This window comes from Variovorax terrae (assembly GCF_022809125.1).
In the GTDB taxonomy this organism is placed as follows: domain Bacteria; phylum Pseudomonadota; class Gammaproteobacteria; order Burkholderiales; family Burkholderiaceae_C; genus Variovorax_A; species Variovorax_A terrae.
The window spans coordinates 1,014,371-1,070,168 of the sequence record NZ_JALGBI010000001.1 but is presented as its reverse complement, the minus strand read 5'-3'; the positions used below and the strand labels follow the sequence as shown (position 1 = coordinate 1,070,168).

The window sequence follows — 55,798 nt, the reverse complement described above, 5'->3', positions numbered from 1 at the left end:
GCGCAGGCGAAGCTCTGGTACGGCGCATTGCGCGGATGCGCGGAGCCGAGTCGGCGCGGGTTGCGCCCGGTGCCGAAGTACTCGCTGGTCTGCAACGCGCCCACGGCCAGCGTGGTGGCGAACATCGGCACGTCCACATGGCAGCCGCGCGCGCCGGGGCCGCCGCCGCGCAGGCGCGCCAGCGCGGCGCTGATGGTGTAGGCCGCGTACAGGCCGGCGGTGAAGTCGGAGATCGGCACGCCGCACTTGGCCGGTTCCCCGTCAGGGGCACCGGTGACGCTCATGACGCCGGCGGCCGCCTGCATGGTCAGGTCGAAGCCGCCCTCGCCGGCTCGCGGGCCGCTCTGGCCATAGGCCGAGATGGAGCAGTAGATCAGCGTCGGCTTGCGCTCGCGAAACCACTCCCAGCCCAGGCCCAGGCGCTCCATGGCGCCGGCGCGGTTGTTCTCGATCAGCACGTCGGCGTCGAGCACCAGGCTGCGCGCGACGGCCAGATCTTCGGGCTTCTTGAGGTCGAGCGCGGCCGAGCGCTTGCCGCGGTTGAGCGAGGCAAAGTTCTCCGAAAACCCCTCGGTGATCGGTGGCCACTGGCGCAAGGTGTCGCCGTCGGGCGGCTCGACCTTGATGACTTCGGCGCCGAAGTCGGCCAGCAGCATGCCGCAGAACGGCCCGGCCGCGACGTGGCAGAACTCCACCACTTTGATACCGGCCAAAGGCAGGTCGATTCGATTCATGCGTACTCCGCAAACACAGGCAGTTGATAAGGCGTCAGGGCCGGAGCCATGCCCTGGAAGCGCTCCACCTGCACCAGGCAGGTCTGAGCGATGCAGCCTTGGGACAGGCTCGAGGCCCCGATGTCCAGCGTCAGCACGTTGGGATTGCCGTGCTTCTCCAGGTTGCCCGGGCCGCCGGCGCGCCAGTGGCTCGGGTCGAACCAGGCACCGGTAGACAGCTTGGCCACACCCGCGCGGATGTCGTCGGACACGCGCACTGCGGCCAGACAGGCACCGCGGTCGTTGAAAACCCGCACCAGATCGCCGTCGGCCAGGCCGCGCGCCGCAGCATCGGCGCGCGAAAGCGTGAGCGGCTCGCGCCCGCCGATCTTGTTGCCGGTGCTGTAGGCGGCATGGTCGAACTGGCTGTGCAGCTTGGTGAACGGCTGGTCGCTCAGCAGATGCAGCGGGTACTTCGCGGCTGTTTCGCTGCCCAGCCATTCAATGGGCTCGAACCAGCGCGCATGCCCCGGGCAATCCGCGTAACCGAAGCCCGCGATGCGTTCGCTGAACAGCTCGATGCGGCCACTGGGGGTGCCCAGCGGGTGCGCCGCGGGGTCGGTGCGGAAGTCCTGGAACATCACCACTTCGGCGTCGGCGACCGCGAGGTCCAGCAGGTCACCCTGCCAGAACTCATCGAACGCGGGCAAGGCATGGCCGGCGCGGGCGGCCCGGCCGCGCGATTCCTCGTACAAGCGCTCCAGCCACTGGAAGGAGGACAGCCCTTCGGTGAAGACCTCGTGCGTGCCCAGCCGCGTGGCCAGGTCGGCGAAGATGTCGTAGTCATCGCGCGCCTCGCCCACCGGGTCGAGGGCCTGCTTCATCGCCACCATGTAGCGCTCGCGCGCGGCGTAGCCGATGTCGTTGCGCTCCAGCGCCGTGGTGGCCGGCAGCACGATGTCGGCCAGCTTGGCGGCGGGCGTCCAGAACTGCTCATGCACGACGATGGTTTCCGGCTTGGACTGCCAGGCCGCCAGCATGCGGTTCAAGTCTTGATGGTGGTGAAACGGATTGCCGCCGGCCCAGTAGATCAGGCGGATGTCGGCATAGCGGTGGCGCTCGCCGTTGTAGTCGAAGCCTTGGCCGGGCTTTTCCAGCATGTCGGTGATGCGGGCCACCGGAATGAACTCGCGCACCGCATTGCGGCCCTGCGGCAGCGTCGGCCCGCCGAACTTGGCGTTGGCGTTGCCGATCATGTTGGTGGTGCCGTAGCCCACGCCGAAGCCGCCGCCCGGCAAGCCGATCTGGCCCAGCATCGCGGCCAGGGTAACCAGGCCCCAGAACGGCTGCTCGCCATGGTGCGAGCGCTGCAGCGACCAGGCCATGGTCAGCATGGTGCGATTCGCCGCCATCGCTCGCGCCAGGGCCGTGATGCGCCCGGCCGGCACGCCGGTGATGGCCTCGGCCCAGCGCGCGTCCTTGGGCTGGCCGTCGGCCGCGCCGATGAGGTAGGGCAGGATGGCCTCGAAGCCGACGCAGTGGCTCGCCAGGAAGCCGCGGTCGTGCAAGCCTTCGCTGTAGAGCGTGTGGGCCAGCGCCAGGATCAGGGCCGTGTCGGTGTTGGGGCGGATGGCGATCCACTCGACCTCGCCGCCGGTCTCGATGTCGTTGCGCACCGGGCTGATGTTGACAAAGCGCACGCCGGCCCGGGCCAGGCGCTCCAGCGCCTGCGGCACCACATGCTCGGACGCGCCGCCGGAGCCGACCTGGGCATTCTTGGCCGGCACCCCGCCAAAGCTCACGAACAGCGTCGTATGCTTTTCCAGCACGCCCCAGCTGGTGTGCAGCGTGTGCATCTCGTCCATTGGCGCCACGATGTGCGGCATCAGCACCCGCGCCGCGCCCAGGCTGTAGGAGTCGGCATGGCGCACGTAGCCGCCCACCGAATTGAGGAAGCGGTGGACCTGGCTTTGCGCGTGATGGAAGCGCCCGGCGCTCGACCAGCCGTAGGAGCCGCCAAAGATCGCGCTGTTGCCGTGCTGCTGGCGCACCCGCTGCAGTTCGCCGGCGACCAGACGCAGCGCTTCGTCCCACTCCACCTCGACGAATTCTTCCTGGCCGCGCCGCTCGCGATGGCTCTCGGCGGCATCGCCCCGCGCTGCGGCCAGCCAGCTGCGCCGCACGGAAGGCCGCTGCACGCGCAGCGGCCCTTTCACCGCGTCCATCATGCCCAGGCCGATGGGCGATGGCGAAGGGTCGCGCGCAAAGCTCTCCAGCGCCACGGCCTCGCCATGGCGGTAGCGGACCTCGTAGATGCCCCAATGGGTCGCCGTGTACGAGTGCCCTGCGGCACCGCCGTGGCCCGACGTTGGCCGCAACGGTTGCGTGGCCGTTTCCATGCTGCGTCTGTCTCCTGATCTTGATTTCAGGTCATCCTATCTGATTCTATTTTGTAGATCAATTGTTCCATATATGAGAACAACATTAGAATAGAACCCGAACATCGGAGGACACGCCATGAACAACACGCTGATCAAGGGATTGCAACTGCTCGAAGTGCTGGCCAGCCGCGACGGCACGGCCGGCGTGAGTGAACTGGCCCTCGAACTGGGCATGGGCAAGAGCAACGTGCACCGCACGCTGCAGGCCCTGGTGGAGCTGGGTTACGTGGTCAACGAGGACAGCCGCGGCGCCTACCGCGCCTCGCTCAAGATCTGGGAGGTAGGCGCTCGCGTGATCGCCCGGCTCGATGTGCGCCGGGCCGCCTCGCCGGCCATGCAATGGCTGCTGGAGGAAACGCGCGAGACGGTGCACCTGTCGGTGCTGGATGGCGACCAGGTGGTCTATGTCGACAAGCTCGACAGCCCGGAGCCCGTGCGCGCCTACAGTGAGATCGGAGGCCGTGCGCCCGCCTACTGCGTGGCCACCGGCAAGGCGCTGCTGGCCTGGCGCGACAAGCCCCCAGCCCTCTTGCGCCCGGCCGCTTCACCGCGGCAGGCCTTCACGCCGGCCACCCTCACCGATCCCGCCGAGCTGGTGCGCGAGCTGGCGCGCATCCGCGCGCAGGGCTATGCAGTCAACCGGGGCGAGTGGCGCGCCAGCGTCTGGGGCGTTGCCGCACCCATCGTCGATGGCACGGGACAGGTGGTGGCGGCGATCGGCTTGTCGGGCCCGGCCACCCGCATCAAGCCCACGCGCGTCAAATCATTGGCGGGTTTGGTGACCGAGGCCGCGCAGCGCGTGTCGGACACGCTCGCCGTGGGAGGCGATGCCGGCTAGGACCGGTTCTCTCCGTGCACGAGGCCGCCTCAGTGTCTTGCGCCGCCGCGCCAGCGGTCCAGCAGCGCGATGACCTCGCCCATGATGCCGCGGCGGAACGCCAGCACACAGACCACGAAGATGAAGCCGGTGACCAGGGTGACCGACTCGCCAAGGGTGGTGAACCAGTCGATGCCCGTGAGGCTGGCCAGGAAATTGCCGATCTCGCCCAGCTTGTTCTCCAGCACCACCACCACGGCCGAGCCCACGAGCGGGCCTGACAGCGTGCCCAGGCCGCCCACGAGCGTCATCAGGATCACATGGCCCGAAGCCGTCCAGTGCACGTCGCTGAGCGTGGCAAAACCGAGCACCAGGGTCTTGAGCGAGCCGGCCAGGCCGGCCAGCGCGGCCGACAGCACGAAAGCCAGCAGCTTGAAACGGCCCGTGTCGTAGCCCAGCGAGATGGCGCGCGGCTCGTTCTCCTTCACCGCCTTGAGCACCTGGCCGAACGGTGAGTAGATGATGCGCATGATGAGCAGGAACGCCGCCACCACGATCGCCAGCGTCACGTAGTACATGGTCAGGTCGTTACCCAGGTCCACCAGCCCGAACAGCCGCCCGCGCGGCACACCCTGCAAGCCATCCTCGCCGCCGGTGAATTTGGCCTGCAGGCAGATGAAGAACAGCATCTGCGCCAGCGCCAGCGTGATCATCGCGAAATAGATGCCCTGGCGGCGGATGGCCAGCACACCGAACAGCCAGCCCAGCGCAGCGCCCGTCAGCGTGCCGCACAGCAGGCCGAGCTCGGGCGTGAGGCCCCAGACCTTGATGACATGGCCCGCGACGTAGGCCGAGCCGCCCAGGAAGGCCGCGTGCCCGAACGACAGCAGCCCGGTGTAGCCCAGCAGCAGATTGAATGCCGAGGCAAACAGCGCAAAGCACAGCAGCTTCATCACGAACACCGGGTACGCGCCCAGGAACGGCGCCGCGAGCAGCGCCAGCAGCAAGACCCCATAACCGACCAGCTTCTTGTTCATGCCCTGTGCCGCCTCATTTTTCCTTGCCGAACAGGCCCGCGGGGCGGATCAGCAGCACGATCACCATGATCACGAACACCACGGTGGACGAGGCCTCCGGGTAGAACACCTTGGTGAAACCCTCGATCACGCCCAGCCCCAGGCCCGTGAGGATGGAGCCCATGATGGAGCCCATGCCGCCGATCACGACCACGGCGAACACCACGATGATCAGGTTCTGCCCCATCAGCGGCGACACCTGGATCACCGGCGCGGCCAGCACGCCGGCGAATGCCGCCAGCGCCACGCCGAAACCATAAGTCAGCGTGATCATCAGCGGCACGTTGATGCCGAAGGCTTCCACCAGGCGCGGGTTCTCGGTGCCTGCGCGCAGGTAGGCGCCCAGGCGCGTCTTCTCGATCACGAACCAGGTGGCGAAGCACACCACCAACGATGCCACCACCACCCAGGCCCGGTAGTTGGGCAGGATCATGAAGCCGAGGTTGGTGGCGCCCGAGAGCTGGTCCGGCGCGTCATAGGCCAGGCCCGAGACGCCATAGATCGAACGCAGCACGCCCTCGATCAGCAGCGTCAGGCCCAGCGTGAGCAGCAGGCCGTAGAGATGGTCGAGCTTGTAGATCCAGCGCAGCAGCAGGCGCTCGATCAGGATCCCGAACACCCCCACCAGCAGCGGCGCCAACCCCAGCATGAGCCAGTAGTTGATGCCGAAATAGTTCATGCCCATCCAGGCCAGGACGGCCCCGAACATGAACAGCGCGCCATGGGCGAAGTTGATGACATTGAGCAGGCCGAAGATCACGGCCAGGCCCAGGCTGAGAATGGCGTAGAACGAGCCATTGACCAGCCCCAGGAGGAGCTGGCTCAGCATGGACGGCAGGGAGACACCCAAAATTTCCATGGCGGCAGGACGGCAGTCAGTGTGCTGCGCTTACTTCCACAGCGAGCACTTGGACTCGGCCTTGGTCGTGAAGGCCTGGTCGCCCGGGATGGTGGCGGCCACCTTCATGTAGTCCCAGGGGGCCTTCGATTCGGCTGGGCTCTTGACCTGCATCAGGTACATGTCATGCACGTAGCGGCCGTCGGCGCGGATCTGGCCCTTGGCATAGAAGTCGTCGATCTTCATGCTCTTGAGCTCGGCCATGACCTTGTCGGCATCGTCGGTCTTGGCCGCCGTCACCGCCTTGAGGTAGGTCATGGTGGCGGAGTAGTCGGCCGCCTGCACGCTGCTCGGCATCTTCTTGTTCTTCTCGAAGAAGCGGCGCGCGAACTTGCGCGTGGCGTCGTTCATGTCCCAGTACCAGCTGTCGGTCAGCAGCAGGCCTTCGGTGTTCTTCAGGCCCAGGCTGTGCACGTCGTCGATGAACACCAGCAGGCCGGCGATCTTCATGGTCTTGGTGATGCCGAATTCCTTGGCGGCCTTCATCGCATTGATGAAGTCGCCGCCGGCGTTGGCCATGCCGAGGATCTGCGCCTTGGAGTTCTGCGCCTGCAGCAGGAACGAGGAGAAGTCCGAGGCATTGAGCGGGTGCTTGACCGAGCCCACCACCGTGCCGCCGTTGGCCTGGATGACCCGCGTGGTGTCGTCCTGCAGCGACTGGCCGAAGGCGTAGTCCGCAGTCAGGAAGTACCAGGACTTGCCGCCCTGCTTGACGATGGTCGCGCCCGTGCCCTTGGCCAGGGCCACGGTGTCGTAGGCATAGTGCACGGTGTAGGGCGAGCAGTCTTCGTTGGTCAGGCGCGCGGAGCCGGCGCCGTTGTTGATGTAGACGCGCTTCTTCTCGGCCGCCACCTTGGCCGAGGCCAGCGCCGTGCCGGAGCTGGTGCCGCCCAGGATCAGATCGGCGCCGTCCTGGTCGATCCACTCGCGCACCTTGGAAGCGGCGATGTCCGCCTTGTTCTGGTGGTCGGCGAACACCAGCTCGATCGGCTTGCCCAGCACCTTGCCGCCAAAGTCCTCGATCGCCATCTTGATCGCTTCCACCCCGCCCTTGCCGTCGATGTCGGCATAGAGGCTGGACATGTCGGTGACAAACCCGATCTTGACCTTGTCGCCCGAGATCTGCGCCGATGCCCCGGTGGACACCAGACCCAGGCCGGCCAGGGCCAGCGACAGCAGAGACAGTTTGCGTTTCATGAGAAGCTCCTTTGGTTGAGGAAAAACACGACCGGATCAGACACCCAGCAATTCATTGAGCACCGGCATCTTGGCGTCGAGTTCGGCCGCGCCGAAGCGCTCGACGATGCGCCCATGCTCCATCACGTAGAAGCGGTCGGCCAACGGCGCCGCGAAGTGGAAGTTCTGCTCGACCATCACGACCGTGTAGCCCTTCTCGCGCAGCATGGTGATCATGCGCGCCAGCGCCTGCACGATCACGGGCGCCAGCCCCTCGGAAATTTCGTCGAGCAGCAGCAGCCTGGCACCGGTGCGCAGGATGCGCGCCACGGCCAGCATCTGCTGCTCGCCGCCCGACAGCCGCGTGCCCTGGCTGTGCCGCCGCTCGGCGAGATTGGGGAACATGGCGTAGATCTCGTCCAGCGACATGCCCGGGCCCATGCCCTTGAGCTGGGGCGGCAGCAGCAGGTTTTCCTCGCACGACAGGCTGGAGAAGATGCCGCGCTCCTCGGGGCAGTAGCCCAGCCCCAGGTGCGCGATGCGGTGCGTGGCCAGGCCGATGGTTTCGGTGCCGTGGACCCTGACCGAGCCCTTGCGCGCGCCGGTCAGCCCCATGATGGCGCGCAGCGTGGTGGTGCGGCCGGCGCCGTTGCGGCCCAGCAGGGTGACCACCTCGCCGGGCTGCACCACCATGTCCACGCCGTGCAGCACATGCGATTCGCCGTACCAGGCCTGCAGGTCCTTGATCTCCAGTGCGGGAGACGTCATGGGGCCCCCCGCCGGGCCGTCCCAAGGGAGGCCCGCGCCCCCTCGGGGGGCAGTGAATCCACGAAGTGATGAGCGTGGGGGCTCATGTCAGTGCGCTCCCTGCAACTGGCCTTCGGTGGTGCCCATGTAGGCCTCCATCACCTGCGGGTTCCTGGATACTTCGGCATACGGGCCCTCAGCCAGCACGGCGCCGCGCTGCAGCACGGTGATGGTGTCGGCAATCGTGGCGACCACGCCCATGTTGTGCTCCACCATCAGGATGGTGCGGCCGGCGGACACTTTCTTGATGAGCTGGGTGACGCGGTCCACGTCCTCGTGGCCCATGCCCTGCGTGGGCTCGTCCAGCAGCATGAGTTCGGGCTCCATCGCCAGCGTGGTGGCGATCTCCAGGGCGCGCTTGCGGCCGTACGGCAGGTTGACCGTGGTTTCCTCGGCGAGGTCTTCCAGGCCGACTTCGGCCAGCAGCTGCCGCGCGCGGCCGTTGAGCCGGTCGAGCGACGCCTCGCTTTTCCAGAAATGGTAGGAGATGCCGAGCTTGCGCTGCAGGCCGATGCGCACGTTCTCCAGCAGGCTCAGGTGCGGGAACACCGCGGAGATCTGGAACGAGCGGATGATGCCGCGCCGCGCGATCTGCGGCGGCCGCTCGTGCGTGATGTCGTGCCCGTTGAAGGTGATGGTGCCCGAGGTCGGCTCCAGGAACTTGGTCAACAGGTTGAAGCAGGTGGTCTTGCCCGCGCCATTGGGGCCGATCAGCGCGTGGATGGAGCCACGGCGCACCGAGAGATCCACCTGGCTGACCGCCGTGAATCCCTTGAACTCCTTGGTGAGCTGCTTCGTTTCAAGAATGATGTCACTCATCTTGGGCGCGCCGCTCCAGCATGCTGATTGTTCTCGTCATTTTCCCGCCTGAGGCCCCGGCAATTCGAGGCCGCACCATCCTATGCCTGTGCCGGCGTTCAGGCTACTGGGACAAATGCGGATGGGCCTGATCAGGAAACTGCAAGCTAAACGGAGAACCCCGCCGTGCAAGGCGGGGCTCTGGCTCGGGAAGGCGCCAGGGCCCGGGAACGGGCGCGCCTGGGGCCGGCGGCGTCAGTGGGCGCCGGCGGCGGCGTCCGCGCTGCCCGGGCTCGCGCGCTGCGGCCGGGACAGCCAGACCAGCGGGATCAGCGCCAGGAACATCAGCGCAGAGATGTAGAACATGTCGTTGGCCGCCAGCATGAAGGCCTGCTGGTCGATCAGGCGGTTGACCTGGGCCAGCGCCTGTTCGGGGCTCAGCCCCGCGCCGGCCAGGCCCGACAGCGCGCCGTTGGCCGCCTGGCTGCCCTGGTTGATGCTCTCCGCGAGCTGGGCGTGGTGCACGGCGGCGCGGTTCTCCCACAGCGTGGTGGTGATCGAGGTGCCCATGGCCCCCGCCGTGATGCGCGCGAAGTTGGACAGGCCCGAGGCCGCCGGGATGCGCTCGGGCGCGATGCCCGACAGCGTGATGGTCACCAGCGGGATGAAGAAGAACGCCATCGACACGCCCTGCAGGATGGTCGGCACCATGATGGTGGCGAGGTCGGCCTGGGTGTTGAAGCGCGAGCGCATCCACAGCACCAGCGCGAACACGATGAAGGCGAAGGTGGCGAAGCGCCGCGGGTCCACCTTGCCGATGTTCTTGCCCACCATCGGCGAGAACACGATGGCCAGCAGGCCCACCGGCGCCATCACCATGCCGGCCTGGGTGGCGGTGTAGCCCATGTACTGCTGCAGCCACAGCGGCAGCAGCACCACGTTGCCGAAGAACAGGCCGTAGCCAACCGAGGTGGCCAGCGTGCCGGCCCAGAAGTTGCGGCGCTTGAACAGCGTGAGGTCCACCACCGGGTGGTCCTCGGTCAGCTCCCAGATCAGGAAGAACGCCAGCCCCACCACGGCCACCACGGCCAGGCCGACGATCAGCGGCGAATGGAACCAGTCGTATTCCTTGCCGAGGTCCAGCATGATCTGCAGCGCACCGATCCACACCACCAGCAGCGCCAGGCCCACGGCGTCGATCGGCAGTTTTTGCGTGAGGCTCTCGCGCTTGTGGTAGATGCCCCAGGACGCGACCGCCGCGATGATGCCCACGGGGATGTTGATATAGAAGATCCAGGGCCAGGAGATGTTGTCGGTGATCCAGCCCCCGAGCAGCGGCCCCATCACGGGCGCCAGCAGCGTGGTCATCGACCACATGGCCATGGCCAGCCCGGCCAGCGCCTTCGGGTAGCTCGACAGCAGCAGGGCCTGTGACAGCGGGATCATCGGCCCGGCCACGAAGCCCTGCAGCGCGCGAAACGCGATCAGCGTGGTCATGTTGGGCGCCAGGCCGCACAGCCAGGAGGCCAGCACGAACATCAGCACGCTGGCGACGAATAGGCGCACCTGGCCGAAGCGCTGCGACAGCCAGCCGGTGAGCGGCACGGCGATGGCGTTGGCCACGGCGAAGCTGGTGATGACCCAGGTGCCCTGGTTCGGGCTCACCCCCAGGTCGCCCGCGATGGCGGGCAGCGACACGTTGGCGATCGACGTGTCGAGCACGTTCATGAAGGTGGCCGCCGACAGGGCGATCGTGCCCCAGGTGCGGGCCGAGCCCTCCAGAGGAGACGGCTGTGTGTAAGGTGCGGCGGAGGACATGGCCTGGGTCGGAGCTGCCGGCTTTCACCGGCGAGGGATGGAGGGAAGCGATGGCGCCTGCGGGTTCAGTGGGTCTGCGTCGCGGCCGCCGAAGCCGCCTGCGCCGCCACCTTGGGCATCGCGGTCGCGGGCGCCCGGTCCTTGGCCGCCACGGCCCGGGCCGCGCCCTGCCCCACGTTGGCCGCGATCACCTTGCGCACTTCCTCGTTGGCGCCGCTGTCGAGCGAGGCATAGACCTGCGTCTGCGTCGCGGCGTTGTCGCGCGGCGCATCGGCCAGGGTCTTGCCGTCCTTGTTGGACACGTCCACCGACACATCCATCGACAGGCCCACGCGCAGCGGGTTGTCGGCGAGCTGGGCCTCGTCCAGCGCCACGCGCACCGGCACGCGCTGCACCACCTTGATCCAGTTGCCGGTGGCATTCTGCGCGGGCAGCAGCGCGAAGGCCGCGCCGGTGCCGGCGCCGAGGCCCGCCACCGTGCCCTTGTATTCCACCTTCTTGCCGTAGACGTCGGCCGTCAGGGTAACGGGCTGGCCGATGCGGATGTTGCGCAGCTGCACTTCCTTGAAGTTGGCATCCACCCACACCTGCTTGAGCGGGATGATGGACATCATCGGCGTGCCGGCCGCCACGCGCTGGCCAAGCTGCACCGTGCGCTTGGCCACATAGCCGTCCACCGGCGCGGGCATGGCCGCGCGCTGGGCGGCCAGGTAGGCCTCGCGCACCTTGGCGGCGGCAGCCTGCACGCTCGGGTGCTGCTCGATGCTGGTGCCTTCGGTCATGGCCTGGTTGCTGGCCAGTTGCTCCCGCGCGGCCACCACGCCGGCCTGGGCCGCGGCCAGCGCGCTCTTGGCGTTGGCCAGCGTGGTCTGCGCGTGGTTGAGTTCTTCCTTGGAAACGGCGCCGTTGTTGATCAGCGACTGGCGGCGGTTCAGGTCGTCGTTGGCGCGCTCGATGTCGCTCTGCGACTTGACCACGTCGGCCTCGCGCAGCGTGATCTGCGCGGCCAGCGAGCCGTTGTTGGCATACAGCGTGCGCACCTGGCGCACGGTCTGCGCAAGGTTGGCCTCGGCCTGCTCGAGCGCCACCTTGGCGTCGGCCGGGTCGAGCTTGACCAGCGGCTGGCCAGCCTTCACGAAGTCGGTGTCGTCGGCAAAGATCGCCATCACGGTGCCGCCGATCTGCGGCGTGATCTGGATCACGTTGCCTTGCACGTAGGCGTTGTCGGTGGTCTCGTAGTGGCTGGCCACCAGCCATTCGTAGGCGGCCCAGCCGAGGCCGGCCACGACCACCACGCTGGCCAGCGCGGTCAGCGCCTTCTTGCGCTTGGGGTTGCCGGGCTGCTCAGCGGCGGCGTTGGTTTGGGGAGCGTTCATGAGTTTCTCCGGGATCTGAATGAGTGTTTCGGATTCAGCGTGCCGCGACGCTGTTTTGGGCATTCAATGTGCCAGAGGTCCTCGTGGCGTGGTCATTGTTTGCTATTGATTTGGTAGCATCCGTGTAGCCGCCGCCCAGGGCGCGCACCAGCGCCACCTGCGTGTCGAGCGCGCGGGCCGCGAGGTCCACGGCCAGGCGGCGCTGGTTGAGCACCGTGCTCTCGGCCGTCAGCACATTGAGGTAGTTGCCCAGGCCGGCCTTGTAGCGCTGCACGGCGATGTCGTAGGCGCCTTCGGCGGCCGCCTGCGCGGCGCGCTGCTCGGCCTGCTGGCGCGTGATGGACTGCGACGAGGCCACCTGGTCGGCCACGTCGTGCACGGCGTCGATCACGGCGGCGTTGTAGCTCTCCACTGCGGCATCGAGGTCGGCAGTCTTGCCGCGCAGGTTGGCGCGCAGGCGGCCGCCCTCGAAGATCGGCAGCCGCAGCGCCGGGCCCACGCTCCATTGCTCGCTGCCGCTCTTGAACAGGCGGTCGAAGCCCAGGCTCGAGAAGCCGGCAAAGGCGACCAGGTTGATGTTCGGGTAGAACTGGGTCTTGGCATTGCCCACGTCCTGGGTGGCCGCCTCGACGCGCCAGCGCGCGGCGGCGATGTCGGCGCGCTGGCCCAGCAGGTTGGCCGGGATCACGCTGGCGGCCGGCGTGCCCTTGAGGGCGGACAGGGCCGGCGGCTGGAGCCCCTGCGCCGCCTGCGGCTGCCCCACCAGGGCCGCCAGTGCGTTGCGCGCGAGCGTGGACTGCTCCTGCAGCGCCTCGATCTGCTGGCGCGCCTCGGGCAAGCCGCCTTCGCTTTGCCGCAGCTCCAGGCGTGTGTCCAGGCCGGCGTTGACGCGGTCGCGCACCAGCGCCAGCGTTTCCTCGCGCTGGGCCAGGGTGCGGCGGGCCACGCCCAGCTGTTCGTTCAGGCGCGCGAGCTGGAAATAGCCGCGCGCCACCTGGCTGGCCAGCAGCACGCGGGCCGCCTGGGCATCGGCCTCGGCCGCCTTGGCGGTGCCGAGCGCAGCGTCCAGCGCGGTGCGGTTCTTGCCGAAGAAGTCCAGCTCCCAACTGCCGTTGAGCTGCACCGTGCCCATGTTCTGGATCGCGCCGCCCAGCGGCGGCGGGTACAGGCTGTTGGCGCTGAAGAGCTGGCGGTCCAGGTCCACGGCGCCGCTGAGCTGCGGCTTGGTGGCGGCTTCAGCCACCTGGGTCACGGCCTGGGCCCGGGCCAGCCGGGCCTGCGCCAGCTTGAGGCTGGGGCTGCTTTGCAGCGCCTGGGCGATCAGACCGTTGAGCTGTTCGTCGCCGAACTCGCGCCACCATTCGGCGGAGACGGTGGCCCCCCCAGCGGGGTCGCCCGCCAGCCCGAGCGAGGCGGCGTCGCGCAGGCTCGATTGCGGCGCGATGCCGGCCATGTCGGCGCAGGCGGTCAGGCCGAGCACCAGCACGAGGGCGCCGAGCTTGAGCCCCGGCAGGGAGAGCGCTCCCCGGGCTTGCTTATTTTTCATTCGATTCTCCGTTGACCACGAGGGCCTGGGCGTTGCTCAGGATGCGGAGCAGGTAGCCCTTGAGGGTCTGCCATTCTTCATGGGTGAAACCTGCCAGGCAGGCGTTCTGGACGCGCGCAAGCACCACCGGGATTTCCCGCGCGGCCTCGCGCCCTTCGTCGGTCAGTTTCAGATTGACCACGCGGCGGTCTTCGGACGAGCGCTCGCGGCTGCACAGGCCCTTGGCCTCCACCCGGTCCAGCAGCCGCGTCATGGAGCCGGCGTCCAGCTCGCATTCACGCGCCAGCTCGGCCGCCGTGCTCGCATGGCCCCGATAGAGCTTGAGCAGGGGAACCCACTGGGCGTTGGTAAGGCCGTTGGGCTCCATCTGCTGCTCCACGGCCTGTCCCAGCCGGGTCACGGTCTTGCGCAACAGATAGCCCAGGCTCTGCTCCGCGAAGTAGTTGTCGGGGTCGTAAAACCCGGCATCCTTTCCCGCAGAGGCGTCGGTCGCCGTGGCAGTCACTTTTGAGTCCATGGCGGCAATAGTAATTGTCTAAGCAATTATTGTCAAGGCCATTTCTGCAAGGGCAAGTTCTTGACTACACTCGCTGCATGGCTACTTCCACCGCCCCCAAGGGCGCCCCCCGCTCCCTCTCCGGCCTCGTGCCGTTCTTGTGGCCCTATCGGGGCCGCATCGCGCTGGCCCTGCTGTTCCTGGTGATGGCAGCGGTGGCCACGCTGGTGTTTCCGGTGGCGCTGCGCAGCCTGATCGACGGCGGGCTGGTGGCCACCGACAAGGGCGCCCAGGTGATGGCGCTGCGCGAGCACTTCCTGGCGCTGTTCGCGGTGGCCGTCGCGCTCGGCCTGTTTTCGGCGGCGCGCTTCTACATGGTGAGTTGGCTGGGCGAGCGCGTCACGGCCGACCTGCGCAACGCGGTGTACGGCCACGTGCTGCGGCAGAGCCCCGAATTCTTCGAGACCACGCAGACCGGCGAGGTGCTGTCGCGCCTGACGGCCGACACTACGCTGGTGCAGACCGTGGTGGGCTCGTCGCTCAGCATGGGGCTGCGCAATGCCGTGATGGGCGTGGGCGCGCTGGCCATGCTGGTGTGGACCAATCCCTACGTGATGGTCCAGGTGCTCGGCATCCTGGTGCTGGTGGTGCTGCCCAGCGCCTGGTTCGGCCGCCGCGTGCGCCGGCTGTCGCGCGCCAGCCAGGACCGCGTGGCCGATTCGAGCGCCATTGCAGCCGAGGTGCTGAATGCGATTCCCGTGGTGCAGAGCTACACCGCCGAGTCGCGCGAGTCGGCGCGCTTCGATGCCTCGACCGGCAGCGCCTTCCAGACCGCGGTGCGCCGCACGCGGGCGCGCTCGGTGCTGGTGGCCTTCATCATCATCGCCACCTCGGCGGCGCTGCTGTGGGGCCTGTACCAGGGCACGCAGGCAGTGCTGTCCGGGCGCATCACGGCCGGCCATCTGGGCCAGACCGTGGTCTACGTGATCATCTTGGCCAGCGCCTTCGCCGTGCTGGGCGAGGTCTATGGCGACCTGCTGCGCGCGGCCGGCGCCACCGAACGTCTCATGGAGCTGCTGCACAGCCGCTCACCCATCGTTTCACCGCCAAATCCGGCCGAAGTCCAGGTCACGCGGTCCGGGAGTGCTATCAATTTCGAAGCAGTCACCTTCCACTACCCGTCCCGCCCCACGCAGGCGGCGCTGAGCGATTTCACGCTGGCGGTGCGCCCGGGCGAAACGGTGGCCCTGGTCGGCGCCAGCGGCGCGGGCAAGAGCACGGTGTTCCAGCTGCTGCTGCGCTTCTACGACCCGGCCTCGGGCGGCATCCGGCTCGACGGCGTGGCCACGCGCGACCTGGCGCTGGCCGACCTGCGCCAGCACATTGGCATCGTGCCGCAGGACGCCGTGATCTTCTCGACCAGCGCGCTGGAGAACATCCGCTACGGCCGGCCCGAGGCGACGGACGAGGAAGTGCAATCGGCGGCGCGGGCGGCGTTCGCCCACGAGTTCATCAGCGCGCTACCCGAGGGCTACGCCACCTTTCTCGGCGAACGCGGCGTGCGCCTGTCGGGCGGCCAGCGCCAGCGCATCGCGATCGCGCGGGCCATGCTGAAGAACCCGCCCCTGCTGCTGCTGGACGAAGCCACCAGCGCGCTGGACGCCGAGAGCGAACGCATGGTGCAGGCGGCGCTGGAATCGGCCATGCAGGGCCGCACCACGCTGGTGATCGCACACCGGCTGGCCACGGTGCAAAAGGCCGACCGCATCGTGGTGCTGGACCACGGCAGGATCGTCGAACAGGGCACGCACGACACGCTGGTGGCCGCCAACGGCATCTATGCCCGGCTGGCAGCGCTGCAGTTTGCGGCGTGAAGTGCCAGTCCAATGCGTCAGTGCCGCTAAAACGTGCTTGATGCAACCAGCGAGCGGCTGAGCGCTGGCGTCAAGCGCCGATCACGGTGATGAATCACCCGGACATGCCATCGTGGGTAGGGTTGCGGTTACCGCATTCCGCCAGCGGCGCGCCGGCCTCGCGCACGATCTTGTCCACCACCAGCTACGACAACTCCAGCACGCGCCGCCGCGCCACGCGGATGCACCTTTGTTCGGCCGCGGCCACGAAGGCATGCCGCTCGTTCGGCTTCACAGGGATGAGGAAAGACCGATGCCATGAAACAAAAAATTATCGTATTGCAAATAATATTGTCTTTCCATGACCAGCAGGATTCCCTAACATGCGAGCGCGCACGCCAGCCCTCGCGGCTGGGCAGCCCTGCACAACGAAACAACAGGATAACGACATGAGTTTGACTCCGAGCGCGCGAGCGCCCTACAACCAGCGCCAGACCATAGTGGCCACCACGATCGGCAACGCGCTGGAATTCTTTGACTTCACGGTTTACGGTTTTCTGGCGCTGGTGATCGGCCGCCTGTTCTTTCCCACCCTGGACGCCTACGGCCAATTGCTGCTGACCGTGGCGACATTCGGCGTCGGCTTCATCATGCGGCCATTGGGCGGCATCGTGATTGGCGCATACGCAGACCGCGCAGGCCGCAAGGCGGCCATGACCCTGACGATCTTCCTCATGGCCCTGGGTTGCGCGATGATCGCCTTCGCGCCCACATATGCGCAGATCGGCATTGCGGCCCCCATCCTCATCGTGCTGGCTCGCCTGATCCAGGGCTTCTCGGCCGGCGGCGAGGTGGGTGCCTCCACCACGCTGCTGGTGGAGCATGCCACGCCCTCGACGCGCGGCTATTTCGCCAGTTGGCAGTTCGCGAGCCAGGGCCTGGGCATCCTGCTGGGCGCCCTGCTGGTCGGTGTCCTGTCCGCCACGCTGTCGAAGGAGGCGATGGAAAGCTGGGGCTGGCGCGTGCCGTTCGTGCTGGGCATGTTGATCGCTCCCGTGGGCATGTACATCCGCCGCCATCTGGAAGAGTCGCTGACGGTGGTGCCCGCCGCTACAGCGCCCCGGCGCAGCAGCCTGACGGTGGTCCTGAGCGAACATGGCAAGACCGTGCTGGCCGCCGTCCTGAGCATCATCGGCGGCACCGCCGCAGCCTATGTGGTGAGCTTTTACATGCCAACCTATGCCATCCGCGAGCTGGGCCTGCCGCCGCCGGTAGCCCTGTTCGGCGCTGCGCTGACCGGCCTGTTGTCGTTCGCACTGGCGCCCTTCGTCGGCCGCTGGTCGGATCGCGTGGGCCGCAAGCCGCTGATCATCTGGAGCCGCATCGCGCTGGTCCTGCTGATCTACCCCTGCTTCTGGTGGCTCACCGAGGCCCCGAGCCCGGCACGCCTGTTCATTGTGGTCGGCCTGCTCAGCATTACGCTGGTGGTCCAGACCGTGCCCGGCATCACCATGCTGCCAGAGATGTTCCCAAAACCGGTGCGCGCCAGCGGCATGTCTCTCGTCTACAGCGTGGGCGTGGCTCTGTTCGGCGGCTTCTCGCCGTTCATCAGCACCTGGCTGCTCAACGCCACAGGCAACAAGCTTGCACCCGCCTGGTACTTGCTGGCCATGACCCTGGTGTCCACCCTCGGGCTGCTCTGGCTGAAAGACCACACCGGCGAGATCCTGGACAAGGAGCCGACAGGCATTCAGCCCGTCCATTGACTTTCTTCGCGGAGCAACATGTACACGACCGCATCCAACCGCTATTTCGCTGGCACCTACGCGCAGGCGCGGCAGAAATTTCTTGCCGCCGCACAGCAGCGCGCAGCAAGGGTCGAATCCTTTCTGCTGGAGTCGAAGCTCGGTGCCTATGGCGAGACCCTGACCACCGACATCGCACTGCTCGGGCCGAGCCAGGCCGAGAAGCTGCTGATTGTCAGTTCCGGCACGCATGGCCCGGAAGGGTTCTGCGGCTCGGGCTGCCAGGTTGCCCTGCTGCAGGATGATGAGCTGCTGGGCCGGCTCACGAAAGCCGGCGTCAGCCTGCTGCTGATCCATGCCGTCAATCCCTACGGCTTTTCCCATCTGCGCAGGACCAATGAAGACAACATCGACCTGAACCGCAACTTCATGCGGTTCGATGCGCCGCTACCGGCCAATGCGGCTTACGCCGACGTCGAGCCATTCGTGCTTCCACCCGCGTGGCCACCGGCAGCCGAGAGCGAGCAGGCCATGGCGGCTTACGTGGCCCGCCATGGCATGGACGCACTGCGCGATGCAGTGTCCAGCGGACAGTACACGGTCCCGGACGGCATTTTTTATGGCGGCCGCACGCCCTCATGGAGCAACCGGACCATCCGCGCGATCCTGCGCAGCCACGCCGCGGCGGCCATGGCGATCGGCTGGATCGACATCCACACCGGCCTGGGACCTTACGGCCATGGCGAGAAGATCTATGCCGGCGGCAACAATGCGCAGGATCTGGCCCGCGCACGCGCCTGGTGGGGTGCCGATGTGTTTGCGCCCTTCGAAGGGCTGTCCGCTTCGGCCGATGTGCAGGGCGCGCTGGTGTTGTCGGTCTATGAGGAATGCCCGCAAGCCAAGACCGGCCTGATGGGGCTGGAGTTCGGCACCCTGCCCCATCAGAGCGTGATGAACGCGCTTCGGGCCGACCACTGGCTGCACCGCAACCCGCAGGCACCGGTGGAACAGCAATTGAAGATCCGGCAGGACCTGCGTGACGCGTTTTACTGCGACAACGACGAGTGGAAGGGCATGGTGCTGGGTCAGGCTCGCTCGATCATGCTGCAGACCCTGCAGGGGCTCAAGCAGATCGACGGTTGAGCTCTGCCGGACGGGATCATCCGCTGCGGCGGTGCCGGCGCCTATTACTGAAGCGTTTCCTTGAGCGCCTCGGGCAGCAGCAGCGGCAGCACGCCGATGCCCTCCTCCAGCAAGGCCTGCGCTTCCTCGCGCGATGCCTGGCCGCGGATGTTGCGCTCCTCGGTTTCGCCATAGTGGATCTTGCGGGCTTCTTCGGCGAAACGGGCGCCCACGTCTTCCGTGTTTGCCATCACGTGGCGCGCCATCTTGAGCCAGGCGGCCTGCAGGCGCGGATCGCTCGGCAGCAGCGTCATGGCCTGCGCCGGTTCGGAGGCAACTGCGGCCGGCCGAATCTCCGCCGCGTCCCGGGCGCCGCCGAGATTGAGCCTCGGCGCGCTGGGCATCTTGGCTATGGCCTTGTCGCTGCACAACGGGCACTCGACCAGGCCCCGTGCCAGCTGGCTCTGGAAATCATCTTCGGACGCGAACCAGCCTTCGAAGGCATGCTGGTGCGCGCACTGCAGATTGAGGACTTTCATGCGCCGATTATCAGGCGGGGCCTTGGCCGCCTGCCGACGACCAGTCCAGAGTCCATGCCCCCGACAGGACGTTCTGCAGCCACAGCGCCCCGGTCAGGGTCTTGGCATCGGTCACGCGGCCGTCGCTGCACCACTGCAGCAGCTCGGCGGGCGTGGCGCTGAACACATCGAGGAACTCGCCCTCGTCCAGCCGGCGCTCGCCTGCCGTCAGGCCCCGCGCGAACCAGATGTCGATGAATTCGGTGGAGTAGGAAATGACCGGGTGCAGCATGCCAGCCCGCGCCCATTCGCGCGCGGTGTAGCCAGTTTCCTCCGCCAGCTCGCGCTGTGCGCAGGCCAGCACGGCTTCGCCTGGATCGAGCTTGCCGGCCGGAAACTCGACCATCACCTGCTGCACCGGATAGCGGTACTGGCGCACCAGCCCGATGCGGCCATCGTCGAACAGGGGGATGATCATCACGGCGCCGGGATGCACAACGTACTCGCGCGTCGCGCTGCCGCCATCGGGCAGGCGCACGGTGTCGCGCAGCACCCGCAGGAAGTTGCCCTGGAGCAGTTCTTCGCCGTCCGTCCTGTGCTCGATCAGATGGCCGTCGTCCATCTCAGGCCCGGTGCTTGAGCAGGTAGCGGTACACGAAGCCCGGGAAAGCGAAGGTCAGGAACAGCGCCCCGGTGATGACATAGAACTCCCAGCCCTGCGGTGCGATCTGCCCGGCCCGCTGCTCCAGCGCCAGGCCGATGCCGCCCACCACGACATAGAGCACCACGAGTTCCGCCAGGCGCCAGGCCAAGGTCTTGGGGCGCGACAGCGGGACGACGGCGAACAGGCGCTGGTTGACAAAGGGCAGGTTGGCCGCGCAGAAGGCGGCCACGATCACGAGCCAGACGGAAAGCGTTTGAGACACGTCGGACAGAGTACCGGCAGGCGCCTCAGGTTCCCAAGGTCCTGACGATGGCCTGCGCGCACAGCGTCATCAGGCCGCCCGGCACGATCCCCAGGATCAGGACCAGCGCACCGTTGAGGGAGAGCACGGCGCGCACGTCCGCCGGGGCGGACACCGTGGTGGCCGTGATCGGCGCATCGAAATACATGACCTTGACCACGCGCAGGTAGTAGAACGCGCCGATCAGCGACATGACCACGGCGAACACCGCCAGCACGATGTAGAGCGCCTGGCCCGAGGAGATCAGGGCCTGCAGCACCGACAGCTTGGCGTAGAAACCCACGAGCGGGGGCACGCCCGCCAGCGAGAACAGGCACACGGCCATCACGCCGGCGTACAGCGGGCTGCGCTGGTTCAGGCCGGCGAGGTCGGAAATCTCCTCGCTCTCGAAGCCCTCGCGCGCGAGCAGCAGGATGATGCCGAAGCTCGCCAGCGTGGTCAGCACGTAGGTCACCATGTAGAACATCGCCGAGCTGTAGGCGTTGGCCGCCGACAGCGTGTTGCCATTGACCACGCCCGACAGCAGGCCCAGCAGCACAAAACCCATCTGGGAGATCGTGGAATAGGCCAGCATGCGCTTGAGGTTGGTCTGGGCGATCGCCGCCAGATTGCCGATCAGCAGGGAGCCAATGGAGAGCACCGCCAGCATCTGCTGCCAGTCCAGCGCCATCGGCAGCAGGCCTTCCACCAACAGGCGGATGGAGATTGCGAAAGCCGCCAGCTTGGGCGCGCCGCCGATCAGCAGCGTCACCGAGGTCGGTGCCCCCTGGTAGACGTCGGGAATCCACATGTGGAACGGCACCACGCCCAGCTTGAAGGCCAGGCCTGCCACGATGAACACCACGCCGAACACCAGCACCTGGTGGCGGATCTGGCCCGAGTTGATGGCCTTGAACACCGCGCCCACCTCCAGCGTGCCGGTGGCGCCGTACAGCATCGACAAGCCATACAGCAGGAAGCCGCTAGCCATCGCGCCCAGCACGAAGTACTTGATCGCGGCTTCGGTGGCGGTGGCGTTGTCGCGGCGCAGGGCCACCAGCGCATAGCTCGACAGCGTGAGCAGTTCGAGACCGAGGTAGATCACCAGGAAGTTGTTGCCCGAGATCATCACGAACATGCCCAGCAGCGCGAACATGCTCAGCGTGAACATCTCGCCGCCGCGCAGCATGCCGCGATCGGCCGCATAGGGGCGGCCATAGACCAGCGTGACCATCATGGCGAGCGTGGCGAAGCACTTGAGCCAATTGCCCATCGGGTCGCTGACCACCATGTTGCCGAAGCCATAGATCGTGTTGTCGCTGCTGGCATACAGGCCCTGCAGCAGCGCCACCACGCCCAGCGTGAGCAGCGTGAGCACATAGGTGGTGGTGCGGCGCGGGCTGCGGGTGGCCAGGTCGGCCAGCGCGATCACGCAGGCCATGACCAGCAGCACCACGTCCGGGTAAACGGAGATCCAACTGAGTTTGTCAATCATCTTCTGTCTCTCAATTCAGCTTGGATGCCGCCACATGCTTGAGCAGGTCAGCCACCGAGGCGTCCATCACGTCGGTGAACGGCTTGGGATAGATCCCCATGTAGAGCACGGCGATGGCCAGCAGGGCCAGCATCAGGAACTCGCGGCCGTTGATGTCCTTCAGGGCCTTCACGTCGTCATTGGCCACCGGGCCGAGATAGACGCGCTTGAACATCCACAGGGTGTAGGCCGCGCCGAAGATCAGCGCCGTCGCCGCGCCCAGGCCCAGCCAGAAGTTGGCTTTGACGGCACCCAGGATCACCATCCACTCGCCGACGAAGCCCGCCGTCGCCGGCAGCCCGCAGTTGGCCATGGAGAACAGCAGCGCGAAGGCCGCGAATTTGGGCATGGTGTTGACCACGCCGCCATAGCTCGCGATCTCGCGCGAATGCACGCGGTCGTACAGCACGCCGATGCACAGGAACATGGCGCCCGAGACGAAGCCGTGCGCGATCATCTGCACCAGGCCGCCGGACACGCCCAGGTCGTTGAAGATGAAGAAGCCCAGCGTGACGAAGCCCATGTGGGCCACCGACGAATAGGCCACCAGCTTCTTCATGTCCTGCTGCACCATGGCCACCAGGCCCACGTAGATCACGGCAATCAGCGACAGCGCAATCATGAGCCAGGCCCATTCGCGCGCCGCGTCGGGCGCGATCGGCATGGAAAAGCGCAGGAAGCCGTAGGCGCCCAGCTTCAGCATGATGGCGGCCAGCACGGCGGAGCCGCCGGTGGGCGCTTCGACGTGCACGTCGGGCAGCCAGGTGTGGACCGGCCACATCGGCACCTTGACCGCGAACGCCGCGAAGAAGGCGAAGAACAGCAGCGTCTGGGCGGTACCGTCCAGCGGCAGCTTCTGCCAGGTGGCGAGATCGAAGCTGCCGCCCGACTTGGTGTACAGGAAGATCAGCGCCACCAGCATCAGCAGCGAGCCGAGCAACGTGTAGAGGAAGAACTTGAAGGCCGCGTAGATCTTGTTGGGTCCGCCCCAGATGCCGATGATCAGGTACATCGGGATCAGCGTGGCCTCGAAGAACACATAGAACAGGATGCCGTCGAGCGCGCAGAACACGCCGATCATGATGCCCGAGAGGATCAGGAAGGCGCCCATGTACTGGTTGACGCGCTCGGTGATGACTTCCCAGGCCGAGATCACAACCACCACGTTGATGAAGGCCGTCAGCAGCACGAACCACAGCGAGATGCCGTCCACCCCGAGGTGGTAGTTGACGTTGAAGCGCTCGATCCACACGCCGTTCTCGACGAACTGCATGGCCGAGGTGCCCAGCTTGAAGCCGTCGTACAGCGGCAGCGTGACGAGCAGGCTGATGATGGCGCCGATCAGCGCAATCCAGCGCACGGCTCTGGCCTGGTCATCACGACCCAGCGCCAGCAACACGACACCAAAAAAGATCGGTGTCCAGATGGCAAGGCTCAACAATCCCATTTTTCTTGTTCCATCCAATCAGTTGAGGGCAGCGCCAGGGGCCTGTCCCGCAAGGTTATTTGTTCAGCCATACGAAATACGTCATCAGCACGAAGACACCGACGATCATCGCCAGCGCATAGTGGTAGATGTAGCCCGACTGCAGCCAGCGCACCATCCCCGACACCCAGCCGACCACGCGCCAGCTGCCGTTGACGATGGCGCCGTCGATCACGGCCTGGTCGCCGCCCTTCCACAGGCCGACGCCCAGGGCGCGCGCGCCGCGCGCCAGCACGTTCTCGTTGAACCAGTCCATGTAGTACTTGTTCTCGAGCAGCGTGTAGATCGGCTGCGCCGCGCGCTTGATCGCCGCAGGCAGGGCCGGGTTCACCATGTACATGTAGTAGGCGCTGACCACACCCGCCAGCGCGAGCCAGAACGGCGCTGTCGTGAAGGCGTGCACCGCCATCTGCATCGGTCCGTGGAAGGCGTGGCCCAGTTCCTCCATCGCACCATGCTTGTCGGCGTTGACGAAGATGGCGTCCTTGAAGAAGTCGCCGAACAGCATGGGTTCGATCGTCATGAAGCCGATCACCACCGAGGGGATGGCCAGCAGCACCAGCGGCAGCCAGACGACCCAGGGCGACTCGTGCGGCTTGTGTTCGTGATGGCCATGGCCGTGATCGTCGTGGCCATGGTCGTCATGGTGCGCATCAGGGTTCTGGTCATAGCGTTCCTTGCCGTGGAACACCAGGAAGTACATGCGGAACGAGTAGAACGCGGTCACGAACACACCGGCCAGCACCGCGAACGAAGCGAAGCCACTGCCCCACAGGTGGCTTTCGTGCACCGCCTCGATGATGCTGTCCTTGGAATAGAAGCCCGAAAACAGCGGCGTGCCGATCAGCGCCAGCGAGCCCAGCAGCGAGGTGATCCAGGTGATGGGCATGTACTTGCGCACGCCGCCCATCCAGCGGATGTCCTGGTTGTGGTGCATGCCGATGATCACCGAGCCGGCCCCGAGGAACAGCAGCGCCTTGAAGAAGGCGTGCGTCATCAGGTGGAACACGGCCACCGAGTAGGCCGAGGCGCCGAGCGCCACCGTCATGTAGCCCAGCTGCGACAGCGTGGAATAGGCCACGACGCGCTTGATGTCGTTCTGGATGATGCCCAGGAAGCCCATGAACAGCGCCGTGATGGCGCCAATCACCATGACGAAGCTCAGGGCGGTGTCGCTCAGCTCGAAGAGCGGCGACATGCGCGCCACCATGAAGATGCCTGCCGTCACCATGGTAGCGGCGTGGATCAGCGCGGAGATCGGGGTCGGGCCTTCCATCGAATCGGGCAGCCACACATGCAGCGGGAACTGCGCGCTCTTGCCCATGGCGCCGATGAACAGGCAGATGCAGATCACGGTGATCAGCATCCACTGGGTGCCCGGAAAGCCGAGCGTGGCCAGTTCGCCGGACTTGGCGAACACCTCGCCGTAGTTCAGCGTGCCGGCGTAGGCCGCGATCAGGCCGATGCCGAGGATGAAGCCGAAGTCACCCACGCGGTTGACGATGAAGGCCTTCATGTTGGCGAAGATGGCGCTGGGCTTGTTGAACCAGAAGCCGATCAGCAGGTAGGACACCAGGCCCACGGCCTCCCAGCCGAAGAACAGCTGCAGCATGTTGTTGCTCATCACGAGCATCAGCATGGAGAAGGTGAACAGCGAGATGTAGGCGAAGAAGCGGTTGTAGCCCTCGTCTTCCTCCATGTAGCCGATGGTGTAGATGTGGACCATCAGCGACACGAAGGTCACCACGCACATCATCATGGCCGTCAGGCTGTCGACCAGGAAGCCGATCTCCATCTTGAGGCCGCCGACCACCATCCATTCATAGATGGTGGCGTTGAAGCGCGCCCCGTCGAGCGCCACGCTCTTGAGCGTCATGGCCGACAGCACGAAGGCCACGAACACGCCCAGGATGGTGAGCGTGTGGGTCACGCGGCGACCGATCCAGTTGCCGCCGAAGGTGGTGCCGAAGATGCCCGCCAGCAGGGCGCCCGCCAGCGGCGCCAGCGGCACGGCCAGCAGGGTTGAAGCAGAAAGCGTTGCGCTCATCGTTGTCGTCTCTTCCTGTTAGCCTTTGAGCGTATTGAGTTCGTCCACATTGATGCTGGACTTGTTGCGGAACAGCAGCACCAGGATGGCCAGCCCGATGGCCGACTCGGCGGCCGCCACCGTCAGGATGAAGAACACGAAGACCTGGCCGTGCATGTCGCCCAGGTAGTGGGAGAACGCGACGAAGTTCATGTTGACCGCCAGCAGCATCAGCTCGATGGCCATCAGCAGCACGATCAGGTTCTTGCGATTCAGAAAGATGCCGATCACCGACAGCGCGAACAGCATAGCGCCCAGCGAAAGATAGTGTCCAAGGGTCAGCGTCATGCCTTTTTCTCCATGGAAGTCGGCGCCGGCGGGGTATCGGCTGCTGCGCTTTGGGTCGCCGCGAGCTTGACCACCTGCACGCGGTCACGCGCCTTCACGCGCACCTGGTCGGCGGGATTCACGTACTTGCTGTCCTTGCGCCGGCGCAGCGTCAGCGCGATGGCGGCAATGATGGCCACCAGCAGGATCACGGCGGCGATTTCCAGCGGGTAGAGATACTGGGTGTACAGCATCTGGCCCAGCTCCTTGGTGTTGGAGAGCTGCGCGCCCGCCTGCTCCAGCGGCACGGGCTTGGGCGGCTCGCGGAAGCCGCCCATGAGCACGGCCGCCATTTCGAGCGCGATCAGGGCGCCCACGGTGGCGGCCAGCGGGAAATGCTTCCAGAAGCCCTGCCGGATGCTGTCCATGTTGATGTCCAGCATCATCACGACGAACAGGAACAGCACCATGACCGCGCCCACGTACACCAGCACCAGCGTGATGGCCAGGAACTCGGCGCGCAGCAGGATCCACACGGCCGCGGCCTGGGAGAACGCCAGCACCAGGTACAGCGCGGCATACACAGGATTGCGGGCGGTGATCACTCGGAAGGCTGCGAACAGCAGCACGGCCGAGAACAGATAGAAAAGACCAGTCTTGACGTCCATGAGTCGGTTCTTTGGGTGATGCGGCTGTGTTCAGCGGTACTTGGCGTCAGCCGCCTTGGCCGCCGCGATCTCTTTTTCGTACCGGTCGCCCACGGCCAGCAGCATGTCCTTGGTGAAATACAGGTCGCCGCGCTTTTCACCGTGGTATTCGAAGATGTGCGTCTCGACGATCGAGTCCACCGGGCAGCTTTCCTCGCAGAAACCGCAGAAGATGCATTTGGTCAGGTCGATGTCGTAGCGCGTGGTGCGGCGCGAGCCGTCGTCGCGCACGTCGGACTCGATGGTGATGGCCATGGCTGGGCAGACGGCTTCGCAGAGCTTGCAGGCGATGCAGCGTTCCTCGCCGTTGTCGTAGCGGCGCAGTGCATGCAGGCCGCGAAAGCGCGGCGACAGCGGCGTCTTTTCCTCGGGGAACTGCACCGTGATCTTGCGGCTGAAGGCGTACTTGCCGGTGATGGCCAGGCCCTTGAACAGCTCCATCAGCATGAAGCTGGACAGGAAGTCCTTGAGGGAGAACGCCGAGGCCGGCGATGTTGCGACTTGGGTAGACATGGGCTACTCCAGTTATTTCCAGATATTGAACGGTGTCTGCATCCAGACGCCGATCACCACCAGCCATACCAGGGTGACCGGAATGAAGATCTTCCAGCCCAGGCGCATGATCTGGTCGTAGCGGTAGCGCGGGAACGTCGAACGCACCCACAGGAACATCGTGACCACGCAGAAGGTCTTGATGCCCAGCCAGATCCAGCCGGGAATAAAGTCGAGGAAGGCCACCGGGGGCAGCCAGCCGCCCAGGAACATGATGACCGCGAGAATCGAGACCAGCCACATGTTGGCGTATTCGGCCAGGAAGAACATCGCGAAGCTCATGCCCGAGTACTCGATCATGTGGCCGGCCACGATTTCGGACTCGCCTTCCACCACGTCGAACGGATGGCGGTTGGTCTCGGCCAGGCCGGAGATGAAATACACCACGAAGACCGGCAGCAGCGGCAGCCAGTTCCACGACAGGAAGGTCAGCCCTAGGTCGGCGAACTGCCCCTTGCCCTGCCCCATCACGATGTCGGTCATGTTCAGGCTGGCCGACACCATGAGCACCACCACGAAGCAGAAACCCATGGCGATTTCATAGCTCACCATCTGCGCCGAAGCCCGCAGCGCGCCAAGGAAGGCGTACTTCGAGTTGGAAGCCCAGCCGGCGATGATGACGCCATAGACTTCCAGCGAGGTGATGGCCATCATGAACAGCAGGCCGGCGTTGATGTTGGCCAGCGCCACGTCGGGCCCGAAGGGAATCACGGCCCAGGCCGCCAGCGCCGGCATGATGGTCATGATCGGGCCCAGCAGGAACAATCCCTTGTTGGCGGCTGTCGGCAGGATGATTTCCTTGGTCAGCAGCTTGAGGGCATCGGCGATCGGCTGCAGCAGGCCCATCGGGCCGATGCGGTTGGGGCCCAGGCGGATCTGGGTGAAGCCGATGGCCTTGCGCTCCCACAGCGTGAGGTAGGCCACGGCGCCCATCAGCGGCAGCACCACCACCACGATCTTGATGAGGTTCCAGATCACGGGCCACGCGAGGCCCGTCCACCAGCTGGCGGCGACCAGGGACTGGCCGAGGTTGAAGATCGCGTCGATCATGCGGTCACCCCTTGGGCAGCGGCCGGCTGGCGAGCGTCAGCCGTCAGTTGCAGCGAGGCCGCCCGGCGGACCAGGCCATCGAGCTGATAGATGCTGGCGACGGCCGGAGCCGGCGATGCCGCGGCAGACAGCACGATCGCCGCGCGGGTCGCGTTGCTCAGCTTGTCGGCCGGCACGTGCGTAGCCTCGGCAGGCTGTGCGCCGCAAGCCCGGGCCAGCACCTCCTGCGAGGATTCGAAGTCAAAGCCGGGCAGGCCCAGCAGATTCGCCAACACGCGCAGCACCTTCCAGGCCGGCCTCGCCTCGCCCTGCGGCTTGACGACGGCATGGAAGCCCTGGATGCGCCCCTCGGCGTTGACGAAGGTGCCCGAGGTTTCAGTGAACGGCGCGATCGGCAGCAGCACATCGCTGAACGCCATGTTGGCCTTGAACGGGCTCAAGGTCACCACCATGTCGGCCCGACCCAGCGCCGTCGCGGCGGCGGCACCGGCCGCCGAATCGAACTCGGGCTCATTGTTCAGCAGCAGCACCGCCTTCAGAGCACCGCCGAGCATCTGGCCGGCATTCAGCCCACCGGCCCCCGGAAGGGCGCCCACCAGTTGCGCGCCCACCGTGTTGGCGGCCTCGCCCAGGTAGCCCACCGTGGCACCGGTCTGCTCGCCAATCCATTGCGCCAGTGCCAGCAGGCTGGACGCCTGGGCATGGTGAGCCGCGGCATTGCCCAGCAGGATGGCCTTGCGTTCGCCGCCCAGCAGCGATTGCGCGATGGCCCGGGCCGTGTCGCTGGCCTGGCCTGCAGCGGGTGCGGCCACGCCTTTTTCCGCCGCCACGGCGGCGGCCACGTCGGCCAGCGCCTGCGCCCAGGCCGACGATGCAGCCAGCAGCGTGCGGCCCACCGGCATGGCCCAGTCGTATGCTACGGAATTGATAGCACTGATCGACCCGCCCTTGCGGACAGCCTGGCGAATCCGCTGTGCAAACAGCGGATGGTCCTTGCGCAGGTTGCTGCCGACCACCAGCACACGCTGCAGTTGCGACAGCGAGGCGATCGGAGTGCCGAGGTGGCGTGCGCCTTCAAAGGCGGCAAACTCGACGTGGCGCAGGCGGTGGTCGATGTTCTCGCTGCCCAGGCCGCGCGTCAGCGCGCCGGCCAGGTACAGCTCTTCGAGCGTGCTGTGCGGGCTGGCCAGCACACCGATGCTTTGCGCGCCGTGGTCGGTCTTGATCTGCTTCAGGCCATTGGCCACGTACTCGAGCGCCGTCTGCCAGTCCACGGTCTTCCATTCACCGCCCTGCTTGAGCATGGGGCGGGTCAGGCGTTCGTCGCTGTTGAGCGCCTCGTACGAAAAGCGGTCGCGGTCGGCGATCCAACATTCGTTGACCGCTTCGTTCTCGAAGGGCACGACGCGCATCACCTTGTGGTTCTTGACCTGCACGATCAGGTTGGCGCCGGTCGAATCATGGGGGCTGACCGACTTGCGGCGGCTCAGTTCCCAGGTGCGGGCGCTGTAGCGGAACGGCTTGCTGGTGAGCGCGCCGACCGGGCAGATGTCGATCATGTTGCCCGACAGCTCGGAGTCGACCGTGTCGCCCACCACGGTGGTGATCTCGGAGTGTTCGCCCCGATGGATCATGCCGAGCTCCATGATGCCCGCCACTTCCTGGCCGAAGCGCACGCAGCGCGTGCAATGGATGCAGCGGCTCATCTCTTCCATCGAGATCAGCGGGCCCACGTCCTTGTGGAACACCACGCGCTTTTCTTCCTGGTAGCGCGAGGCCGAGCCGCCATAGCCCACGGCCAGATCCTGCAGCTGGCATTCGCCGCCCTGGTCGCAGATCGGGCAGTCCAGCGGGTGGTTGATCAGCAGGAACTCCATGACCGACTGCTGGGCCTTGATCGCCTTGTCGCTCTTGGTGCGCACGATCATGCCCTGCGTCACGGGCGTGGCGCAGGCCGGCATGGGCTTGGGCGCCTTCTCCACGTCGACCAGGCACATGCGGCAGTTGGCCGCGATGCTGAGCTTCTTGTGATAGCAGAAATGCGGAATGTAGGTGCCCGCCTTGTCGGCCGCATGCATCACCATGCTGCCTTCGAGCACTTCCACCTTCTGGCCGTCGAGTTCGATTTCAACCATATATCTTGTTTCCGCGGTCAGGCTTGCGCCACAGCTTGCGGCGCCTTGTCGATCAGCGCTTCGAATTCGTGGCGGAAGTGCTTGATCATGGCGCGCACCGGCATGGCCGCCGCATCGCCGAGGGCGCAGATCGTGCGGCCCTGGATGTTGTCGGCCACCGAGTTCAGCAGATCCATGTCGCTCGGCCTGCCCTGCCCGTTGTGGATGCGGTCCACCACGCGCCAGAGCCAGCCCGTGCCTTCGCGGCACGGCGTGCACTGCCCGCAGGACTCGTGCATGTAGAAGTACGAGAGGCGCTTGAGCGACTCGACCATGCAGCGGCTGTCGTCCATCACGATCACCGCGCCGGAGCCGAGCATGGAGCCGGCCTTGGCGATGGAGTCGTAGTCCATCGTGCACTCCATCATGATGGAGGCGGGCAGCACCGGGGCCGACGAGCCGCCGGGGATCACGGCCTTGAGCGTGCGGCCCTTGCGCACACCGCCGGCCAGCTCCAGCAGCTTGCTGAAGGGTGTGCCCAGCGGGATTTCGTAGTTGCCGGGCAACTCCACGTCGCCCGAGACCGAGTAGATCTTGGTGCCGCCGTTGTTGGGCTTGCCGATCTCGAGGTAGGCCTGGCCGCCGTTGCGGATGATCCAGGGCACGGCCGCAAAGGTCTCGGTATTGTTGATCGTGGTCGGCTTGCCGTACAGGCCGAAGCTGGCCGGGAACGGCGGCTTGAAGCGCGGCTGGCCCTTCTTGCCTTCGAGCGATTCGAGCAGCGCGGTTTCCTCGCCGCAGATGTAGGCGCCGAAGCCGTGCGCCGCATGCAACTGGAAGCTGTAGGCGCTGCCGAGGATGTTGTCGCCCAGCAGGCCGGCGGCACGCGCCTCCTCCAGCGCCGCCTCGAACCGGTCGTAGGTCTGGAAGATTTCGCCGTGGATGTAGTTGTACCCCACGCTGATGCCCATCGCGTAGGCCGCGATGATCATGCCCTCGATCACGATGTGCGGGTTGAACTGCAGGATGTCGCGATCCTTGCAGGTGCCGGGCTCGCCTTCGTCCGAATTGCAGACCAGGTATTTCTGGCCCGGGAACTGGCGCGGCATGAAGCTCCACTTGAGCCCCGTGGGAAAGCCTGCGCCGCCACGGCCGCGCAGGGCCGATTCCTTGACGGTGGCGATCACCTGGTCCTGCGTCATGGGTTCGACGCCATCGGCACCGAGCAGGATCTTGCGCAGGGCCTGGTAGCCGCCGCGGGCCTCGTAGTCCTTCAGGCGCCAGTTGCTGCCGTTGAGGTCGGCATAGATCTGCGGGTTGATGTGGCGGCCGTGGAAACAGGTCTGCACGCCCGTGGCCTGAAACTGGGACAGCACTTGTTCGGCGTTCATCAGGGAGCCTCTGCTTTCTTCAGGCCGTCGATGAGCTGGTCGAGCTTCTCGTTGCTCATGAAGCTGCACATGGTGCGGTCGTTCACCAGCATCACCGGGGAATCGGCGCAGGCGCCCAGGCACTCGCTCTGCTGCAGCGTGAACAGGCCGTCGGCCGTGGTCTCGCCCATCCTGACGCCGAGCCGGTGCTCCAGGTGGTGCAGCGCCTTCTGGCCGTCGCGCAGCTGGCACGGCAGGTTGGTGCAGACGTTGAGCTTGTACTTGCCCACCGGCTGCTGGTTGTACATGTTGTAGAAGGTCGTGACCTCGTGCACCGCGATCTGCGGCATGCCGAGGTAGTCGGCCACTTCCTTCTCGCTGTCCACGCTCACATGGCCCAGCGCTTGCTGGACGATAGCGAGGCAGGCCATCACGGCGGACTGCTTCTGGTCGGCGGGATACTTCGCCACTTCCGCGGCAAAGCGGGCTTTGACTGCATCAGAAATCATCGGTCGATTTCCCCAAATACGATGTCCATGGTGCCGATGATGGCTACGGCGTCGGCGATCATGTGGCCGCGGCCCATCTCATCGAGCGCCGCCAGGTGCGGAAAACCCGGGGCGCGGATCTTCAGGCGATACGGCTTGTTGGCGCCGTCGCTCACCAGGTAGATGCCGAACTCGCCCTTCGGGTGCTCCACCGCCGCGTAGGCCTCGCCCTCGGGCACATGAAAGCCTTCGGTGAAGAGCTTGAAGTGATGGATCAGCTCTTCCATGTTGGACTTCATGGATTCGCGGTCGGGCGCCGCCACCTTGTGGTTGTCGGTGATCACCGGACCCGGATTGGCGCGCAACCAGTCCACGCACTGCTTGATGATGCGGTTGGACTGGCGCAACTCTTCCACGCGCACCAGGTAGCGGTCGTAGCAGTCGCCGGTCTTGCCCACCGGGATGTCGAAGTCCATACGGCCGTAGACGTCGTAGGGCTGCTGCTTGCGCAGGTCCCAGGCAATGCCCGAGCCGCGCAGCATGGCGCCCGTGAAACCGAGGTTGAGGGCGCGCTCGGGCGACACCACGCCGATGCCCACGGTGCGCTGCTTCCAGATGCGGTTGTCCGTGAGCAGGGTCTCGTACTCGTCCACGTACTTCGGGAAGCGCTTGGTGAAGTCTTCGATGAAATCAAGCAGCGAGCCCTGGCGGTTTTCGTTCAACGCCGAAATGGCCTTGGCATTCTTGATCTTGCTCGCCTTGTACTGCGGCATGCTGTCGGGCAGGTCGCGGTAGACGCCGCCCGGGCGGAAATAGGCCGCATGCATGCGCGCGCCGGACACGGCCTCGTACATGTCGAACAGATCCTCGCGCTCGCGGAAGCAGTAGATGAGCATGTTCATCGCGCCGCAATCGAGCCCGTGCGCACCCAGCCACAACAGATGGTTGAGCAGGCGGGTGATCTCACCGAACATCACGCGGATGTACTGCGCACGCTCGGGCACCTCGATGCCCAGCAGCTTCTCGATGGCCAGGCAGTAGGCGTGCTCGTTGGACATCATCGACACGTAGTCGAGGCGGTCCATGTAGGGCAGCGACTGGATGTAGGTCTTGCTCTCGGCCAGCTTCTCGGTGGCGCGGTGCAGCAGGCCGATGTGCGGATCGGCGCGCTGGATCACTTCGCCGTCAAGCTCGAGCACGAGGCGCAGCACGCCGTGCGCGGCCGGGTGCTGCGGACCGAAGTTCAGGGTGTAGTTCTTGATTTCAGCCATGGAAGCTTCCGCCGCAGAAAAGGCCCAATCCGGGAAACACCGCGGGGTCGGCTTTGCCGGACCGCTGGTGTTGCCCCCTGGAGGGGGAGGCGCCGCAGGCGCATCGGGGGTGGCTCACTGAAGGCCTCCATAATTGTCTTCGCGGATGATGCGCGGCGTGATCTCGCGCGGCTCGATGGTCACCGGCTGGTAGATCACGCGCTTGCTCTCGGGGTCGTAGCGCATCTCCACGTGGCCCGAAGTCGGGAAGTCCTTGCGGAACGGGTGGCCGATGAAGCCGTAGTCCGTGAGGATGCGGCGCAGGTCGTTGTGGCCTTCGAACACGATGCCGAACAGGTCGAACGCCTCGCGCTCGAACCAGTTGGCGGCGCTCCAGATGCCGTTGAGCGAGGCCACCACGGGCAACTCGTCGTCAGGTGCAAACACCTTCAGGCGCACGCGCTGGTTCAGGCTGACCGACAGCAGGTGGACCGCCACACCGTAGCGCGCGCCGTCCCAGGCGCCTTCCTTGTAGTCGGAATAGTCGAGGCCGCACAGGTCGATGAGCTGCTCGAAGCGGCAGCCGGGCGCATCGCGCAGGATCAGCGAGGCTTCCAGGTAGTCGGCCGCGGCCACCACCACGGTCACTTCGCCATGCTTCAGGCCGATGCGCCGGGCCTTGTCGCCCAGGGCAGCGGCAATCGTTTCCTTCAGGACCTCGGGATGGATGGCAACAGCAGTCATGAATCCCTTTCAGGCCCGGGCAATGGTGTGGGTGCGGCGGATCTTCTGCTGCAGCTGGATGATGCCGTACAGCAGCGCTTCGGCGGTGGGCGGACAGCCCGGCACGTAGACATCGACCGGCACGATGCGGTCGCAGCCGCGCACCACGGAGTAGCTGTAGTGGTAGTAGCCGCCGCCGTTGGCGCACGAGCCCATGGACAGCACCCAGCGCGGCTCGGGCATCTGGTCGTAGACCTTGCGCAGCGCCGGCGCCATCTTGTTGCACAGCGTGCCGGCCACGATCATCAGGTCGGACTGGCGCGGGCTCGGGCGAAACAGCATGCCGAAGCGGTCGATGTCGTAGCGCGCGGCGCCCGCGTGCATCATCTCCACGGCGCAGCAGGCCAGACCGAAGGTCATGGGCCAGAGCGAGCCGGTCTTGGCCCAGTTCACCACCGAGTCATAGGTGGTGGTGACGAAGCCTTCTTTCAAAACGCCTTCAATAGCCATACAACTCTCCAGCAGAACGCGTCATTCCCAATCCAGGGCGCCTTTTTTCCATTCGTAGACGAAGCCCACGACCAGAATGCCCAGGAAGATCATCATGGCCCAGAAGCCGGTGGGGCCGATTTCCTTGAGCGTGACGGCCCACGGAAACAGGAACGCGATTTCCAGGTCGAACAGGATGAACAGGATGGCGACGAGGTAGTAGCGCACGTCGAACTTCATGCGCGCGTCTTCGAAGGCCTCGAAGCCGCATTCGTAAGGGGAATTTTTCTGGGTGTCGGGCCGGTTGGGCCCGAGGATGTAGCCCAGCACCTGGGGCGCCACGCCCACACCGATGCCTACCAGGATGAACAAAAGGACTGGGAGGTACTGATCGAGGTTCATCTGGAGGTTCTGATCACCGCTTGAACCTGACCGGCTGTTGCCGGCCAGGTCCTTTGACTGGTGCCGTCGGCGAGACTCGAACTCGCACAGCTTTCGCCACTACCCCCTCAAGATAGCGTGTCTACCAATTTCACCACGACGGCGGTTTTTGTTGCCCGGATGGCATGAGGCATCTTGCGATTTTTGGCTTTCCGGACAATCTAGGAGTTTACCCTGAAATCACCCGCTTCCCTCTGCGGGCGGATGATTTTCAGCGTGTTTACTTGGTCGGAATCTGCGCTGCGCCGGAGGCGGCCGGCATGGGAGCCGGCACCGCGCCCGAGGAAGCCGCCGGCTGGGGTGCCGCCGAGGTGCCGCCGGGAATCTGCGCGGCGGCGCCAGAGGCCGCCGTGGCAGGCGCAGGCGCGGTCACCGTGGCGCGTTCGAGCACGCTGCCCGAGCTGGTCGGGCGGAGGTTGCCGAAATAGGCCAGCAGCAGCGTGCAGACGAAGAACACCGCCGCCAGCACGGCCGTGGTGCGCGACAGGAAGTTGGCGCTGCCGCTGGCACCGAACAGGCTGCCGGAGCCCCCGCTGCCGAAAGCGGCGCCCATGTCGGCGCCCTTGCCGTGCTGGATCAGGATCAAACCGATCATGCCCAGTGCGGCAAGCATCTGGACCGCCAGAATGATGGTGAGGACGACGTTCATTGTTTACTCCTAAATTTGTAGCTATTCGCGCCCGGGTTCACTGGGCTGCGGCAATAATGGTCAGAAAATCCGGGGCCTTGAGCGAAGCGCCGCCGATGAGCCCGCCATCGATGTCGGGCTGGGCCAGGAGCTGCGCTGCGTTGGCCGCATTCATGCTGCCGCCGTACAGGATCTGGATGCGGTCGGCCTGCGTGCTGGCCAGCTTGAGTTGGGCCCGCAGCAGCGCATGCACCTGCTGTGCCTGCTCGGGCGTGGCCGTGCGGCCCGTGCCGATGGCCCAGACCGGCTCGTAGGCCACCACGATTTCGCTGATGCAATGGCCGTTGGCGTGGATCACGGCGGCCAGCTGGCGCTTCACCACCTCCTCGGTCTGGCCCGCCTCGCGCTCGGCCAGGGTTTCGCCCACGCAGACGATGGGCGTGATGCCCGCCGCCAGCGCGGCCTTGGCCTTGTCCGCCACCAGCCCATCCGTCTCGCCGTGGTACTGGCGGCGCTCGGAATGGCCGGCGAGGCAGTAGCGCACGCCGAAATCCCGCAGCATGGCGGCCGAAACCTCGCCGGTGTAGGCGCCCTGGGCGTGCATGGACAGGTCCTGCGCCCCCAGCTCGATGGGTGACGCGGCGCACAGAGCCTGGACCTGCGCCAGGTACGGCGCCGGCACGCAGACGGCCACGCCGCAGGCCGGCGTTCCCACGCCCGCCAGCAGAGCCTGGAGCAGCGCCTCGTTGGCGGCCAGGCCGCCGTTCATCTTCCAGTTGCCCGCGATCAGTTTCTTTTTCATGCTGTCGGTCACCATGTCAGGACGATCTTGCCCACATGCTGGTTGGATTCCATGAGCGCGTGCGCCCTCGCCGCCTCGGCCGCCGGGAAAGTGCTGTGGATCACCGGCCGGATGGCGTCGCTTTCGATCAGCGGCCACACGCGCTGGCGCAGCGCCTGCGCGATCTGGCCCTTGAACGCCACCGGCCGCGGCCGCAGCGTGGAGCCGGTGACCGTGAGCCGCCGGCGCAGCACCAGGCCGGCGTTGATCTCGGCCTTGAGGCCTCCTTGCACCGCGATGATCACGAGCCGGCCGTCTTCGGCCAGGCAGTCAATCTCGCGCGCCACGTAGCCGCCGGCCACCATGTCGAGGATCACGTTCACGCCCAGCCCGCCGGTGAGCTTCTTCGCTTCTTCGGCGAAGTCGGCGGTCTTGTAGTTGATCGCGTGGTCGGCGCCCAGTGACAGGCAGGCCGCGCATTTCTCGTCGCTGCCGGCGGTGGCGATCACCCGGGCGCCCAGCGCCTTGGCCATCTGGATGGCCGTGACGCCGATGCCGCTGGTGCCGCCCTGGACCAGCAGGGTTTCCCCAGGCTGCAGGCGCCCCCGGTCGAACACATTGCTCCAGACGGTGAAGAAGGTCTCGGGCAGCGAGGCCGCCTGCACCGCGTCCAGCCCCTGCGGCATGGGCAGGCACTGGGCCACCGGCGCGGCGCAGAACTCGGCATAGCCGCCGCCGGCCACCAGCGCACAGACGCGGTCGCCCACCTTGAAGCCGGCCGCCGCCATCGCGGCAGCATCGCCGGCTTCGATCACGCCCGCCACCTCGAGCCCCGGAATGTCCGAGGCGCCGGGGGGCACGGGGTAGTTGCCGGTGCGCTGCAGCACGTCAGGGCGGTTCACGCCGCTGGCGGCCACGCGGATCAGCACCTCGCCCGCCCCGGCGGCCGGCACGGGGCGTTCGCCCAGGCGCAGCACGTCGGGCGCGCCAAAAGAGGTGATTTCAATCGCTTTCATGGTCTTTTAGCCCCGATGTCCGCACGGGGCGGACATATGGCGCTATCAATTCAGTAGCAATTACTGCTGTTGCTGTTCTTGCTGCTGTTGCTGCTGGGCCTGCTCGGCACCGCGCGGGGCGGCAGCCTGGGCCGAACGGTCCAGCAGCGCCTTCATCGACAGCTTGACGCGGCCCTTCTCGTCGGTCTCGAGCACCTTGACCTTGACGATCTGACCTTCGGTCAGGTAGTCGGTAACCTTCTCGACGCGCTCATGGGCGATCTGGCTGATGTGCAGCAGGCCGTCCTTGCCGGGCAGCAGGTTGATCAGGGCGCCGAAATCCAGGATCTTGGTGACCGGGCCTTCGTAGACCTTGCCGATTTCCACTTCGGCCGTGATCTGCTCGATGCGCTTCTTGGCGACGTCGGCCTTCTCGGCATCGGTCGCGGCGATGGTGATGGTGCCGTCTTCCTCGATGTTGATCTGGCAGCCGGTTTCCTCGGTCAGCGCGCGGATCACGGCGCCTCCCTTGCCGATCACGTCGCGGATCTTCTCGGGGTTGATCTTCATCGTGTAGAGCTTGGGCGCGAAGTTCGACACCTCGGTCTTGGCCTCGCCCATCGCGTCCTGCATCTTGCCCAGGATGTGCATGCGGGCTTCCTTGGCCTGAGCCAGCGCGACCTGCATGATTTCCTTGGTGATGCCCTGGATCTTGATGTCCATCTGCAGCGCGGTGATGCCATTCGTGGTGCCGGCCACCTTGAAGTCCATGTCGCCCAGGTGATCTTCATCGCCCAGGATGTCGGTCAGCACGGCGAAGCGGTTGTCTTCCTTGATCAGGCCCATGGCGATACCGGCCACGTGGGCCTTCATCGGCACGCCGGCGTCCATCAGCGACAGGCAGCCGCCGCAGACCGAGGCCATCGACGAGGAGCCGTTGGATTCGGTGATCTCGGACACCACGCGCATGGTGTAGGGGAATTCTTCCTTGGTCGGCAGCACGGCGACGAGCGCACGCTTGGCCAGGCGGCCGTGGCCGATTTCGCGGCGCTTGGTGCTGCCCATGCGGCCCACTTCGCCGGTGGCAAAGGGAGGCATGTTGTAGTGCAGCATGAAGCGGTCTTCGTACTCGCCGGCCAGCGCATCGATGCGCTGCGCGTCGCGCTCGGTGCCCAGCGTGGTCACGACCAACGCCTGGGTTTCGCCACGCGTGAACAGGGCCGAGCCGTGGGTACGCGGCAGCACGCTGTTGCGGATCTCGATGGGGCGCACGGTGCGCGTGTCGCGGCCGTCGATGCGCGGCTCGCCGGCCAGGATCTGGCTGCGCACGATCTTCGATTCGATGGCGAACAGCAGGTCGTTGACCTTGCCGGCATCGAAGGGCTCGCCGCTTTCCTTGAGCGAGGCCATCACGCTGGCGTTGACCTCACGAAGGGCTTGCGTGCGGGCCTGCTTGCTGCGGATCTGGTAGACGGCGCGCAGCTTTTCTTCGGCCAGGCCCTTGACCTTGGCGACGAAGGCTTCGTCTTCGGCCGGGGCCTGCCAGTCCCACACCGGCTTGCCGGCGTCGCGCACGAGATCATGGATCGCGTTGATCGCGATGCCGGCCTGTTCGTGGCCGAACACCACGCCGCCCAGCATGATTTCTTCGCCGAGCTGCAGGGCTTCGGACTCGACCATCAGCACGGCGGCTTGCGTGCCGGCAACGACCAGGTCCATCTGCGAATCCTTGCGGGCGGTCTGGCCCGGATTCAGCACGTACTGACCATTGATGTAGCCCACGCGGGCGGCACCGATCGGGCCGCTGAACGGGATGCCGGAGATGGCCAGCGCGGCGCTCACGCCGATCATGGCGGCGATGTCGGCGTCAACTTCCGGGTTGAGCGACAGCGTGTGGATGACCACATGCACTTCGTTCAGGAAGCCTTCGGGGAACAGCGGGCGGATCGGGCGGTCGATCAGGCGGCTGGTCAGGGTTTCGTGCTCGCTGGGCTTGGCTTCGCGCTTGAAGAAGCTGCCGGGGATCTTGCCGGCGGCGTAGGTCTTCTCGATGTAGTCGACGGTCAGCGGGAAGAAGTCCTGGCCGGGCTTGGCGGACTTGGAGGCCACCACGGTGGCCAGCACCACGGTGCCGTCGATGCTCACGACGACGGCGCCGCTGGCCTGGCGGGCGATTTCACCGGTTTCCATGACGACGGTCTTGTCGCCCCATTGGAAAGACTTGGTAACTTTGTTGAACAGGCTCATGTTTTCTCCTGGATTGTCACGAGGGATGCAGGCCACCCCTCAGAGCCCGGAGACAGCTCACAGAACACGATGCCATTCCAGCGGCCCTTGGCGCAAAGACCCCTGGAATGACACAGCTTCGCTCTGTTTTGCGTTCTCCGAAGTACAAAGCGCCTGAGCTAGGGGACTAACTCAGGCGCCTCTTGTTCAGTATCGAAGCTTACTTGCGCAGGCCCAGCTTGGCGATCAACGCGGTGTAGCGGTCAGCGTCCTTGGACTTGAGGTAGTCCAGCAGCTTGCGGCGGCGGCTCACCATGCGCAGCAGGCCGCGGCGACCGTGGTGGTCCTTGGCGTGCGTCTTGAAGTGAGGGGTCAGCTCGTTGATGCGGGCGGTCAGCAGGGCCACTTGCACTTCGGGGCTGCCGGTATCGGTGGCGCTGCGCGCGTTGGCCTTGACGACGTCGGCCTTGACGGAGGATGCGATCATTTCATTTTCCTGTGAGGGTTGACTTGCGTTGAGCGCTGGAACTGCATTCAACGTGCGCCTTGCAGAATGCAAAGCCTTGAAAGTATAGCACGCCCCTCGTAGCGGCCCCGAGGGGCCGCCTCCCGCCGGGGGTGGCAGCAGCGGCCCGGCAGAGCCGGTTCCGCGGTGTTCCCGGCCGTTGCCGGCTACTGTACGGACAACCAGCGTTTGAGGCGATCGACACCCTCGGCCAGGCGCCCGGTGTCCTTCGAGGCGAAGCACCAGCGCAGCCAGCCCTGGGCTTCGGGAGCGAAGGCGTTGCCCGGGGCCAGGCCCAGCCCGGCCTCGGCAACCAGCCGCTTGGCGGTGTCCAGCGAGTCCTCGAAGCCGGCCAGCCTGAAAAAGGCGTACATGCCGCCGCGCGCCGGCGCCACCTGCACGCCGGGCACCGCCTGCAGCAGCGGCACCAGCGTGTCGCGGCAGGCCCTGAGGTGGGCCACCACGCGCGGCGTGACCTCGTCCGTGCGCTGCAGCGCCACCACGCCGGCGCGCTGGGTGAACACGCTGGCGCACGAGGTGTTGAACTCCAGCAGCTTGCCCATGGGGTGCGTGAGCGCCGGCGGCATCACCAGCCAGCCCAGGCGCCAGCCGGTCATGAGGAAGCTCTTGGAGAAGCTGTGCACCACCACCAGGCGGTCGTCCGGCCCGGTCACGTCCAGAAAGCTCGGGGCGCAGCCGTTCGGCGTGTCGTCCGCGTAGTACAGGCGCTCGTAGACCTCGTCAGCCAGGATCCAGGTGCCCGTGCGGCGGCAATGCTCGACGATGGCCTGCTGTTCGGCGCGGCTCAGCGTCCAGCCGGTCGGGTTGTTCGGCGAATTGACGATCAGCAGCTTCGTGGCCGGCGTCACGGCAGCCAGCAGCGCGTCCAGGTCCAGCGTCCAGGCGCCGTCCACCGGCCGGAGCGGAACGCAGCGCACCCGGGCGCCCAGGATGGCCGGCTGGGCCGTGAGGTTGGGCCAGACCGGCGTGACGGCCACCACCTCGTCGCCCGCGTCCACCAGCGCCTGCACGGCCAGCATCAGCGCGTTGACGCCGCCCGAGGTCACGGCCAGCCGATCCACGCCAACCGGGCCGTGCCGCGCGCTCATGTAGGCCGAGATCGCCTCGCGCAGCTCGAGCAGGCCGAGGTTGTGAGAATAGAAGGTTTCGCCGCGCTGCAGCGAATCGATCGCGGCCTGGCGGATGAAGTCGGGCGTCGCCTCGTCGCTTTCACCGAACCAGAAGGCCAGCACGTCGCTGCGGCCGAAGCCGGCATTGGCCACTTCGCGGATCTTGGATTCTTCGAGATTCTGGAGGGTCTGGCGCATGGGATGTCGGGGCCGCAGGACAAAGAGCGCCCATGGTAGCCGACCGGGCTGCGGGGCACGGCGGGGCCCCTCGGCTATCATGGTTTCGACCGCGCCGTCCGTGCCGGGAGGAGACATTCATGAGCATCGACCCCCGGGGCAGCGCCCCGTCCCGCGGCGCGCTGGCCGCCCTGCTGTGCGCCCTCGCGCTGTGCGGCGCCGAGGCCCTGGCCGCCGACGGCACGCCGCCCGCCAAGAGCGCCAAAGGCAAGGCGCATGCGGCCAAGCCCCACGTGTCCGGCAAGGCCAAATTCGACAAGGGTTCGGGCGAAACCGCCGCCCAGCGCGACCGCCGCCTGCAGCGCGAATGCAAGGGCCTCCCCAACGCGGGCGCCTGCCTGGGCTACGCCTCGCCGTAAGCGGCCGCGCGGCTCAGCACGTGGCTCGGCTCAGGGCCGCACCATCTTGCAGGTGGTGGGCTGCTCCGCCTGGCTCGCGCGGATCTGCCGGATCACGCGGAAGCCGTAGCCCGAACCTTCCACGTCGAACTTCACGCCGGGCGTGCCCTGGCGGTCCATCACGCCCACCACCAGCGACTGCTGGAACTGGTGGTCGGCCGCGCGCATGGTGCCGTTTTGGCCATACAAACTGACGGAGGTCCGCGCCAGCTGGTCCGCGATTGCTATCAAATCAGGAGTTCCTGCTTTCTCGATGGCCTGCGCCAGGGATTCCACCATGAGCTGCATGCGCATGTGCACGTAGTCGTCCGCGGGCTTGGGATAGCGCTGGCGGAAGGCCTGGTAGAACGCCTCGCTCTGCGCCGTCGGCACGTTGGGCAGCCAGTCGGCCACGGCGATCACCTTGCCGATGCCCGCATCGCCGATGGCGGCCGGCGCACCCAGGGCGTTGCCGTAGAAGGTGTAGAACTTGCCCTCGAAGCCCACATCCTTGGCGGCCTTGACCAGCAGGGTCAGGTCGTTGCCCCAGTTGCCGGTGATGACGGCCTGCGCACCGCTGGCCTTGATCTTCGTGGCGTAGGGCAGGAAGTCCTTCACGCGGCCCATCGGGTGCAGCTCGTCGCCGACGATCTGCACATCGGGGCGCTGCACGCCGAGCTGGCGCCGGGCCTCGCGCAGCACGGCCTGGCCGAAGCTGTAGTCCTGCCCGATCAGGTAGATGTTCTTGACCGCGCTGTCCTCCTTCAGCACCTCCATCAGCGCGGCCATGCGCATGTCGGCATGGGCGTCGTAGCGGAAATGCCAGAAGCTGCATTTCTCGTTGGTCAGGATCGGATCGACCGCCGAGTAGTTGAGGAAGATCACGCGCCGCGCCGGGTCGCGCTCGTTGTGCTTGCTGATCGCGTCGCTCAGCACGGCTGCCGTCGAGGACGAGTTGCCTTGCAGCACGTACTGCGCGCCCGCGTCGATGGCCGCGCGCAGGGCCGACAAGGCCTCCTCGTTCTGGCCCTTGCTGTCGTAGCGCTCGAGCTGCATCAGCCGCGTGCCCTGCGCCGTCCTCACGCCGCCGCGCTGGTTCACCCGCTCCACGGCCCAGGCCAGGTTGCGCAGCACGGCCTCGCCGGTGTTGGCAAAGGCCCCGCTCATCGACTCGATCAGGGCCATCCGGATCGGCGGTGCCGAGGGCGCCTGGGCCCAGGCGCCGGCCGGCACACATAGCGCCGCCATCAGGGATTTCAAGACCCGGCGGCGCGGACTTTTCATGTTGGACTTCACTTGAAAAAAACGGCACGGCTCGCACATGCGTTCCATGCGGCAATCACGGTTGAGAGCCGCGCAGTGTAAGGGACGCCACTGACCCACTGTCCCGTTATGACCTTGGAGCCCACCATGTTTTTTGCCCCCGCAGTCCGCAGCCGCGCCTTCACCCCGGCCTTCCGCACGTTCGATCGCAGCTTCGAGCGTTTCGTCAACGACGCACTGTCCGCCGGCACCTCGCGCAGCCTGCAAGTGGAACAGGACGACAAGGCCTGGACCCTCGCGCTCGACGTGCCCGGCCTGTCCAAGGAAGACCTGTCCATCGGCATCGAAGGCAGCGTGGTCCGCATTGAGAGCAAGGCCGACGCCAAGCGCCAGTTCAAGGCCGCCTACGAGCTGCCGCAGGACATCGACGTGTCCGCCAGCGACGCCAAACTGGAAAATGGCGTGCTGACCCTCAAGCTCGCCAAGAAGGCGCCGGTGAGCAACGTGGCGCAGCTCGCGATCCACTGAACACAGCCGCCTCGCGAATGTAAAAAGGCCCGCCTGATCTTCAGGCGGGCCTTCTTGCTTGACGGAACTGCGCCGTCGTCAGCACGTCCTCAATACTTGAGCCAGGTGCCCTTGAGCTTGGCCTGCCCCACACCTGCCTTGCTGTAGTCGCACACCCCGTCGGGGAAGATGCCGGCCAGGCGCACCTTCTCGGGCGTGCTCAGCACCACCGGCGCGTAGTCGGCGTCGCTGATCGGCTTGAGCTGGCACTTGACCACGTCGTCGGCCACCGGGGCGCCCGCCACCATGCGCGGCGCAGGCGTCTTCGGGTAGAGCGTGTTGCAGGTTCCGGCGCCCGAGAACGTGGCCTCCTCGCGCACCCGCGAGCCGTCTGCCACCGACCAGCAGGAATCGACCGCGTCGGCCGGCTTGAGGCGCGCCACCTTGTCCGTGGTCAGCGGCGCAGAATCGCCGGTGATGGCGTCCAGCCACTGCGTCATCAGGCTCAGGCGCTGCAGGAACGAGTCGCGCAGCACGCCCACCAGCGTCGGCTGCATGGCCGGTGCGGCCAGCGCGGGGTTCGGGAACAGCCAGATGACCTGGTTGTCGGCCCGCCCGTTGGAACGCTTCAACTGCTCGCGGATCTTGATGTCGTTGTAGATGGTGTGGATGTCGCCGCCGGGCTCGGCATAGGCCCTCATGTGCAGGATCGGCACCGTGGCAAGCCCGCCCGCGCCGGAGCCGATGCGCCCCATCTCGTACGAGCGCTTGAGTGCCTCGGCGTCGGCCACCGTGCGGCGCGCGATGATGTTGCCGTCGCTGTCGTAGCCGCCGATACGCTCGTTGACGTCGAGGAACTGCGTGGTGGTGATCGCGCCGGTCTTCAGCGCGGCCAACCCGTACTGGATGCCCACGTTGTCCAGCGGCCGGCGCGCGCCGCCCGTGAACGGGTCGCGGCCCAGCGTGTTGACGTTGACGTCGTAGACAGTGCAGCGCGCGCCGCCCGGGTTGGTCGACGGCGCATACACCTTGCTCGCATCGTTCAGGCCGCAGGCCGGCGACACCGAGCCGTTGGTGGCCAGCACCGCGTCGCCGTTGCCGGCATCCCAGGTGGCGCAGGTGTTGCCGAGCACGGTGTTCATGTGGCCCTCGAACGCCTTGCGCGTGGCGGAGTTGGCCGGGTTGGCGATGAAGTAGCGGTTCAGCAGCCGGCAGTCCGACACCGCCAGCGCGGTGCCGAACACGTCCGGGAATGCCGCGTCCGGCATGATGCCGTCCAGGATGCCGGGATAGTTCTGCGCGATCAGCATCTGCTGGATCGCGCCGCCCGAGCCGCCCATGCCCACCATCCAGCGCGGCACGCCGTAGTCCTTGGCGATGTGCTCACGCAGCATCATCGCGGTCTCGGCCGCCACCACGTCGTTGACGTTGACCTTGTTGATGTTCAGCGACGACACCACGTAGGCAAAGCCGCGCTTCAGCGCCTCGACGCTCTGCGGATCTGTCGAGTCGGTCTTGAACACGTCGGTCACCGCATTCGAGCCCTGGTTGTACTGCGCTGCCGTGGATTCGCCGAAGCGGAACACGATGCGCTGGTTCCAGCCCGCCGAATTCCATTGCCCTGCCGTCTTGGGGTCGTCCAGCACCGCGATGCGGTAGATCGAGCGGTTGATGGTGCCCGACTCCACCCGCACGATGAAAGGCACGGTCTTGCCGTCGATCGTGGTCGCGGTACCCAGGTCCGCGGGACGCGCCCCCAGCGGACTCGCCAGCGGCTGGCGCACGCCGGCGGCGGTGAAGTAGAACCAGTCGTAGCGCGTCGCCACCGAGCAGTTCGCATCCAGCGGCGCCCCCAGGCCCGACTCGACCGTGCGGCATTCGAACGGCGTCATCTGGGTCCCGGAAAAGATCGGCCCGGTGATCGGGTAATTGGTCAGGGACAGTTCACCGTAGGCCTTGTCGGTGCCCACCTTGGCCACGAGCTTGTTGCTGCCGATGTTGAGGCCGCTGACCAGCCCGCGCAGCTTGCGCCCACCGGTGGCGGCCGCGAAGGCGCTGGTCACATCCGTGCCGTTGCTCGAAATGCGCACGTCGGCGGCGGTGATGCCGTCGGGCACCGCCACCTCCACCAGCGCGCTGCCGCCGCTCACCATGTCGGCGCGGCTCGACAGCGTGCTGAGCTGCAGCACGGGCTGCGCCGGCGGGGTCACGGGAGGGGGCTTCGCCCCGGCCGTCAAGCCGCCGTCGCTGCCGCCGCATGACACCAGCCCGCCGAGCAGCAGGCCCGCCAACGCGAGCGCCAACGCGCTGCGGTGCCGGGCCTGGCGTTCTTGTTTCACATTCATCCTGGTCTCCTCTTGTCCAACGAATTGATCACGCGCCGCCGTCTGGCGGCCCTCACACACCCGCCGGCCGGCCCACGTCCGGCTTGCTGTAGTCGCAGACGCCAGCGGCGAAGACCTTGTTGAGCCACGTCTTTTCGGCGGTGCTGAAGGGGTCGGTGGCGCCGTAGGTGCCATCGGCCAGCGCCGTGGCCACGGGCTTGAGGGCGCACTTGAACATGTCGCCGCGGAACGAATCACCGGCCACCATGCGCGGGCTCGAGTAGACCTTGTACGACTGGGTGCAAGCCCCTGCCGGCCGGTTGTCCAGGATGCCGTTCCAGACCTGCGAACCCGCCGCGATGGTCTGGCCCGCGTTCGTGAAGCACTGGTCGGTGAAGCGCGCCGGGCGGGTGCCGGTGGTGAGGTAGGCGTCCAAGATGCTCAGGGCATCCATGGCGCGCGTGGCCACGCCCGTGGTGCTGGTCTCGCCCGTGAACCAGATCACCTGGTTCGCCTGGTTGCCGCCGCCGGCCGCCAGGCGGGCCCGCTCGGAGAACGACTGGCGCGAGTTGTGCATGTCGAGCTGGTCTTCCTTCCAGGGCCGCAGGTCGATCAGCGGAATGTCGAGCGACTTGCCGGTGAACACCTGGCCCGCCGTGTAGGCGATGTTCATGGCCTTCAGGCTGCCGCTGCGGCGCGGCGCGGGCGTACCCGCCCCGGTGCGGCAATCGGCGCTGCGGCGCATGTTGCGGCTGTCGAACGGATCGGCCGGCGGCATCAGCCAGGTGAGGTACTCGTCCTGCTCCTTCCAGCTGCCGGCGCAGGCGTTGATGCGCAGGAATTCATCCGCGGTGATGAAGCCGTCCTTCAGCGCCTTCAGGCCGTACTGCACGCCCACGTTGTCTACCGGGATCGGCGCGTAGCCGCGGGCGTCGGTGCCGTAGATGTTGGCCAGATCGTTCCAGTGCGTCCACTTCACGTTGGTGAAGGCCGTGGGCCAGCCCAGGGCGTTGGCGGTGGCCTGGTAGGCCGGGTCGGTGAACACCGGGTTGATCACGCCGGGAGCGGCCGTACCCCAGCCCTCGATGCATTCGGAAGAACCGGCGCCGCCCAGGAACTTGTTGGTCTTGGTTGCGCTGGTGCTCAGGCCTTCGACCAGGGTGCGGTTGGTCCAGGTGGCCCACATCGAGCCGGCGTTGAGCGCCACCTCGTCCTTGAAGTACTGCTCGAGCAGCGAACAATCCGACACGTAGATCGCCTGCGTCACCATGTCCGGATAGGACTGGATCGGAACGCCGGCGTCGAACAGCCCCTTGGGCCGGTTCTGGGCAAACAGGTACTGCTGCACCGCACCGCCCGAGATGCCCATGGCCACGGTGTATTTGGGCTTGCCATAGGTCTGCACGAAGTGCTCCTTGACCATCACCGCCGTCTCTTCCGCCAGGCGCACGTTGTAGTGCACGCCGGTCTCGTTGCCCGACGAGGACACCACGGCATAGCCCTGCTCCAGCAGCCTGGGCATCACCGGCTTCTCTTCGCCCCACAGGCCGCCGAACCACATGGCCTTGCCCTGCTGGTGGCCCACGCCGACGCCGCCGCGCATCCAGTAGACCATCTTCTGGTTCCACACCGAGTTGTCCAGGTCCTTTGGCGTGGCGGTGCTTTCCGCGAAGGGCGCCAGCATGGCGACGCTGTAGGAGAAGCGGTTGATGGTGCCGGCCTCGACGCGCACCACGAACGGCAGGTCGGCGCCGTTGATGCGCACGCGCTGCAGGTTGGCCGGCGGCGTGACGAACTGCGTGGCGGGATCGAAGGCCGCGAAGTCGCTGCCGGTGTAGTAGAAGTAGCGCACCTGCGTCTTGACGCCGCAGCGCTTGCTGTAGCCCAGCAGCGGGCTGGCGGTGTTGCCCGGCACCTGGTAGACCGGCTGGCCGATGCCGTCCTGGTTGTCGACGATCGGCTCCCCGAGATTCGACAGGCTGGTCAGGCACAGAAAGGGCTGCTGCTGCGGGCCGCTGAAGGCGGTTTCGCCCGAAGGACCCTGCTCGCCCACCCAGAACTTCAGGCCCGCCAGCGACACCTCGGGTGCGCTCGGCCCGGGCCCCGGGTTCGGCACGACGGGGGCGGGACTGCCGCCGCCCGGCGCCGCGGTCAAGCCGCCACTGCCTCCGCCGCAGCCCGCCAGCAACGCCGCTGCCAGGCTCATCGCGGCCCATACGGCACCATGGCGCCGCCCAACTGCTTGTCTCATGTCATGTCTCCGTTATGTTGTACAGGGCCGGGCATGCCCCTGGTTGCCATGCAGATCGCCCGGCGCATGTCATGCTAGCCAGCGCGCTGCAGCGCAACAAGTCAGATCACCGGTAATCTTTTGTAGGAAAAACGGGTACATGACGGCCTTTCACCTCGGGGAACTACCAAGAGAAACGCGCTTTTCCAGGCGTGCTGCCCGAGGGATGGCCTGCATAATCAAAACATAACTTCCGGTGGAGACCACTTTCCGCACTGCGGCAACAACGCAGAGGCGGACTGCGCTATGAGGAAAGAGTCTGCTGTTCCGTTCGACATCCAGTCCGTGCCGTTCCGCGGCATCGTGGAGCAATCCGTAGCGGGCATCTACATCCTTCAGGACGAGCATTTCCAGTACACCAATGCCACCTTCGCCGGCATGGCGGGCTATGCGACCGACGAAGTCATCAACAAGCCGCTGCGCGACTGCGTGCCGCCGGACTACGTGCCGGAAGTGATGGACCGCTACCGCCGGCGCATCTCGGGCGAAGTCCGCAGCATGCGCTTCATCACCCACGGCCTGCACCGCGACGGCCATGTCGTCTACATCGAGGTGCATGGCGAGGCCCGGCAGTTCCGCGGACGGCCCGCGGTGGTGGGCGTGGGCGTCAACGTCACCGAGCAGGTGGAGCGCGACGCGCAGTTGCTGCAATCGCGCCAGGAATACCGCGATCTCGCGGCCTACCTCAACAGCATGCGCGAGCAGCAGCGCGCTGAATACGCGCGCGAAGTCCACGACGTGCTGGGCGGCCTGCTGACCTCGATGAAGCTCGACGTGGGCCGCATCACCCGGCGCTCGCGCTCCACCGCCATTCGCGGCATCGCGGCCGATCTCAACGCCCTGCTGCTGGAGGCCATTGACAACGTGCGCGAGCTGTCGGACTCGATGCGCCCGCAGGCGCTCGACCACCTCGGCCTCGACGCCGCGATCGCCAGCCACCTCAAGCGCTTCCGGGAGCGCGCCGGCCTGCGCGCGAGCCTGGAGCCCGGCGAGTTCGAGCTGCCGCTGTCGCGCTGGCGCGCCACGGCCGTGTTTCGCATCTTCCAGGAAGCGCTGACCAATGTGGCGCGCCATGCAGCGGCCTCCAGCGTGGCGGTGCGCTTCACGCGCAGCGAGCACAGCTTCCGCCTCGAGATCGAGGACGACGGCCGTGGCATCGCCCAGGACAACCCGTTCCGCCCCGACACGACGCGGCATTCGCTCGGCCTGATCTCGATGCGCGAGCGCGCCCATGAACTCGGCGGCACGCTCACCATCGACTCGGCACCGGGCTTCGGCACGCGCGTGATCCTGGAGGCCCCCATCATCGACAACCCGCTTCTGCTTTCATGACCAATATCCTGATCATCGACGACCATGCCATGTTCCGCTCGGGCCTGCGCAAGGTGCTGCAGGATGTGCCGGACATCGGCACCGTGGAGGAAACCGGCGAATGGCGCGAAGGCCTGGAGCGCCTGGACGCGCAGCCCATCGACCTGCTGCTGCTCGACATCAACCTGCCCGACCGCAGCGGGCTCGATCTGCTGGGCGTCATCCATGCACGCTTTCCGGCGCTGCACATCATCATGCTCAGCATGTACTCGGAGCCGCAGTACGCGCTGCGCGCGCTGCGCAACGGCGCGCAGGGCTACGTGGCCAAGGACATGGAAGTGGCCGACCTGATCGCCGCCATCCGCAGCGTGCGCCGGGGCCGCAAGTTCGTGACGCCCTCCATTGCCGAAAGCCTGCTCGGCAACCTGCAAAGCCTCAGCTCGAACCCCAACCCGCACACCCGCCTGTCCGCGCGCGAATCGCAGATCCTGCGCATGATCGTGGGCGGCGACTCGCTCACCGCGATCGCGGAGCGCCTGTCGATCAACGTCAAGACGGTCAGCACCTATCGCCGGCGCCTGCTCGAGAAGCTGGGCCTCGGCTCCAACGCCCAGCTCGTGCAGTACGCCGTGCACAACCGGCTGGTCGACTGAGCGCACTGCCGTCATCCATTTCTGACATCTGAGCTCCTGTTTTCCGACTTGTTGCCCCTCCGGCCGGCGGCTAGCATCGATCGGCCTGCCTTCTTCGAAGCAGCAACAACACCAATGAGGAGACTCCATCCCATGAAACCATGGAAATATTTCGCAGCCTGTGCCACCGGCGCAGTGCTGATCGTGGCCTGCGGCGGCAGCGACGGCCCGCTGGTCCCCGGCACCAACCCGCCGCCCAGCGTCACGCCGGCCACCATCGCCTTGAAGGTGCTGTCCAGCCCGGCGCAGTACGTGTCGGGCGGTGACGCCCGCATCGCCGTGCAGGCCGCCAAGGCCGACCAGGCCCAGCTCGAGCTGTGGCTCAACGGCGTGAAAACCACTCCGTCGCAACTCACCTCCAGCGACACCGGCCTTGAAGGCCTGATCGCCGGCCTCAAGATCGGCGACAACAACCTGGAAGTGCGCCACGCCACGCGCGGCAAGGTGGCCTCGCTCACGCTCACCAACTACCCCATCACCGGCCCGATGTTCGCCGGCCCCAAGCAGGAGCCCTTCGTCTGCTCGGTGCTCACCGACCTGGGCAAGGAGCCGCTGGTCGACACCGCCGACGCCAAGTACTACGCCGTCAAGGACACCGGCGGCAACACCATCGGCTACAGCAAGAACTGCTCGATCGACTCCTACGTGCAGTACTACTACATGCCGGTGGGCGGCACCACGCAGGACCACTACCTGCCCCTGCCCGCCGACGGCTCGCGCCCGCCCAACATCGCCAAGACCAGGCTGACCGACGGCCGCGATGTGGACTTCATCATTCGCTGGGAGCGCGGCACCATCAACCGCTTCATCTACCAGTACGTGATGCTGGCGCCCTTCGGCGAAGATCCGAAGAAGCCCGACCTCGGCCTGTGGAACAAGCGCCTGGTCTACCACTTCCAGGGCGGCGTGGGCTTCGGCCACTACCAGGGCGGCCCCGACAAGCGCGCCGGCCTGCCCTACGTGATCGGCAAGGGCTACGCCATCGCCTACTCCACCGGCAACCGCACGGGTGAGCACTACGACATGATCGTCGGCGGCGAGACCGCGATGATGACCAAGGAAGGCTTCATCAAACGCTATGGCGTGCCCAGCTACACCGTGGGCCTGGGCGCCTCGGGCGGCGGCATCCAGCAGTACCTGTACCCGCAGAACCACCCGGGCCTGATCGACGCGGCCATCGCGCAGCAGCCCTACCCCGATATGGTGGGCCAGATCCCGCACGTGGGCGACTGCGAGCTGCTCGAGTACTACATGGACGTGACCGATCGGCTCAACACCAAGTGGCAGACCACCAAGAACCGTACCTGGCTCGTCGGCATGAACGCCGAGGACTCGGTGGCCAACCCCTACAAGCCATTTGAAGCCGCGGTCAACGCCATCGCAGGCGGCCCGCGCGTCTCGTTCGCGCCCGGCTCCACCGAATGCCGCAAGGCCTGGCAGGGCCTGACCGCCGGCGCGATGAATCCCAAGTTCGACGCCGACAACATCCTGGGCCAGGCTGCCGCCCGCATGGGCAACCTCAGTGCCTTCGGCGACATTCCGTTCAGCCACTACGACGACGTGCGCAATGTGTACGGCACCGGTCCCGACGGCTACCCGCGCTCCACCTGGGACAACGTGGGCGTGCAATACGGCCTGCAGTCGATGAAGAGCGGCAAGATCACGCCGGCAGAATTCCTGGACCTGAACTTCAAGATCGGGGGCTGGAAACAGATGAGCGAGATGGTGGCCGAGGGCTTCCCCTACAACGGCACGTCCGGCGCCGAGCAGAACAAGGCCGCCTCCATCCCTGGCTACTTCGACCCCTGGGGCAGCCGCAACATGAACCGCTGGAACCCGGCCGCGCCGGGCACGCCGGCACCGCGCACCCACGGCGACATGGAGGCCATCAAGGCCATGTACAACTCCGGGCTGGTGTTCAAGGGCAAAACCGAGATCCCCACCATCGACTGGCACCCCTACCTGGAGCACAAGCTCAACATGCACAACGTGCACCAGTCGTTCGCGATCCGCAAGCGCATCCAGGCCAAGATGGGCAACGCCGACCACCAGGCCATCTGGTTCACCGAGACGCGCGGCGCCGCCAGCGATTTCGACCAGGTCCCGATGGCGATGGAAGTCATTGACGAATGGATCACCAACATCCGCGCCAATCCCGGCCGCAGCGTGGCCGCCAACCGCCCCACCCGCGGCGTGGACAGCTGCTTCGACAAGGACGGCGTGCTGATGTCCAAGGGCTCCGGCGTCTGGGACGGCGTGCTCGACAACAAGCCCCAGGGCGCCTGCACCCAGGCCTTCCAGATGTACACCACCTCGCGCATCGTGGCAGGCGGGCCTATCGAAGGCGGCAACTTCAAGTGCTCGCTCAAGCCGGTCAGCAAGGCGCTAACGGACGGCACCTACGGCAGCTGGACGCCGGCGCTGGCCGACATCCAGAAGCTCAACGCCATCTTCCCGGAAGGCGTGTGCGATTTCAGCAAGCCGGACCAGAGCCAGCTCTGAGCTTCCCCCTCCCCTGAAACGACAAGCCGCCCTTCGGGGCGGTTTTTTCATTTCACGATGGTTCCAGCCCGGCATTGCGCTGGATGGTGCCGAAACCAGATGCATCAAGCCACTACGCCGTACCGCCAGGCGTCGCGGCCACGAGGCCGGACAAATCGACACTCGCTTTCAACGCCCCGCACAAGTTCATCGCGATGTAGGCCGGCAGCACCTCGACTCGGCGAGTTCCGCCGACGAATTCGCACTCGGTGCGGAAGACGCTGCCCAGATCGGCAACCTCCAACGACGCTACGCAGAAATAGTCCCTGGCCATGAAATAGTCCTCCTGGGTCAATTCTGGTCTTTCGTTGTTCAGCGTGTGCACCGGATGCCGACTCGGAAGCTGTTGCGCATACCGCGAATCCTCTGACGCGCGCCGCAGACCGGAGCCGTCGTCGTGGGCGTCACGGTAGCGCTCGATGCCCTGGCGAAAGACCTGGAACCAGTGGGGCAGCCAGTACGCCAGACGGTAGGTGCTGTCGTACATGGTGTACTTGACGCACACGCCATCAATTACGCCTGCCGTGCAGGTGAACCCAACTCTGTAGCTGCTCACCCAATCGGATGCTTCGCTGGCATCGCACTTCTCAAAATTCATGGCTCGCCATCAACCTGAAAAGAGAAGCCCCATTCTGACAATTCGATGTGGCCGGGGAACTCCGATTCTTGCGCCCTGTATCCGGCGAGATCATCCGGTCTTCGCCGAGTCATCCTGCGAGCCCTGTTGCCGTTTGGATCGTCAAGAGAAACATCGGACTGAAACTCGGGCCAGTGCTCAATTGCACCGGCAGCGCGAAACCGATTTCGACATACGGGCGCGTGGCGGCAAGATTGGGCTTCGTGGCCTGAAAGGCGAAACACATCAAGAACTCGTCATCGTGGTGCTGCGCTTCGATACCGAAGTCGATTGCAACCAATCGCCACTCGCCGTCCTCTTGACCGAGTGGCACGAGGAGCTGGCGCGCTCGCGCCTCAAGGTAGGCGCGACTCTGCACAATCGAAATGGCTTTTTCGATCCCGAGTGAACTGGGCTTGCCCGCCGCATCGGCGACGATGATTTCGGTACTGTCGGGGAGCACCGCCATCCACTCGCCATACGAAGGTGTGCCGAGCCGGTGGATCGGCAAAAATTCGCTGGGGATGGCGAGCATCGCCAGATCGTGCAGATTTGAGTTCAACGGCGATCTCATCGCTGCGATCAGCGCACGGCGGCTACCTCGGCCGCATGGGAGAAGCGCTCCTCCAGACGTGAGCAGTGCTCGATGGCTTCGATCGTTGCCCGCCGGATGCAATCTCCGGCCGAAACCTTAGCGACGGTGGGCACTGCAGCCGCCTCCGCCGCTCTGGCGGTGCGTGCCAATCGAGCCAGCAGCGCATCGGCGTCCATCCGGTAGTGCCCCCCGAACTGCGCATGCTTCTGCGTAAGGCGAGCAAGCTGATCACGAAGCCAGATTTCACCGAGGTCTGCGTAGGCGCCTGGCTGAATCAAACGAATGGACATGACGGACTCCTTGCGTAGGGCCAAAGCCGGCGAAGTACCGGGCTCAGGTCAGTGAGACGTTCCCTATCTCGCTTGGAATGAAGCGTAGTGATCCGCCTTCGATAACGCTCTCTGTTTCTTGCGTTCGAAATATCCGCCTTTACAAGACTGACAGCGTCAAGCTGCCCCCCGCGTTGATCCCGCACATGCCAGAGGCGCTCATTGCGGGTGATCGCGGCGTCCGAAAGAAGGTGCGTCCGGCCAGCACCCCGATCAAAATATCGAGCTGACTTGAGCAGCAAGAATCGGAGTTTTGAATGGCGGCGCGGTGCCTATTCTTTCGCTCAGGTCATCGAATGACTTCGATGATCTTTTCGAAACTACTTGTGAGGATTTTCAAATGAACAAAGAAGAGCAAAACAAGGCCGTCGTCGGCCGTTGGTTCACCGAATTCTGGGGCAAGAATCCCAACCTGGCGGTCATCGAAGACATCGCCGCACCCAACATGCTGCTCCAGTATTCGCTGCACGAGCCCCGCCGTGGCCGCGCGGACATCAGGGCGTTCATGACTGACTTCCGCAAGGCATTCCCCGACCTCCATTTCTGGGGCACGGCCGATCTGATCGCTGAAGGCGACTACGTGGTGGGCCAGTGGGAAGGTGGCGGCACCCATACGGGCCCGGCTCACGATGACTTCCTGATCGGTGGCCTGCCCGCCGCAACCGGCCGCAAGATGCACTTCACCGGCACCACGGTGCTGAAAGTGATCGACGGCAAGATCGTGGAAGAACGAGGTCTGGACGATGGCGTCACCGCGCTGACCCAGCTCGGCCTGATCAAGGCTACCGCCAAGAGCGGCGACGCTTGATGTTCTCAGAATGAGGAAGCCATTCCACGCTTTTCTGGTGTGGAACCCGCTCCCTTCTTTTGAGGACTTGGGTGTCGGACAGACGCCAGCCTCTTATGGCTGGCGTCCTTGTTTGCTTCCGTCCTTCTCCCATGGATTGACACGATGCCTGAAATTGCATGCGCCGGCCCAGATGCGCAATCACTGCTTGCCTGGGTCGCGGCGGTAAAGCAAGGCTTGACTCCTTCGCAGGGCATCGTCACATTGCGCCTCGATCAAATGCGGCTTGAAGACCTCGTGTTGAGTCTTCTTGACCTGGACATCGAAGAAGCCGCTCAGGTGGATTCCCTGGCGGACTCTGCCTCGCCATTCGAGCGATGCCCAGAACGCTTCCACGAGACCTTGCAAAAGGCCATTTGGCAATCTCCACTGTGCAAGCTGTTCGCAAGAACGCACGACGGCGAGTATCACCGCAGTCTCTGCCCCGCCGCCTACAACGAGCGCACCGGCGAGCACCATGCCGAAGAGATGGCGCGCTGGCGGGCCGATTTCCGGGCCATGCCGCCGGAGCAGCAAATGATGGCGGCAACCATCGTCTGGATGTATCGCTCAGGCCCTGACTCGATCTGGCTGCGCCGCGTCCCATGCACCTGGAAGGCGTCTGAAGCCTTGCACTACATGCACGACACCGGATGTCTCGCACTATGGCTGCAGCTCATCGCCAGATACCCCGGTTGGTGAACCGCAAGGCGGCCCCCCACGCTCCGCCGCTCGCGCGGGTCGCTGCTCCCCGAGGAGCCGCTTTTGCCTTGGGGCGGCCCGGCGGCAAAAGAAAAATTCAACCGCAAGGAGCGGAGTTTCAAGAAGCGAGTGGATTTCTAGACTGGCTTCACCTTTCAACCACAGAGAGCGATTGCCATGAAGACCCATTCCATTTCCACGTTCAAGTACAGCTTCCGTGCC

At 66.0% G+C, this 55,798-nt stretch carries 52 protein-coding genes and 1 tRNA gene (2 of these 53 cut by a window edge); 12 read left to right on the top strand and 41 right to left on the bottom strand.

The features are described 5' to 3' along the window. Positions 1-734, bottom strand: partial view of a CaiB/BaiF CoA transferase family protein gene (locus tag MMF98_RS05030; RefSeq protein WP_243304940.1) — the 5' portion only. The gene continues 448 nt to the left of window position 1, outside the view; only the first 734 of its 1,182 coding nucleotides appear in the window; the start codon lies at positions 732-734; its stop codon lies off the left edge, out of view. Then, positions 731-3,112, bottom strand: coding sequence for a molybdopterin guanine dinucleotide-containing S/N-oxide reductase (locus MMF98_RS05025; RefSeq protein WP_243304938.1), 2,382 nt, complete (start codon positions 3,110-3,112; stop codon positions 731-733). The genes MMF98_RS05030 and MMF98_RS05025 overlap by 4 nt, the downstream gene beginning before the upstream one ends. Before the next feature lie 118 nt (positions 3,113-3,230). Between MMF98_RS05025 and MMF98_RS05020 the strand changes: the two genes are divergently transcribed. Continuing rightward, positions 3,231-3,992 (top strand): IclR family transcriptional regulator, encoded by a 762-nt coding sequence (locus MMF98_RS05020; RefSeq protein ID WP_243304936.1) that lies wholly within the window; start codon positions 3,231-3,233, stop codon positions 3,990-3,992. A 29-nt stretch (positions 3,993-4,021) separates the two neighbouring features. Here the strand turns inward: MMF98_RS05020 and MMF98_RS05015 are convergent, their stop codons facing one another. The 9 genes from MMF98_RS05015 to MMF98_RS04975 form a co-directional block, all read right to left on the bottom strand. Next, a complete protein-coding gene (locus tag MMF98_RS05015; protein WP_243304934.1) occupies positions 4,022-5,008 on the bottom strand; it encodes a branched-chain amino acid ABC transporter permease in 987 nt (328 codons plus the stop codon). 13 nt (positions 5,009-5,021) lie between these two features. Next, complete coding sequence (locus tag MMF98_RS05010) at positions 5,022-5,906, bottom strand: branched-chain amino acid ABC transporter permease (RefSeq protein ID WP_243304933.1); 885 nt, start codon at positions 5,904-5,906, stop codon at positions 5,022-5,024. Positions 5,907-5,936: 30 nt separating this feature from the next. Continuing rightward, entirely contained in the window at positions 5,937-7,142 is a 1,206-nt protein-coding gene (locus tag MMF98_RS05005; protein ID WP_243304931.1) for an ABC transporter substrate-binding protein, read from the bottom strand. Between the two features lie 36 nt (positions 7,143-7,178). Further along, complete coding sequence (locus tag MMF98_RS05000; protein ID WP_243304929.1) at positions 7,179-7,889, bottom strand: ABC transporter ATP-binding protein; 711 nt, start codon at positions 7,887-7,889, stop codon at positions 7,179-7,181. A gap of 87 nt (positions 7,890-7,976) precedes the next feature. Next, positions 7,977-8,747: an ABC transporter ATP-binding protein gene (locus MMF98_RS04995; protein ID WP_243304927.1), complete on the bottom strand. Its 771-nt coding sequence runs from the start codon at positions 8,745-8,747 to the stop codon at positions 7,977-7,979. Between the two features lie 234 nt (positions 8,748-8,981). Then, complete coding sequence (locus MMF98_RS04990) at positions 8,982-10,544, bottom strand: DHA2 family efflux MFS transporter permease subunit (RefSeq protein WP_243304925.1); 1,563 nt, start codon at positions 10,542-10,544, stop codon at positions 8,982-8,984. A gap of 65 nt (positions 10,545-10,609) precedes the next feature. After that, positions 10,610-11,920, bottom strand: coding sequence for an HlyD/EmrA/EmrK family protein (locus tag MMF98_RS04985; protein ID WP_243304924.1), 1,311 nt, complete (start codon positions 11,918-11,920; stop codon positions 10,610-10,612). Between the two features lie 34 nt (positions 11,921-11,954). Continuing rightward, positions 11,955-13,466 carry an efflux transporter outer membrane subunit gene (locus MMF98_RS04980; protein ID WP_243304923.1) on the bottom strand — a complete coding sequence of 504 codons (1,512 nt, stop codon included), beginning with the start codon at positions 13,464-13,466 and terminating at the stop codon, positions 11,955-11,957. Then, the gene (locus MMF98_RS04975) at positions 13,456-13,983 is read right to left on the bottom strand and encodes a MarR family winged helix-turn-helix transcriptional regulator (protein ID WP_243304922.1); all 528 of its coding nucleotides are present in this window, start codon (positions 13,981-13,983) and stop codon (positions 13,456-13,458) included. The genes MMF98_RS04980 and MMF98_RS04975 overlap by 11 nt, the downstream gene beginning before the upstream one ends. A gap of 77 nt (positions 13,984-14,060) precedes the next feature. Between MMF98_RS04975 and MMF98_RS04970 the strand changes: the two genes are divergently transcribed. The 3 genes from MMF98_RS04970 to MMF98_RS04960 all read left to right on the top strand — a co-directional run bounded on the left by MMF98_RS04970 (position 14,061) and on the right by MMF98_RS04960 (position 18,703). After that, positions 14,061-15,836 (top strand): ABC transporter transmembrane domain-containing protein, encoded by a 1,776-nt coding sequence (locus MMF98_RS04970; RefSeq protein ID WP_243304921.1) that lies wholly within the window; start codon positions 14,061-14,063, stop codon positions 15,834-15,836. Between the two features lie 428 nt (positions 15,837-16,264). Continuing rightward, positions 16,265-17,581 (top strand): MFS transporter, encoded by a 1,317-nt coding sequence (locus MMF98_RS04965; RefSeq protein WP_243304919.1) that lies wholly within the window; start codon positions 16,265-16,267, stop codon positions 17,579-17,581. Between the two features lie 18 nt (positions 17,582-17,599). Then, on the top strand, positions 17,600-18,703 hold the full coding sequence (locus MMF98_RS04960; RefSeq protein ID WP_243304918.1) for a M14 family metallopeptidase: 1,104 nt from the start codon (positions 17,600-17,602) through the stop codon (positions 18,701-18,703). A gap of 44 nt (positions 18,704-18,747) precedes the next feature. Here MMF98_RS04960 and MMF98_RS04955 read toward each other — a convergent pair whose 3' ends face one another. The 24 genes from MMF98_RS04955 to MMF98_RS04840 form a co-directional block, all read right to left on the bottom strand. Then, on the bottom strand, positions 18,748-19,221 hold the full coding sequence (locus MMF98_RS04955) for a DUF1178 family protein (protein WP_243304916.1): 474 nt from the start codon (positions 19,219-19,221) through the stop codon (positions 18,748-18,750). Positions 19,222-19,231: 10 nt separating this feature from the next. After that, the gene (locus MMF98_RS04950; protein WP_243304914.1) at positions 19,232-19,822 is read right to left on the bottom strand and encodes an NUDIX domain-containing protein; all 591 of its coding nucleotides are present in this window, start codon (positions 19,820-19,822) and stop codon (positions 19,232-19,234) included. A 1-nt stretch (position 19,823) separates the two neighbouring features. Beyond that, on the bottom strand, positions 19,824-20,126 hold the full coding sequence (locus MMF98_RS04945; RefSeq protein ID WP_243304912.1) for a DUF2818 family protein: 303 nt from the start codon (positions 20,124-20,126) through the stop codon (positions 19,824-19,826). A gap of 25 nt (positions 20,127-20,151) precedes the next feature. Further along, a complete protein-coding gene (nuoN, locus tag MMF98_RS04940; protein ID WP_243304910.1) occupies positions 20,152-21,639 on the bottom strand; it encodes an NADH-quinone oxidoreductase subunit NuoN in 1,488 nt (495 codons plus the stop codon). A gap of 10 nt (positions 21,640-21,649) precedes the next feature. Beyond that, positions 21,650-23,125 (bottom strand): NADH-quinone oxidoreductase subunit M, encoded by a 1,476-nt coding sequence (locus MMF98_RS04935; protein WP_243304909.1) that lies wholly within the window; start codon positions 23,123-23,125, stop codon positions 21,650-21,652. 55 nt (positions 23,126-23,180) lie between these two features. Continuing rightward, the gene (gene nuoL, locus MMF98_RS04930) at positions 23,181-25,211 is read right to left on the bottom strand and encodes an NADH-quinone oxidoreductase subunit L (protein WP_243304907.1); all 2,031 of its coding nucleotides are present in this window, start codon (positions 25,209-25,211) and stop codon (positions 23,181-23,183) included. Between the two features lie 18 nt (positions 25,212-25,229). Further along, the gene (gene nuoK, locus MMF98_RS04925; protein WP_243304905.1) at positions 25,230-25,538 is read right to left on the bottom strand and encodes an NADH-quinone oxidoreductase subunit NuoK; all 309 of its coding nucleotides are present in this window, start codon (positions 25,536-25,538) and stop codon (positions 25,230-25,232) included. Beyond that, positions 25,535-26,185: an NADH-quinone oxidoreductase subunit J gene (locus MMF98_RS04920; protein WP_243304904.1), complete on the bottom strand. Its 651-nt coding sequence runs from the start codon at positions 26,183-26,185 to the stop codon at positions 25,535-25,537. The genes nuoK and MMF98_RS04920 overlap by 4 nt, the downstream gene beginning before the upstream one ends. A gap of 30 nt (positions 26,186-26,215) precedes the next feature. Beyond that, complete coding sequence (nuoI, locus tag MMF98_RS04915; protein ID WP_243304900.1) at positions 26,216-26,737, bottom strand: NADH-quinone oxidoreductase subunit NuoI; 522 nt, start codon at positions 26,735-26,737, stop codon at positions 26,216-26,218. 12 nt (positions 26,738-26,749) lie between these two features. Next, positions 26,750-27,826: an NADH-quinone oxidoreductase subunit NuoH gene (gene nuoH, locus MMF98_RS04910; RefSeq protein ID WP_243304898.1), complete on the bottom strand. Its 1,077-nt coding sequence runs from the start codon at positions 27,824-27,826 to the stop codon at positions 26,750-26,752. Then, positions 27,823-29,961: an NADH-quinone oxidoreductase subunit NuoG gene (gene nuoG / locus MMF98_RS04905; protein ID WP_243304896.1), complete on the bottom strand. Its 2,139-nt coding sequence runs from the start codon at positions 29,959-29,961 to the stop codon at positions 27,823-27,825. Before nuoG ends, nuoH begins: the two co-directional genes overlap by 4 nt. 17 nt (positions 29,962-29,978) lie before the next feature. Continuing rightward, entirely contained in the window at positions 29,979-31,331 is a 1,353-nt protein-coding gene (nuoF, locus tag MMF98_RS04900; protein WP_243304895.1) for an NADH-quinone oxidoreductase subunit NuoF, read from the bottom strand. Continuing rightward, positions 31,331-31,819 (bottom strand): NADH-quinone oxidoreductase subunit NuoE, encoded by a 489-nt coding sequence (gene nuoE, locus MMF98_RS04895; RefSeq protein WP_243304892.1) that lies wholly within the window; start codon positions 31,817-31,819, stop codon positions 31,331-31,333. The genes nuoF and nuoE overlap by 1 nt, the downstream gene beginning before the upstream one ends. Next, positions 31,816-33,069 carry an NADH-quinone oxidoreductase subunit D gene (locus MMF98_RS04890; RefSeq protein WP_243304890.1) on the bottom strand — a complete coding sequence of 418 codons (1,254 nt, stop codon included), beginning with the start codon at positions 33,067-33,069 and terminating at the stop codon, positions 31,816-31,818. Before MMF98_RS04890 ends, nuoE begins: the two co-directional genes overlap by 4 nt. 114 nt (positions 33,070-33,183) lie before the next feature. Next, positions 33,184-33,792: an NADH-quinone oxidoreductase subunit C gene (locus MMF98_RS04885; RefSeq protein WP_243304888.1), complete on the bottom strand. Its 609-nt coding sequence runs from the start codon at positions 33,790-33,792 to the stop codon at positions 33,184-33,186. A gap of 9 nt (positions 33,793-33,801) precedes the next feature. Beyond that, complete coding sequence (locus MMF98_RS04880; RefSeq protein ID WP_243304886.1) at positions 33,802-34,281, bottom strand: NuoB/complex I 20 kDa subunit family protein; 480 nt, start codon at positions 34,279-34,281, stop codon at positions 33,802-33,804. Between the two features lie 21 nt (positions 34,282-34,302). Next, the gene (locus MMF98_RS04875) at positions 34,303-34,662 is read right to left on the bottom strand and encodes an NADH-quinone oxidoreductase subunit A (protein ID WP_243304884.1); all 360 of its coding nucleotides are present in this window, start codon (positions 34,660-34,662) and stop codon (positions 34,303-34,305) included. Positions 34,663-34,720: 58 nt separating this feature from the next. Next, positions 34,721-34,805, bottom strand: a tRNA-Leu gene (locus MMF98_RS04870). 116 nt (positions 34,806-34,921) lie between these two features. Then, complete coding sequence (gene secG / locus MMF98_RS04865; RefSeq protein WP_243304883.1) at positions 34,922-35,350, bottom strand: preprotein translocase subunit SecG; 429 nt, start codon at positions 35,348-35,350, stop codon at positions 34,922-34,924. 37 nt (positions 35,351-35,387) lie between these two features. Beyond that, entirely contained in the window at positions 35,388-36,131 is a 744-nt protein-coding gene (tpiA, locus tag MMF98_RS04860; protein ID WP_243304872.1) for a triose-phosphate isomerase, read from the bottom strand. An 8-nt stretch (positions 36,132-36,139) separates the two neighbouring features. Continuing rightward, positions 36,140-37,126, bottom strand: coding sequence for an NAD(P)H-quinone oxidoreductase (locus MMF98_RS04855; RefSeq protein WP_243304870.1), 987 nt, complete (start codon positions 37,124-37,126; stop codon positions 36,140-36,142). Between the two features lie 60 nt (positions 37,127-37,186). Continuing rightward, positions 37,187-39,352 (bottom strand): polyribonucleotide nucleotidyltransferase, encoded by a 2,166-nt coding sequence (gene pnp / locus MMF98_RS04850; protein ID WP_243304868.1) that lies wholly within the window; start codon positions 39,350-39,352, stop codon positions 37,187-37,189. 199 nt (positions 39,353-39,551) lie between these two features. After that, positions 39,552-39,818 carry a 30S ribosomal protein S15 gene (rpsO, locus tag MMF98_RS04845; protein ID WP_243304865.1) on the bottom strand — a complete coding sequence of 89 codons (267 nt, stop codon included), beginning with the start codon at positions 39,816-39,818 and terminating at the stop codon, positions 39,552-39,554. Between the two features lie 185 nt (positions 39,819-40,003). Then, positions 40,004-41,164 (bottom strand): pyridoxal phosphate-dependent aminotransferase, encoded by a 1,161-nt coding sequence (locus MMF98_RS04840; RefSeq protein ID WP_243304863.1) that lies wholly within the window; start codon positions 41,162-41,164, stop codon positions 40,004-40,006. A gap of 119 nt (positions 41,165-41,283) precedes the next feature. Here MMF98_RS04840 and MMF98_RS04835 point away from each other — a divergent pair, with 119 nt between their 5' ends. Beyond that, positions 41,284-41,562, top strand: coding sequence for a hypothetical protein (locus MMF98_RS04835; RefSeq protein WP_243304861.1), 279 nt, complete (start codon positions 41,284-41,286; stop codon positions 41,560-41,562). Between the two features lie 30 nt (positions 41,563-41,592). Here MMF98_RS04835 and MMF98_RS04830 read toward each other — a convergent pair whose 3' ends face one another. Then, positions 41,593-42,864 (bottom strand): branched-chain amino acid ABC transporter substrate-binding protein, encoded by a 1,272-nt coding sequence (locus MMF98_RS04830; RefSeq protein WP_423837563.1) that lies wholly within the window; start codon positions 42,862-42,864, stop codon positions 41,593-41,595. Positions 42,865-42,990: 126 nt separating this feature from the next. Here MMF98_RS04830 and MMF98_RS04825 point away from each other — a divergent pair, with 126 nt between their 5' ends. Beyond that, a complete protein-coding gene (locus MMF98_RS04825) occupies positions 42,991-43,371 on the top strand; it encodes an Hsp20/alpha crystallin family protein (RefSeq protein WP_243304859.1) in 381 nt (126 codons plus the stop codon). Positions 43,372-43,460: 89 nt separating this feature from the next. Here the strand turns inward: MMF98_RS04825 and MMF98_RS04820 are convergent, their stop codons facing one another. Both MMF98_RS04820 and MMF98_RS04815 read right to left on the bottom strand, forming a co-directional pair. Further along, entirely contained in the window at positions 43,461-45,695 is a 2,235-nt protein-coding gene (locus MMF98_RS04820; protein ID WP_243304857.1) for a DUF6351 family protein, read from the bottom strand. Between the two features lie 52 nt (positions 45,696-45,747). Next, a complete protein-coding gene (locus MMF98_RS04815) occupies positions 45,748-47,925 on the bottom strand; it encodes a DUF6351 family protein (RefSeq protein ID WP_243304856.1) in 2,178 nt (725 codons plus the stop codon). A 285-nt stretch (positions 47,926-48,210) separates the two neighbouring features. Between MMF98_RS04815 and MMF98_RS04810 the strand changes: the two genes are divergently transcribed. The 3 genes from MMF98_RS04810 to MMF98_RS04800 all read left to right on the top strand — a co-directional run bounded on the left by MMF98_RS04810 (position 48,211) and on the right by MMF98_RS04800 (position 52,469). Beyond that, positions 48,211-49,296 (top strand): PAS domain-containing sensor histidine kinase, encoded by a 1,086-nt coding sequence (locus MMF98_RS04810; protein WP_243304854.1) that lies wholly within the window; start codon positions 48,211-48,213, stop codon positions 49,294-49,296. Further along, the gene (locus MMF98_RS04805) at positions 49,293-49,928 is read left to right on the top strand and encodes a response regulator (RefSeq protein ID WP_243304853.1); all 636 of its coding nucleotides are present in this window, start codon (positions 49,293-49,295) and stop codon (positions 49,926-49,928) included. Before MMF98_RS04810 ends, MMF98_RS04805 begins: the two co-directional genes overlap by 4 nt. 132 nt (positions 49,929-50,060) lie before the next feature. Then, entirely contained in the window at positions 50,061-52,469 is a 2,409-nt protein-coding gene (locus tag MMF98_RS04800; RefSeq protein ID WP_243304851.1) for a DUF6351 family protein, read from the top strand. A 112-nt stretch (positions 52,470-52,581) separates the two neighbouring features. On the opposite strand, the gene MMF98_RS04795 is transcribed toward MMF98_RS04800, so the two are convergent. The 3 genes from MMF98_RS04795 to MMF98_RS04785 all read right to left on the bottom strand — a co-directional run bounded on the left by MMF98_RS04795 (position 52,582) and on the right by MMF98_RS04785 (position 54,009). Beyond that, a complete protein-coding gene (locus MMF98_RS04795) occupies positions 52,582-53,106 on the bottom strand; it encodes a hypothetical protein (RefSeq protein ID WP_243304848.1) in 525 nt (174 codons plus the stop codon). A 109-nt stretch (positions 53,107-53,215) separates the two neighbouring features. Continuing rightward, positions 53,216-53,686: a hypothetical protein gene (locus tag MMF98_RS04790; RefSeq protein ID WP_243304846.1), complete on the bottom strand. Its 471-nt coding sequence runs from the start codon at positions 53,684-53,686 to the stop codon at positions 53,216-53,218. Between the two features lie 20 nt (positions 53,687-53,706). Beyond that, complete coding sequence (locus MMF98_RS04785) at positions 53,707-54,009, bottom strand: hypothetical protein (RefSeq protein WP_243304844.1); 303 nt, start codon at positions 54,007-54,009, stop codon at positions 53,707-53,709. A gap of 379 nt (positions 54,010-54,388) precedes the next feature. Between MMF98_RS04785 and MMF98_RS04780 the strand changes: the two genes are divergently transcribed. From MMF98_RS04780 to MMF98_RS04770, 3 genes are all read left to right on the top strand, one after another. Further along, on the top strand, positions 54,389-54,856 hold the full coding sequence (locus MMF98_RS04780) for an ester cyclase (RefSeq protein WP_243304842.1): 468 nt from the start codon (positions 54,389-54,391) through the stop codon (positions 54,854-54,856). Between the two features lie 144 nt (positions 54,857-55,000). Next, positions 55,001-55,576, top strand: a complete 576-nt coding sequence (locus MMF98_RS04775) for a hypothetical protein (protein WP_243304839.1) — start codon at positions 55,001-55,003, stop codon at positions 55,574-55,576. Between the two features lie 177 nt (positions 55,577-55,753). Next, positions 55,754-55,798 carry the 5' portion of a methylated-DNA--[protein]-cysteine S-methyltransferase gene (locus tag MMF98_RS04770; protein ID WP_243304837.1) on the top strand. Its footprint extends 537 nt past the window's final position, so 45 of the gene's 582 nt are visible here — the first part of the coding sequence; its start codon is at positions 55,754-55,756; its stop codon lies beyond the right edge, outside the window.

What these genes read in the sequence shown, in the direction of transcription:
- MMF98_RS05025 (WP_243304938.1), bottom strand. Translation starts at nt 3,112, where the DNA reads ATGGAAACGGCCACGCAACCGTTGCGGCCAACGTCGGGCCACGGCGGT.
- MMF98_RS05020 (WP_243304936.1), top strand. Translation starts at nt 3,231, where the DNA reads ATGAACAACACGCTGATCAAGGGATTGCAACTGCTCGAAGTGCTGGCC.
- MMF98_RS05015 (WP_243304934.1), bottom strand. Translation starts at nt 5,008, where the DNA reads ATGAACAAGAAGCTGGTCGGTTATGGGGTCTTGCTGCTGGCGCTGCTC.
- MMF98_RS05010 (WP_243304933.1), bottom strand. Translation starts at nt 5,906, where the DNA reads ATGGAAATTTTGGGTGTCTCCCTGCCGTCCATGCTGAGCCAGCTCCTC.
- MMF98_RS05005 (WP_243304931.1), bottom strand. Translation starts at nt 7,142, where the DNA reads ATGAAACGCAAACTGTCTCTGCTGTCGCTGGCCCTGGCCGGCCTGGGT.
- MMF98_RS05000 (WP_243304929.1), bottom strand. Translation starts at nt 7,889, where the DNA reads ATGACGTCTCCCGCACTGGAGATCAAGGACCTGCAGGCCTGGTACGGC.
- MMF98_RS04995 (WP_243304927.1), bottom strand. Translation starts at nt 8,747, where the DNA reads ATGAGTGACATCATTCTTGAAACGAAGCAGCTCACCAAGGAGTTCAAG.
- MMF98_RS04990 (WP_243304925.1), bottom strand. Translation starts at nt 10,544, where the DNA reads ATGTCCTCCGCCGCACCTTACACACAGCCGTCTCCTCTGGAGGGCTCG.
- MMF98_RS04985 (WP_243304924.1), bottom strand. Translation starts at nt 11,920, where the DNA reads ATGAACGCTCCCCAAACCAACGCCGCCGCTGAGCAGCCCGGCAACCCC.
- MMF98_RS04980 (WP_243304923.1), bottom strand. Translation starts at nt 13,466, where the DNA reads ATGAAAAATAAGCAAGCCCGGGGAGCGCTCTCCCTGCCGGGGCTCAAG.
- MMF98_RS04975 (WP_243304922.1), bottom strand. Translation starts at nt 13,983, where the DNA reads ATGGACTCAAAAGTGACTGCCACGGCGACCGACGCCTCTGCGGGAAAG.
- MMF98_RS04970 (WP_243304921.1), top strand. Translation starts at nt 14,061, where the DNA reads ATGGCTACTTCCACCGCCCCCAAGGGCGCCCCCCGCTCCCTCTCCGGC.
- MMF98_RS04965 (WP_243304919.1), top strand. Translation starts at nt 16,265, where the DNA reads ATGAGTTTGACTCCGAGCGCGCGAGCGCCCTACAACCAGCGCCAGACC.
- MMF98_RS04960 (WP_243304918.1), top strand. Translation starts at nt 17,600, where the DNA reads ATGTACACGACCGCATCCAACCGCTATTTCGCTGGCACCTACGCGCAG.
- MMF98_RS04955 (WP_243304916.1), bottom strand. Translation starts at nt 19,221, where the DNA reads ATGAAAGTCCTCAATCTGCAGTGCGCGCACCAGCATGCCTTCGAAGGC.
- MMF98_RS04950 (WP_243304914.1), bottom strand. Translation starts at nt 19,822, where the DNA reads ATGGACGACGGCCATCTGATCGAGCACAGGACGGACGGCGAAGAACTG.
- nuoN (WP_243304910.1), bottom strand. Translation starts at nt 21,639, where the DNA reads ATGATTGACAAACTCAGTTGGATCTCCGTTTACCCGGACGTGGTGCTG.
- MMF98_RS04935 (WP_243304909.1), bottom strand. Translation starts at nt 23,125, where the DNA reads ATGGGATTGTTGAGCCTTGCCATCTGGACACCGATCTTTTTTGGTGTC.
- nuoL (WP_243304907.1), bottom strand. Translation starts at nt 25,211, where the DNA reads ATGAGCGCAACGCTTTCTGCTTCAACCCTGCTGGCCGTGCCGCTGGCG.
- nuoK (WP_243304905.1), bottom strand. Translation starts at nt 25,538, where the DNA reads ATGACGCTGACCCTTGGACACTATCTTTCGCTGGGCGCTATGCTGTTC.
- MMF98_RS04920 (WP_243304904.1), bottom strand. Translation starts at nt 26,185, where the DNA reads ATGGACGTCAAGACTGGTCTTTTCTATCTGTTCTCGGCCGTGCTGCTG.
- nuoI (WP_243304900.1), bottom strand. Translation starts at nt 26,737, where the DNA reads ATGTCTACCCAAGTCGCAACATCGCCGGCCTCGGCGTTCTCCCTCAAG.
- nuoH (WP_243304898.1), bottom strand. Translation starts at nt 27,826, where the DNA reads ATGATCGACGCGATCTTCAACCTCGGCCAGTCCCTGGTCGCCGCCAGC.
- nuoG (WP_243304896.1), bottom strand. Translation starts at nt 29,961, where the DNA reads ATGGTTGAAATCGAACTCGACGGCCAGAAGGTGGAAGTGCTCGAAGGC.
- nuoF (WP_243304895.1), bottom strand. Translation starts at nt 31,331, where the DNA reads ATGAACGCCGAACAAGTGCTGTCCCAGTTTCAGGCCACGGGCGTGCAG.
- nuoE (WP_243304892.1), bottom strand. Translation starts at nt 31,819, where the DNA reads ATGATTTCTGATGCAGTCAAAGCCCGCTTTGCCGCGGAAGTGGCGAAG.
- MMF98_RS04890 (WP_243304890.1), bottom strand. Translation starts at nt 33,069, where the DNA reads ATGGCTGAAATCAAGAACTACACCCTGAACTTCGGTCCGCAGCACCCG.
- MMF98_RS04885 (WP_243304888.1), bottom strand. Translation starts at nt 33,792, where the DNA reads ATGACTGCTGTTGCCATCCATCCCGAGGTCCTGAAGGAAACGATTGCC.
- MMF98_RS04880 (WP_243304886.1), bottom strand. Translation starts at nt 34,281, where the DNA reads ATGGCTATTGAAGGCGTTTTGAAAGAAGGCTTCGTCACCACCACCTAT.
- MMF98_RS04875 (WP_243304884.1), bottom strand. Translation starts at nt 34,662, where the DNA reads ATGAACCTCGATCAGTACCTCCCAGTCCTTTTGTTCATCCTGGTAGGC.
- secG (WP_243304883.1), bottom strand. Translation starts at nt 35,350, where the DNA reads ATGAACGTCGTCCTCACCATCATTCTGGCGGTCCAGATGCTTGCCGCA.
- tpiA (WP_243304872.1), bottom strand. Translation starts at nt 36,131, where the DNA reads ATGAAAAAGAAACTGATCGCGGGCAACTGGAAGATGAACGGCGGCCTG.
- MMF98_RS04855 (WP_243304870.1), bottom strand. Translation starts at nt 37,126, where the DNA reads ATGAAAGCGATTGAAATCACCTCTTTTGGCGCGCCCGACGTGCTGCGC.
- pnp (WP_243304868.1), bottom strand. Translation starts at nt 39,352, where the DNA reads ATGAGCCTGTTCAACAAAGTTACCAAGTCTTTCCAATGGGGCGACAAG.
- rpsO (WP_243304865.1), bottom strand. Translation starts at nt 39,818, where the DNA reads ATGATCGCATCCTCCGTCAAGGCCGACGTCGTCAAGGCCAACGCGCGC.
- MMF98_RS04840 (WP_243304863.1), bottom strand. Translation starts at nt 41,164, where the DNA reads ATGCGCCAGACCCTCCAGAATCTCGAAGAATCCAAGATCCGCGAAGTG.
- MMF98_RS04835 (WP_243304861.1), top strand. Translation starts at nt 41,284, where the DNA reads ATGAGCATCGACCCCCGGGGCAGCGCCCCGTCCCGCGGCGCGCTGGCC.
- MMF98_RS04830 (WP_423837563.1), bottom strand. Translation starts at nt 42,864, where the DNA reads ATGAAAAGTCCGCGCCGCCGGGTCTTGAAATCCCTGATGGCGGCGCTA.
- MMF98_RS04825 (WP_243304859.1), top strand. Translation starts at nt 42,991, where the DNA reads ATGTTTTTTGCCCCCGCAGTCCGCAGCCGCGCCTTCACCCCGGCCTTC.
- MMF98_RS04820 (WP_243304857.1), bottom strand. Translation starts at nt 45,695, where the DNA reads ATGAATGTGAAACAAGAACGCCAGGCCCGGCACCGCAGCGCGTTGGCG.
- MMF98_RS04815 (WP_243304856.1), bottom strand. Translation starts at nt 47,925, where the DNA reads ATGAGACAAGCAGTTGGGCGGCGCCATGGTGCCGTATGGGCCGCGATG.
- MMF98_RS04810 (WP_243304854.1), top strand. Translation starts at nt 48,211, where the DNA reads ATGAGGAAAGAGTCTGCTGTTCCGTTCGACATCCAGTCCGTGCCGTTC.
- MMF98_RS04805 (WP_243304853.1), top strand. Translation starts at nt 49,293, where the DNA reads ATGACCAATATCCTGATCATCGACGACCATGCCATGTTCCGCTCGGGC.
- MMF98_RS04800 (WP_243304851.1), top strand. Translation starts at nt 50,061, where the DNA reads ATGAAACCATGGAAATATTTCGCAGCCTGTGCCACCGGCGCAGTGCTG.
- MMF98_RS04795 (WP_243304848.1), bottom strand. Translation starts at nt 53,106, where the DNA reads ATGAATTTTGAGAAGTGCGATGCCAGCGAAGCATCCGATTGGGTGAGC.
- MMF98_RS04785 (WP_243304844.1), bottom strand. Translation starts at nt 54,009, where the DNA reads ATGTCCATTCGTTTGATTCAGCCAGGCGCCTACGCAGACCTCGGTGAA.
- MMF98_RS04780 (WP_243304842.1), top strand. Translation starts at nt 54,389, where the DNA reads ATGAACAAAGAAGAGCAAAACAAGGCCGTCGTCGGCCGTTGGTTCACC.
- MMF98_RS04775 (WP_243304839.1), top strand. Translation starts at nt 55,001, where the DNA reads ATGCCTGAAATTGCATGCGCCGGCCCAGATGCGCAATCACTGCTTGCC.